This window comes from Enterobacter cloacae complex sp. P29RS (assembly GCF_014893445.1).
GTDB lineage: Bacteria > Pseudomonadota > Gammaproteobacteria > Enterobacterales > Enterobacteriaceae > Enterobacter > Enterobacter intestinihominis.
On the sequence record NZ_JADBPZ010000022.1, the window covers coordinates 1 to 56,988 of the forward strand.

Genomic DNA, 56,988 nt, shown 5'->3' on the forward strand with positions numbered 1-56,988 from the left:
ACTACGACCGAAAAACCCAGAGTGTGCTCCGGATAGACTGAAAAGTGTTACCTATGTTCCCGGTCTGATCTGTTACCTATGTATCCGGTCATACACTTCGCTTACCGGGGCTACCATTAATCGCTACTTACGGCATCGCGGGCGGCGTAATGCCGAAATGATTCCACGCCCGCACCGTCGCCATACGACCACGCGGGGTACGCTGTAAAAAGCCCTGCTGGATCAGATACGGCTCCAGCACATCCTCGATAGTCTCACGCTCTTCGCCAATTGCCGCCGCCAGGTTATCCAGCCCCACCGGCCCGCCAAAGAACTTATCCAGCACCGCCAGCAGCAGCTTACGGTCCATATAGTCAAAGCCTTCGGCATCAACGTTCAGCATATCCAGCGCCTGCGCAGCAATGTCAGCCGAAATGGTGCCATCGTGCTTCACCTCGGCAAAATCACGCACGCGACGCAGCAGGCGGTTGGCGATACGCGGCGTACCGCGGGAACGTTTCGCCACTTCAAACGCTCCCTCTTCGCTCATATCCAGCCCCATGTAGCGCGCGCTGCGACCCACAATATGCTGAAGATCGGGCACCTGATAAAACTCCAGACGCTGCACGATACCAAAACGGTCACGTAGCGGTGAGGTCAGCGAGCCGGCTCGCGTCGTGGCACCAATCAGAGTAAACGGTGGCAGATCGATTTTGATCGAGCGCGCGGCCGGGCCTTCGCCGATCATGATATCCAGCTGGTAATCCTCCATCGCCGGATAGAGCACTTCCTCCACCAACGGTGACAGGCGGTGGATTTCATCGATAAACAGCACGTCATGCGGTTCGAGGTTGGTCAGCATCGCCGCCAGGTCCCCTGCTTTCTCCAGCACCGGGCCGGAGGTGGTACGCAGGTTAACGCCCATTTCGTTGGCGACGATATTCGCCAGAGTGGTTTTACCTAACCCCGGCGGACCAAAAATCAACAGGTGATCGAGCGCATCGCCGCGCAGCTTTGCCGCCTGGATGAAAATCTCCATCTGAGAACGAACCTGCGGCTGGCCAATGTACTCATCCAGCAGTTTTGGACGGATCGCGCGATCCACCACGTCATCTGGCTGAATGGTGCCTGCCGATACCAGGCGGTCTGCTTCAATCATCCTTTACCTCACAATGCAGCGCGCAGCGCTTCACGAATCAGAGTTTCACTGCTGGCATCCGGTTTGGCAACTTTACTCACCATACGGCTGGCCTCCTGAGGTTTATAGCCCAGCGCCACCAGCGCGGCAACCGCTTCCTGCTCGGCATCATCATCCGTCGCTGGCCCGCCCGGTGAAGTCAGCACCAGATCGGCTGCCGGAGTGAACAGATCGCCATGCAGACCTTTAAAGCGGTCCTTCATCTCGACAATCAGGCGCTCGGCGGTTTTCTTGCCGATGCCCGGAAGTTTAATTAACGCAGCCGGATCTTCGCGCTCAACGGCATTCACAAACTGTGGCGCTGACATACCGGACAGAATCGCCAGCGCCAGCTTGGGCCCGACGCCGTTGGTTTTAATTAATTCGCGGAACAGGGTGCGTTCCTGTTTGTTATTGAATCCGTACAGCAGCTGAGCGTCTTCACGCACCACAAACTGGGTAAAGACAACCGCCTCTTTGCCCGCCTCCGGCAACTCGTAGAAGCAGGTCATCGGCATATGGACTTCATAGCCCACGCCACCCACTTCCAGCAGCACTAACGGGGGTTGTTTTTCAATGATGATGCCTCTGAGTCTGCCTATCACGTGACGCTCCTGCGTTCTGGATGAAATTAACTGCCGACATAATAAAAAAAGGCTGGATAAACATCCAGCCTGATTTGTCATTATCGTAATCTGCCTCGCGCCAGATTGAGCCGCGACTCGCTCATTTGCATCGCGTTCTGGCTGACGTGGCAGTGGGTAATCGCAATGGCCAGCGCATCGGCGGCGTCGGCCTGCGGGTTCGCCGGGAGCTTCAGCAGGGTACGCACCATGTGCTGCACCTGGCTTTTCTCCGCGCTACCTATGCCCACCACCGTCTGCTTAACCTGACGGGCCGCGTATTCAAACACTGGCAGGTCCTGGTTCACGGCGGCAACTATCGCCACGCCGCGCGCCTGCCCGAGCTTTAACGCCGAGTCAGCGTTCTTCGCCATAAAGACCTGCTCGATGGCGAAAAAGTCCGGCTGAAACTGGGTGATGATCTCCGACACGCCCGCATAAATGAGCTTCAGGCGCGACGGCAGATCGTCCACTTTGGTACGAATACAGCCGCTGCCGAGGTAGGTTAGCTGGCGTCCCACCTGACGGATAACGCCATACCCGGTGACGCGTGAGCCGGGGTCAATCCCGAGGATAATCGACATCACGCGTCTCCCATAAACGGTTTACAGGCTCTCATCAGAGAGTCGCTGCAACCTCATCAGAGATTTCACCGTTGTGATACACTTCCTGCACGTCGTCGCAGTCTTCGAGCATGTCGATCAGACGCAGCAGTTTCGGTGCGGTTTCTGCATCCATGTCCGCTTTTGTGGAAGGGATCATGGACACTTCAGCGTTATCCGCTTTCAGACCTGCCGCTTCCAGCGCATCGCGCACGGCCCCCATCTCTTCCCATGCGGTGTAGACATCGATAGCGCCGTCGTCGTAGGTCACTACGTCTTCCGCACCGGCTTCCAGCGCCGCTTCCATGATCGCATCTTCGTCGCCTTTCTCGAAGGAGATGACGCCTTTTTTGCTGAACAGGTAAGCAACGGAACCGTCAGTGCCCAGGTTACCACCGGTTTTGGTGAACGCGTGGCGCACTTCCGCAACGGTACGGTTACGGTTGTCGGACAGGCACTCAACCATCACCGCCGTACCGCCAGGACCGTAACCTTCATAAATGATGGTTTCCATGTTCGCGTCTTCATCACCGCCCACGCCACGTGCGATTGCACGGTTCAGGGTGTCTCGCGTCATGTTGTTGGACAGGGCTTTATCAACCGCCGCGCGCAAACGTGGATTAGAGGCCGGATCGCCGCCACCCAGACGCGCCGCTGTTACCAGCTCACGAATGATTTTGGTAAAGATTTTACCGCGTTTGGCATCCTGTGCCGCTTTACGGTGTTTGGTGTTGGCCCACTTACTATGACCTGCCATAAAAAGTTCTCCAAAAATCGCGCCTTCTCAGGCAGCGTTAATTACAAATTCTTCTATCGCCTGCCGGTTGCTCCATGACTTGGTCAGTGCGGCGGCATCCGCCGCATCCACCCAGCGGTAGGTCAGGTGTTCCGTGAACACGATCTCCCGCTCATGGGGAAGCGCAAGGCAGAACCACGATTCCGTATTGCGCTCAATTCCCGGTGCATAGCGATGACGTAAATGGCTAAAAATTTCAAACTCCACCGTGCGCTGACAGTCCTTCAGGGTCAGTTGCTCGCGAGCAACGTCAATGGCGACCTCTTCCTTTACTTCACGCGCGGCGGCCTGCGGCGCGGACTCTCCCTCTTCCAGACTGCCGGTAACCGACTGCCAGAAATCAGGATCGTCGCGCCGCTGCAACATCAGCACCCGCTTCGAGTCTTCTGCATAAATGACCACCAGAACCGAAACGGGACGCTTATATGCCATATCAGTTTTTCTCTTCCTTCTTCACCACCTCAATGCCCAGCTCAGCCAGCGCGGCCGGGTTGGCAAAGCTTGGCGCTTCAGTCATCAGACACGCCGCTGCGGTGGTTTTCGGGAAGGCGATAACATCACGGATGTTGTCGGTGCCGGTCAGCAGCATGGTCAGACGGTCAAGACCAAAGGCCAGACCCGCGTGCGGAGGCGTACCGTATTTCAGGGCGTCCAGCAGGAAGCCAAACTTCTCGCGCTGCTCCTGCTCGTTAATGCCCAGAATGCCGAACACGGTCTGCTGCATTTCACCGCTGTGAATACGCACGGAGCCGCCGCCCACTTCGTAGCCGTTGATAACCATATCGTAGGCATTCGCTACCGCATCTTCCGGTGCAGCCTTCAGTTCCGCCGCCGTCATGTCTTTTGGCGAGGTGAACGGGTGGTGCATCGCGGTCAGGCCGCCTTCACCGTCGTCTTCAAACATCGGGAAGTCGATCACCCACAGCGGCGCCCATTTGCTTTCATCGGTCAGGTTCAGGTCTTTGCCGAGCTTCAGACGCAGCGCGCCCATCGCATCCGCAACGACTTTCTTGTTGTCTGCGCCGAAGAAGATCATGTCGCCGTCCTGCGCGCCGGTGCGCTCCAGAATAGCTTCCACGATGTCCGCATTCAGGAATTTCGCAACAGGGCTGGTAATGCCTTCCAGACCTTTAGCACGCTCGGTTACTTTAATATAGGCCAGACCTTTCGCACCGTAGATCTTGATGAAGTTGCCGTAGTCGTCAATCTGCTTACGGCTCAGCGCAGCACCGCCCGGTACGCGCAGGGCAGCCACGCGGCCTTTCGGATCGTTAGCCGGACCAGCAAAGACCGCGAACTCAACGGCTTTCACCAGGTCTGCCACGTCCACCAGCTCCATCGGGTTACGCAGGTCTGGTTTGTCGGAGCCGTAGCGACGCTCGGCTTCCGCGAAGGTCATGATTGGGAAATCACCCAGCTCAACGCCTTTCACGTCGTTCCACAGGCTACGCACCAGGGCTTCCATCACCTCACGCACCTGCTCGGCGGTCATGAAGGAGGTTTCGACATCGATCTGGGTAAATTCTGGCTGACGGTCTGCACGCAGATCTTCATCGCGGAAGCATTTCACGATCTGATAGTAGCGGTCGAAGCCTGACATCATCAGCAGCTGCTTGAACAGCTGTGGTGACTGTGGCAGCGCGTAGAATTTGCCCTTATGGACGCGGGATGGCACCAGGTAGTCGCGCGCGCCTTCCGGCGTGGCTTTGGTCAGCATCGGGGTTTCGATATCGAGGAAACCGTGGTCATCCATAAAGCGACGCACCAGGCTGGTGATTTTCGCACGGGTTTTCAGGCGCTGAGCCATCTCCGGGCGACGCAGATCCAGGTAGCGGTATTTAAGACGCGCTTCTTCGGTGTTGACGTGGTTGGAGTCCAGCGGCAACGCTTCTGCGCGATTGATAATCACCAGATCGGACGCCAGCACTTCGATAGCACCGGTCGCCATATCGGCGTTGATGTTTTTCTCGTCACGCGCACGCACGGTGCCCGTCACCTGAATGCAGAACTCATTACGCAGCTCAGAGGCCAGCTTCAACGCATCAGCGCGATCCGGATCGAAGAACACCTGAACGATACCTTCGCGGTCACGCATATCAATAAAGATAAGGCTACCAAGATCGCGACGACGATTGACCCAACCACACAGGGTGACCTGCTGCCCGACGTGGGACTGACGCAGCTGCCCGCAATATTCTGTACGCATGAGATATCCCTTAATTAGCCGCAGGCTGATTGTCGCCTGTCTTACAGGCTACGATGTCGCAGCTTTCTGTATGTCACAACTGGATGAAAAAAGGCGGCTATTATACTGGAAATTCTGCCGCACGATAAGAGCGAAGCACGGCCTGACGCGTGTTTGCTGTGCTCTTATTGTCTATTCTCACAAAAATTAACAAAATTATCCGACCGATAACAGGCCATCCCGTCGTAAGGTGTAAAAAAGCAATTAATTTTACTGGAGTGACAATGTTAACGCTTGATGCCACCAAAACCGCCCTTGTGGTCATTGATTTACAGGAAGGGATCCTGCCTTTTGCCGGTGGTCCACACACCGCTGACGATGTTGTAAGCCGTGCTGCGCGTCTGGCGGAAAAATGCCGGGCCAGCGGTGCGCCTGTCGTCATGGTGCGCGTCGGCTGGTCCACTGATTTCGCCGAAGCGCTAAAGCAGCCAGTTGATGCTCAGGCCCCGGCGCATGCGCTGCCGGACAACTGGTGGACGTACCCGGTCTCACTCTGTAAACGCGACAGCGATGTAGAAGTCACCAAACGCCAGTGGGGCGCATTCTATGGCACTGACCTGGAGCTCCAGCTGCGCCGTCGCGGGATAGACACTATTATTCTGTGCGGGATCTCCACCAACATCGGTGTGGAATCCACCGCCCGTAACGCCTGGGAGCTGGGCTTTAATCTGGTGATAGCGGAAGATGCGTGCAGCGCAGCCTCTGCGGATCAGCATCAGGGCAGCATGACCCATATCTTCCCGCGTATTGGTCGCGTGCGCAGCACGGATGAGATCCTCAGCGCGCTATGATGTACGTGGGTTTGCCCCAGTGGTCGCACCCGAAATGGGTGCGCCTGGGTATTACTGGCCTTGAAGAGTATGCCCGACACTTTAACTGCGTGGAGGGCAATACCACGCTGTACGCTCTGCCACGCACGGAGATCGTCGAGCGCTGGCGCGAGCAAACCACCGACGATTTCCGCTTTTGCTTCAAATTTCCGGCAACCATCTCCCACAACGCCGCGCTGCGAAACTGCGATGATTTAACCCACGAGTTTTTCACCCGGATGTCGCCCCTGGCAAACCGTGTTGGCCAGTACTGGCTCCAGCTTCCCGCCACGTTCGGCCCGCGCGATCTACAAGCCCTCTGGCAGTTTCTCGACGCCCTGCCCCACGATTTCACGTACGGTGTGGAGGTGAGGCATCCAGATTTCTTTGCCAAAGGCGACGCGGAGAAAGCGCTGAATCGCGGCCTGCATAAACGATCGGTCAACCGCGTGATCCTCGACAGCCGCCCCGTGCACAACGCAATCCCGCACAGCGAAGCCGTTGTTGATGCCCAGCGCAAAAAACCGAAAGTACCGGTTCACGCCATTGTTACCGCGCAGAACCCGATGGTCCGGTTTATCGGCAGCGATAACATGCAACAGAATGAAGAGATGTTCGCCGTCTGGCTGCAAACGCTCGCGAAATGGGAGCAAACCACCACCCCGTACCTGTTTTTACATACGCCGGATATTGCCCAGGCACCTGAACTGGTCGATGCTCTCTGGCAGGCCTTGCAGCAGGCGGTTCCGTCGGTTGGCCCCGCGCCGTCCATCCCACAACAATCTTCTCTTTTCTGAAATCACCCCCTATCATAGAGACGTGCCATCTGCCAAAAACAGGGAGTTAGTATGGTCAGCGCGCTGTATGCGGTGTTAGGTGCATTACTGCTGATTAAATTTTCATTTGATGTTGTGCGCCTGAGAATGCAGTACCGCGTCTCCTACGGTGACGGGGGCTTTTCTGAGCTGCAAAGCGCAATCCGGATCCACGGCAACGCGGTCGAGTACATTCCCGTCGCGTTAATTTTACTGCTGTTAATGGAGATGGATGGCGCTGAAACCTGGATGGTGCACGTCTGTGGGCTGCTGCTGATTGCAGGGCGTTTGATGCATTATTATGGTTTTCACCACCGCCTGATCCGCTGGCGTCGTTCCGGCATGAGCGCGACCTGGTGCTCGCTTTTGCTGATGGTGCTGGCTAACCTTTGGTATATGCCGTGGGAGTTGGTTTTCTCCTTCCATTAGCGCACAATATGCCCCTTTATTTTTCCCGGATTTTTACGTTATGTCAGATCGCGACACGCTTTTTTCCGCGCCTATCGCCAGCCTGGGCGACTGGACCTTTGATGAACGGGTAGCCGAAGTCTTCCCGGATATGATCCAGCGCTCTGTTCCCGGTTATTCCAATATCACCTCCATGATCGGCATGCTGGCGGAGCGTTTCGTTCAACCCGGCACGCAGGTCTATGACCTGGGCTGTTCGCTGGGAGCGGCAACGCTGTCCATTCGTCGTAACGTTCATCACGAAGGCTGCAAGATTGTGGCTGTCGATAACTCACCGGCCATGGTTGAACGCTGCCGTCGCCACATTGACGCGTATAAAGCCCCTACGCCTGTGGAGGTGGTGGAAGGCGATATCCGCGATATCGACATCCAGAACGCCTCGATGGTGGTCCTGAACTTTACCCTTCAGTTCCTGGTGCCGGACGATCGTCAGCGGTTGCTGGATAAAATTTATCAGGGTCTGAACCCGGGCGGCGCGCTGGTGTTGTCTGAGAAATTCAGCTTTGAAGACGCCAGCGTGGGCGAATTGCTGTTCAATATGCACCATGATTTCAAGCGTGCAAACGGCTACAGCGAGCTGGAGATCAGCCAGAAGCGCAGCATGCTTGAAAACGTCATGCTGACGGATTCCGTTGAAACACACAAAGCGCGCCTGCGCAAAGCTGGATTTGAACACAGCGAACTGTGGTTCCAGTGCTTTAATTTTGGTTCTCTGGTGGCGCTGAAAGCCGGAGACACAGCATGATCGAGTTCGGTAATTTCTATCAACTGATTGCCAAAAACCACCTTTCCCACTGGCTGGAAACCCTGCCTGCGCAAATTGCCACCTGGCAGCGCGATCAGCAGCATGGTCTGTTGAAGCAGTGGTCCAACGCCGTGGAGTTTCTGCCTGAACTGACGCCTCATCGTCTGGATTTACTGCACAGCGTGACGGCGGAGAGCGAAGAGCCGCTCCCGGCAGGGCAGATCAACCGCATCGAAACGCTGATGCGTAACCTGATGCCGTGGCGCAAAGGGCCGTTCTCGCTGTACGGCGTGAACATCAATACCGAATGGCGCTCAGACTGGAAGTGGGATCGCGTTCTGCCGCATTTATCCGACCTGACCGGGCGCACCATTCTGGACGTGGGCTGCGGTAGCGGCTATCACATGTGGCGCATGATCGGCGCAGGCGCGCATCTGGCCGTCGGTATCGATCCGATGCAGCTGTTCCTGTGCCAGTTTGAAGCGGTGCGAAAGCTGCTGGGTAACGACCAGCGCGCGCACCTGCTGCCGCTGGGTATCGAGCAACTCCCTGCTCTGAAAGCCTTTGATACCGTGTTCTCGATGGGCGTGCTGTACCACCGTCGTTCCCCGCTGGAGCATCTCTGGCAACTGAAAGATCAGCTGGTCAGCGGCGGTGAGCTGGTGCTGGAAACGCTGGTCATCGAAGGGGATGAACATGCCGTTCTGGTGCCAGGCGATCGCTATGCGCAGATGCGCAACGTTTACTTCATCCCTTCCGCGCTGGCGCTGAAGAACTGGCTGGAGAAATGTGGGTTTGTCGATGTACGCATCGCCGATGTGTGCGTGACGTCGGTTGAGGAACAGCGTCGCACCGACTGGATGATCACCGAATCGCTGGAGCAGTTCCTCGATCCGGACGACCACAGCAAAACCGTCGAAGGCTATCCGGCCCCGATGCGTGCGGTATTGATTGCGACCAAGCCGTAGTTTGTGCCGGCTGGCGGCTGCGCCTTACCCGGCCTACGCGTCGCACGTTTTCTCCAAAATAGTTCAAGTTGCAGCAAGGCGGCAACGCAGCGAATCCCCGGGAGCTTACATCAGTAAGTGACCGGGGTGAGCGAGGCGGCCAACGCGGCTGCGGCTTGAAATATGAAGGAGAAAAAAAGGCCCCTGTGTAATTTGCAGGGGCCTGGTACAAGCAAGCATCATATTGGGCGACATGATGCGCGGTAAAAATCGGTACGTTGCTACACGTGATGACGTTCAATCAGCGATTTCATTTCCGCAACCGACTCTCCATCCACACCGTAGCGCGAGTACTCATCCGCTTCAGCATCCGTCGACATTGACAACCCTGTATTGCGATAACGCATGGGTGAAGGTATCCATTTACCCGCCGAGCTGTGTAGCTCTTCCACCCCTGCGTTTAAAAACAGTTCCAGATTGCTGGCGCGTACTCCTGCGCCCGCCATGATTATTGGAACACCGGAATGTGCTTTTAGTTCCGTAATTAATTTCAGTCCTTTTTCAGCCGAGGGCTGCTGGCCCGACGTCAGAACGCGCGCCACGCCCAGTTCTGCCAGCGTATCAAAGGCTTGTATCGGATCCTGACACATATCGAACGCACGATGAAAAGTGACCGCCATTCCCTGGGCTGCGCGCATGACCTGGCGCATACGCGAAAGATCGATGTTTCCGTCTTCGTCCAGCACACCGATCACCAGGCCCGGAAAACCGGAATCACGGACGAGGGCGATATCCTCAAGCATGGCACTGAACTCACCCGCCGTATAACAAAAATCACCGCCGCGCGGGCGAATAATCGGGTGCACCGGAATGGTGATGGCCTGACGGGCTGATTTCAGCACGCCAAAGGACGGGGTTAATCCCCCTTCTTTCGGTGCCGCGCAAAGCTCGATGCGATCGGCCCCCTGCCGTTGCGCAGTGACGGCACACTCCACGCTGTAACAACAAATTTCCAGCAGCGCCATGTCATCCTCCTTAAATTTCAATCAACGTACCATCGTGGCACGTTGCCCGATTCGTGTCTGGATCGACGCTCACAGTGCTTACGCTTCGCTGGCGACGATCTGCTCAATAGTCCAGGGATGGAATTTCACCGTCACGCTGCCGTCCGTTACGGCAAGCGTAGGGTTCGGTAAGCGTTCGCGCTCACCTTTTGGCGAGCTGGTTTTGACGAAAATACCCGGCTGGCTTAACCCCTCGTCGGAAAGCAGCGCCAGCGCACGGGCGTTCAGCGTCTCGGGCTCCCCAGGCAGAACAATTTCGATATGCTCCCAGCCTTCGTGCGGATAACGCTTCTCTCCTGGCCAGGGCAGTTCCACAACGGTGAATTGCCAGTGCGCCACCGTAACCGGCGCGTGAAGTTTGAACAGGCAAATCGGGCGACCGTTAATGATATTCTCTGACAGCAGTTCACCGCACTGTTCAAAGCCACGCCGCCAGCGTTCGGCGGTGGCATTCTGGTGGCAGCGCAAAGAGATATGATCGGCCTCAAGCGGCGCGATATCCAGCCCGAGACGGGTGGCAAGTTCTGTGAACGCCTGGGTGAAGCGCGGTAAATCTGCGGAAATATCATGCAGTTCGTCAATGGTGTGCCAGTTCGCCATGGGTCAGTCTCGTTTCGTGTCGCAAAGCCGCTAATTTACTCTGTTGACCTCTGTCGACCAACCGCAGAATCACGGTTTTTTTGACTGCATGATTATGCATACCGTCTTCGCCTGGATTCTGAGCAATCTTCGCCCCCCGCAGGGCTGACGCCCGAGGCCATTTGCAGTATACTCCCGCCCTAAATTCTTAAACTGGCGTGGGTGTTTTTTACCCGCATCAAAAACGTAAGGTATCCAGGTGAATATTCAGGCTCTTCTCTCAGAAAAAGTCAGTCAGGCACTGATTGCCGCAGGTGCGCCTGCGGATTGCGAACCACAGGTTCGTCAGTCAGCGAAAGTACAGTTTGGCGACTATCAGGCTAATGGCGTGATGGCAGTGGCTAAAAAACTGGGCATGCCGCCGCGACAGCTCGCTGAGCAGGTACTGACGCATCTGGATCTCAACGGCATCGCCAGCAAAACCGAAATCGCCGGTCCGGGCTTTATCAACATTTTCCTTGAGCCTGCGTTCCTGGCAAGCCACGTTGACGCGGCGCTGAAATCTGACCGTCTGGGCGTGGCTCAGCCAGAAGCGCAGACCGTGGTGGTTGACTACTCCGCGCCAAACGTGGCGAAGGAGATGCACGTCGGTCACCTGCGCTCCACCATTATCGGTGATGCGGCCGTGCGTACCCTGGAGTTCCTCGGTCACAAGGTGATCCGCGCTAACCACGTAGGCGACTGGGGCACGCAGTTCGGTATGCTGATTGCGTATCTGGAAAAACAGCAGCAGGAAAACGCAGGCGAAATGGCGCTGGCAGACCTGGAAGGTTTCTACCGTGAAGCCAAAAAACACTACGACGAAGACGAAGCCTTTGCCGAGCGCGCGCGCAGCTACGTGGTGAAACTTCAAGGCGGCGATCCGTACTTCCTCGAGATGTGGCGCAAGCTGGTGGACATCACCATGTCCCAGAACCAGCTTACCTATAACCGTCTGAACGTGACCCTGACCCGCGACGACGTAATGGGTGAAAGCCTGTATAACCCGATGCTGCCGGGCATTGTGGCGGACCTGAAAGCCAAAAACCTGGCGGTGGAAAGCGAAGGCGCAACGGTAGTATTCCTTGATGAGTATAAAAACAAGGAAGGCGAACCGATGGGCGTGATCGTCCAGAAAAAGGATGGCGGCTACCTCTACACCACCACCGATATCGCCTGTGCAAAATACCGTTACGAAACCCTGCATGCGGACCGCGTGCTGTATTACATCGACTCCCGTCAGCACCAGCACCTGATGCAGGCGTGGACTATCGTGCGTAAAGCGGGTTATGTGCCGGATTCCGTGCCGCTGGAACACCACATGTTCGGCATGATGCTGGGTAAAGACGGTAAGCCGTTCAAAACCCGTGCGGGCGGCACCGTGAAGCTCTCCGATCTGCTGGATGAAGCGCTGGAACGCGCCCGTCGCCTGGTGGCCGAGAAGAACCCGGATATGCCTGCTGACGAGCTGGAGAAACTGGCTAACGCGGTTGGGATCGGTGCGGTAAAATACGCGGATCTCTCCAAGAACCGTACCACCGACTATATCTTCGACTGGGACAACATGCTGGCGTTTGAAGGCAACACGGCGCCGTACATGCAGTACGCTTACACCCGCGTACTCTCCGTCTTCCGTAAAGCCAGTATTGACGAAAGCGTGCTGGCGAACGCCACGGTGACCCTTACCGAAGACCGTGAAGCACAGCTGGCTGCCCGCCTGCTTCAGTTCGAAGAGACGCTCTCTGTGGTCGCGCGCGACGGTACGCCGCACGTTATGTGTGCATACCTTTACGATCTGGCCGGTCTGTTCTCTGGCTTCTACGAACACTGCCCTATCCTGACCGCCGAGAGCGAAGCGGTGCGTAACAGCCGCCTGAAGCTGGCGCAGCTGACGGCGAAGACCCTGAAACTGGGTCTGGATACCCTGGGTATCGAAACCATAGAACGTATGTAAAAAAGAAACCCGGCGGTTGCCGGGTTTTTTTATAAATGAACGCCATCAGTCGTGAACGAGTACCTGGAAGGTATCTAATTCATACTCTCTGCCGTTATAGCCGATGCAGCAACCTCTGCTGAGGTGACTTCCAGCTTTACCCACAAAGAGACCGTTATCGAATTTTGCACGGGCAACGTAGAGCTTAGTGCCATTGGCTTCATGTCCCGCCTCAACCATATTCGGTGGGAAATGTTTATCCTTAACGTCTACCCATTTTAAAGCGCCCACGTAAACTTCAAATTCATTACAAAAGTGCTCTCTTCCTCCCCATGGGACCCATGCCGTATTGCCGAACACCCATTTCCCCGGATGAATCCCACCATTCACTTTTGCGCGAATAATAAACAATGGAGATGGTCCTTTGATACCAGGAACACCTATTTCATAACCTGCTACAGGCGCGTCCAATGGGATAAACTCATCCCTTTTCGCTGATTTCCACATAATGATGTCCTTTTCAGTCTAAATAATCATCCGTAGTTAAAATCATTAAAACTCAGAAATTGAATGAATGGCAAAGTCATTATTCAGGCTTTGAAAAATAATCACCTTAACCAGTGATTTTTCCGGGCCTTCCGCATGGATAAAACGGCGAAGCGCAATAAAGGTATGGAACTGGCCAGCCACAAGCTGGCTTCCGACATACAGTAGTGGGAAATAACCCGCACCATCAATATCCTTGAAAACCGTGTCGAACATATTGATATGTTCATCAGACATTTTATCGGCATGCATATTTACAGCAGGGTTAACGATAATACCGCCCATTGTATTTTCCATTGCATCACTCCTTGTATGAACATTAGAAGAATCTTAACGCAGATAAAAAATAGGATAAATACGGATTGTGTTTTGTGAAGAAAATCACGATTTAATACTAAGCGTAATGTATTTCCAGCCTAGTATTCACTCCATCAATATATAACACGCCTGATATTGATGGCGTAAGGTATTTTCCCGGTGCCATTATAAAAAAAAGCCTCTTCTAAAAGAGGCTTTGCAGTAATGAGATTATTATTCAGGTATTAAAAATATTTTCGTAAATATTCCGTCAGACACAGAATCGCCATTGCCTGTCCATACGGCATCGAGGTCAGCGGTATCTGGCGGTAAAACGCCAGATCGCTGCCCATCCCCGTCCCGAAGGACGTTTGCAGCAGTTCCCCTTCCTGCGAGATGTTTTGCACGATACCGCGGATCGCTTTCTCCGCCACCTCTGCATACTCTGCGCCGACATACCGCTTGCGCACGGCTTTCAGAATGCCGTAGGCAAACCCTGCCGTGGCCGACGCCTCCAGATAAGAATCAGGATCGTCCAGCAGCGTATGCCACAATCCACTCTCATCCTGACATTTTGCCAGTGCGGCGATCTGCGCATTTAGCACCTGCACCAGATAGCGACGAACGGCGTTGTTTTCTGGCAGATCCACCAGTTCGAGGAAATCCGGGATCACGATGGTCAACCAGCTGTTGCCGCGCGCCCAGCGGGCCCGGGCAAAGTTGTGATTGCCGTCGTAATTCCAGCCGTGGAACCACAGCCCCGTCTCACGATCCATCAGGTTCTGTACGTGGAGCAGGAACTGATAGATCGCCTCCTCGACGTACTCCGGCTTGTTAAGCAGCTTGCCGATTTTCGCCAGCGGCAGCACCGTCATCATCAGCGTGTCATCCCACATCTGCTGATGGTTCTCTTCCGCCAGTGTGATGTGCTGCATGCCGCCATGTTCGGTGCGCGGCATCTCATTCATCGCCCATTCCGCCCAGCTTTCCAGCCACGGCAGCCAGGCCGGGTTTTTGGTCTCTTCGTAGCGATACGCCAGTGTCAGGAACGGCGACATGGTATTCACGTTTTTGGTGGTTGCGCCTTCTGCGAAACGGTCATTAAACCAGCTGTCGATAATCTCGCGCATGCCTGCGTCACCGGTCTGGCAGTAATACTGCCAGATACCGTACAAACCAACGCCGTGCGTCCATTCCCATCCGGCCCAGCCTTTGGTATCGATCACGCGCCCGTCGTCCAGCCGCAGCAAAAACTCACCCGTTTTGTCGTGGATATTGACCAGATTATGCGTCACCTTTTGAATCAGCGATTTCAGTTCATCCCTGGCGATAAAGCGCTCAGGCTGACGCAGTAACGGGCTATGTTTGACAGGCCAAACTTTCATCATCTTAACCTCTGTTGTATGTCGAATTCAGTACCGCACGATCCTTCAGTGAAGGGGCCGCCGGCTTGTTGCGATTCAGGTAACCGATATTGTTGTTGCCCCACAGGGATTCATACGGCATACCGGCCAGCATCTCCACGGTGGCGCGGGCCTGCGGGGTCGCCGCCTCCGGCATCGCATGGCCGGACTCGCGCATTTTCGCGGTCTCTTCACGCAGGGTGCTGTGGGTCTGCAAATTGAGTTTGAAGCGCAGGGAGACCAGGAAGCCGCAGAACAGTACCAGAATGGTGCCGACGCTCAGGATCATCAGGATAGTGTGGCTCACTTCCGCAGGCTGCACTTTTTGACCGCTGACAAAGCCAGACATCTGCATCACGATCCCCACCAGCATTACCGCACCGGCCTGGGACGCTTTACGGGTCAGCGTCATGATGCCCGCGAAGATCCCTTCGCGACGCTGACCGGTGATCACTTCGTCCACGTCAGCAATGTAGGTGTAGGTATTCCACGGTACGTAGTTGATACCCCCGCGGCCAAGACCGGCAACCGCAGAGATCAGCAGCAGCAGAGCGTAAACGTCGCTCAGGCCCGCGTAATAAAGCACCGCGTAAGAGAGCGAGGCCAGGCCAAACAGCACGACCACCATGCGGTAAGACGGCGCAGGTCCGAAGCGAATGCACAGCGGGATCATGCCAATCACGGCGAGGAACTGGAAGATGGCCATCGTGCCCAGCAGGTTGGACGCCATGGATGCTTCCTGCATCAGCACAAACACCACGTAATAGGTGAATACGGCGTTGAACACATCCTGGGCAATATAGCCGCCGAGATACATGCCCAGATGCTGGCGGAAAATCTTGATACGCAGCGTCGAACTTAATTCGACAAAAAGACGGTTCAGGCTCTGTCCCAGGGTCAGCTTTTTCTTCTCTTCTTCAGCGCGCAGGGCTGCTTCAGACCACTCTTCCCGCGGACGCTCCCAGGTGAAGAACCAGACGAAAGTAAGCATCAGCGCGCAAAGTACGGAGAAGACCAGGCTTGCATAGAAGAAGGAGATCGCGTTGTCTTTGCCGAAATGCGTGAGCAGGATCCCCGGCAGGAAGGAGGCCAAAATGGCGGACATTTGGGCCATGGAGATACGCGCCCCGGAGAATTTGGTTTTTTGTTTGAAATCGTCAGTCATTTCCGGCACCAGCGTTTCATACGGCACCAGAATCATGGTGTAAACAATATCAAAGATCAGATACGTCAGCAGGTAATACCAGAAACTCATGTCCCCTACCCACATCAGCGAGTAGCTGAAAACGCAGGGAATACCGAGCAGGATGAAGAACTTACGCCGGCCAAAACGCTTACCCAGCCAGGTGGTACCAAAATTATCGGTTAAAAAGCCCATTAACGGACTGACAACCGCATCCAGCACCCTTGCGGCGGCGAAGATAAAGGTTGCTTCAATCGGTGTGAGTCCACAGAAGGTCGTATAAAAATACAAAAGCCAGGCGGCCGTCAGGGCGGTAGTCCCCGCTCCGAGGAAGTCCCCTGAACCGTAAGCAAGATAATTTGCGAGTCCAATTTTACGTGTTTTCATTGCCGTCAACCCTAATCAGTTTTGGGAGACTCCCTGTAAGCAAACCTCGTCCGGGAGCTTTTACACGGCTACAGTAAAAGTATCGACCTGGTGAAACCTTTCTGTTTCTGCCATCACAGGGTGGTGAATGGCAAAAATGCAAAGAGTGTCAATACGCGTGTCACTGATTTATAAAACAGCGTTTCTTTTGTATCAAAAGGGAAGGTCAATTTTGCGAGCCAGCCTTCAGAAATGCCTGAAGACTGGCGAAAAGGCGGGCAGTTAGCGGTAGTTGACGAGCACCTCGTTGCGCTGAACCTTCAGCGCCGGGATCAGACGTCCACCGCCTGGCACTTCCCAGATAAAGCGTAAAGGTTCCTGAGCAGACACCCCGTTGAAGGCCTGGGTGATGCCACTTTGGCCCTCGATTTCCGCGCAGCGGGTCAGCGAGCACAGCCGCACCCGCAACCCGGCCGGTGTGGGCCCCGTCAGGGTGTAATTCCAGGCCACCAGCGTCATCTGCCCGGAGACGGGCTCAGAGGCTGACAGCGGACGGGAGGAGATCGACTCCCCCCGATGGTTGAGCGTTAAGCCGATACTGCTGGCCTGCCATGCCCCCTCGCCTGCGGCCTGCACCGCCAGCGGGAAAAATAAGATCCACAGCCACTTACGCATTATTTCCCTCCTATGGTCGCCGTCATGCGAATATTGCGGTTATCGGACAGCTCCATATTCGACAGCACCACCAGCTGGTTCAGGCTCCGGCGCAGGAAGCGCGACAGCAGCGGACGCAGCGCATGATTCACCAGCAGCACCGGCGGCGCGCCCAACATCTCCTGACGCGCCAGCGCCTCCTGGGTTTGCGCCAGCAATCTGTCCGCCAGACCCGGCTCCAGCCCGCCACCGCCCTGTAGGGCCTGAAGCAGCAGACGTTCCAGCGGCGTGTCCAGGCCAATCACCTGCACTTCGCCGGTTCCCGGGAACCATTGCTGGGTTATGGCGCGCCCGAGCGCCACGCGCACCACCGCCGTCAGCTCATATGGATCGCTCTGGAGCGGCGCATGCTCGGCCAGTGTTTCCAGAATGGTGCGCATATCGCGGATCGGCACCTTCTCATCGAGCAGATTTTGCAGCACTTTGTGCAGGGTGGTTAAGGTCAGCACGCCCGGCACCAAATCTTCGGTCAGCTTCGGCATCTCCTGCGTTACGCGGTCAAGCAGCTGCTGCGCCTCCTGACGTCCAAACAGTTCCGCGGAGAACTGGCCAATCAAATGGTTGAGGTGCGTCGCGACCACGGTACTGGCCTCAACAACCGTGTAACCCTGGATCTGCGCCTGCTCTTTCAGGGCGCTCTCAATCCAGATGGCCGCCAGACCAAAGGCCGGGTCGGTCGTCTGCTCACCCGGCAACGTGCCAGCGGCCGTGCCAGGGTTAATCGCCAGCCAGCGGCCGGGGTACGCATCACCGCTGCCGATTTCCACCCCTTTCATCAGGATGCGGTAGCGTGCGGGCGGGAGATCCATATTGTCCCGGATATGCACCACCGGCGGCAGGAAGCCCATGTCCTGGGCGAATTTTTTACGAATGCTGCGGATACGGCCAAGCAGTTCGCCATCCTGCTGGAAGTCCACCATCGGGATAAGGCGGTACCCCACTTCCATCCCCAGCGAATCTTCGAGCTGAACGTCGTTCCAGGTGGCTTCCACCGCCTGGGTGTTCTCAGGCATTTTGACCGGCGCTGGCTCTGCCTTAGGCTGCGTTTCGCGGCCACGCATCCACCAGGCAAGGCCCAGCAGCGCGGCAGTGAACAGCAGGAATACCAGGTTTGGCATGCCCGGCACCATACCGAGCAGGCCCAGTACCGCCGCGGAGAGCAGCATAACGCGCGGGTTGCTGAACAACTGCCCCACCATCTGCTCGCCTACATCCTGATCGGTGCTGACGCGGGTCACAATTACGCCCGCCGCGGTGGAGATCACCAGTGCCGGGATCTGCGCCACCAGACCATCACCAATGGTCAGCAGCGTATAGCTTTCCGCTGCGTGGCCCATGTCCATGCCGTGTTGCAGCACGCCGACCAGCAGGCCGCCGACGACGTTAATCACCATGATCAGAATGCCCGCGATGGCGTCACCGCGCACAAACTTACTCGCACCGTCCATGGAGCCGTAGAAATCTGCCTCCTGGGTCACTTCGGCACGGCGTTTTTTTGCTTCATCTTCCGCAATCAGCCCGGCATTCAGGTCGGCGTCGATTGCCATCTGCTTGCCCGGCATCCCGTCGAGCACGAAGCGCGCGCCCACTTCTGCGATACGCCCCGCCCCTTTAGTGATAACCATGAAGTTGATAATCACCAGAATGACGAACACCACGATACCGATGGCGAAGTTGCCGCCCACCAGGAAGTGACCGAAGGCTTCGACCACCTTGCCCGCCGCCGCCGCGCCGGTGTGCCCTTCCATCAGGATGATACGCGTGGAGGCAACGTTCAGCGCGAGGCGCAGCAGCGTGGTGAACAGCAGGATCGTTGGAAACGCGGCGAACTCCAGCGTGCGCTGGGTGAACATCGCCACCAGCAGCACCATGATGGACAACGCAATGTTGAAGGTGAAAAGCAGGTCGAGGATAAATGCCGGTAACGGCAGCACCATCATCGACAGAATTAGCAGGATCAGAATCGGTCCGGCAAGGATCTGCCATTGCGTCGATTTCAGGTTGCCGGGCAGGCGCAACATTGCCACCAGATTAGCCATCAGTGTCCTTCTCGTTCAAAAAATCCAGTGCTTCAGGCACCGGAAGGTTCTCAGGTTTTACAGGTCGTTGACCGCCCGCTAAACGCCAGCGTTTCAGTTGCCACACCCAGGCCAGCACCTCTGCGACAGCGGCGTAGAGCTGGCCCGGGATCTGTTGTCCAATTTCCGCGTGGCGATACAGCGCACGGGCTAATGGCGGTGCTTCAAGGATCGGTACACGGTTTTCCGTCGCGATTTCACGAATGCGCAGCGCAATCAGCCCGGCCCCTTTCGCCACCACTTTCGGTGCGCTCATTTTGTTTTCGTCGTACTGAAGCGCCACGGAGTAGTGGGTCGGGTTAGTGACAATCACATCGGCTTTCGGCACATCTTCCATCATGCGACGACGCGCGGCAGCACGTTGCATCTGGCGGATACGGCCCTTGACGTGCGGGTCGCCTTCCATCTGTTTATATTCATCGCGAATATCCTGACGCGACATTCGCAGCTTCTTGATATGAGAAAAGATCTGGAAGATAACGTCGAACGCCACCATCGGAATAATGCTGAGAACCACCAGCAGCGAGCCTAATCCGACCAGGTTCAGGGCATTCTTCATCGCCGTCATGGGGGATTCACTGATCAGACGCATCATCTCCGGCCAGTGGTGCCACAGAAAAAACCCGGCAGCACTGCCCATAAGAAGCGATTTCAGGATCGCTTTAAGAAGCTCAGCCCCGGTTTGAGCTGAAAACATTTTCGCAATACCGGGTAGCGGGTTGAGCTTGGAGAATTTCGGTTGCAGCGATTTACCGCTGAACATCAGGCCACCGAGCATGACCGGCGAAACAAGAGCCACGATGACCACCCCGGCAATCAACGGCAGCAGAGCGATCATGGCGCTTTTAACCAGGTTGATGATCTGAATGAGGATCAGATTGGGGTCATTGACCATGCTGTGATCAAAACGTAAGCCAGCAGAGAGCATTCCCGCCAGTCTGCGGGCAAGCATCTCCCCGCCCCACCAGATTATGCAGACGCCCACCACCAGGATCAGCAGGGAGGTCAGCTCTCGGGATCGGGGGATCTGCCCATCCTCACGGGCTTTTTCAAGTCGGTGGGGTGTGGGGGCTTCTGTTTTGTCGTCGTTCTCTTCTGCCACTGTGCCTGCTCGCAGCCCATTAATTCACGGGTATCATGCCAGCGCAGAGAAAATCCAATGGCGGGAAAAGCCCGTTAATTCGGGCTCTTTTCGCTGTTTTTGTTCTGAACAACCTCAGGCCGCGTTCACAGCCTGAGGCAGAAGGGCAATCAGAAACCAAGACTGTCCAGCAGATCGTCCACCTGATCCTGGCTTGCCACCACGCCCGCTTTACTAGTGTCAAGCTGTGGACCATTGAGCAGGCTTTCGTTCTCGCGTTTCGGACGGGCAGCCGGTTCCGGAATATTTTCCAGCAGCACCATCAACAGCTGACGTTCAATCTCCTGAATCACATCCATCATGCGCTTGATCACCTGGCCGGTGAGGTCCTGGAAATCCTGCGCCATCATGATGTCCAGCAGTTGCGCATTGGTGAAGCTGGTGTGCCCTGGCACATCGCCCAGGAACTGACGGGTGTCCGTTACCAGTTCGCGGGCATCCGCCAGCTCAATGGGGTTCTCAAACCACTCATCCCAGCGTTGGGTCAGCGCTTTCGCCCCCTTCTCCATCGCATCCTGGTGCGGCTGTGACGCCTCAACGCTGTTCAGCGCTCGCTCGGCCGCCTGCGCGGTCATCTGCACCACGTAGTCCAGACGGTCGCGCGCGTCGGGGATGGCTTCCGCCGCTTCGGCGATAGCCTGGTCCAGCCCCAGCTCACGGAGGCTGTCGCGCAGCATGCGGGTCAGGCTACCAATACGGGCAATAATGTCGCTCGGCGAATGTTCTTCAACGGGTTTCATAGCAGGTTGCAACATTTCCATCACCTCACATGCCGAGTTTCTCGAAGATCTTCCCGAGCTTCTCTTCCAGAGTCGCCGCGGTGAATGGCTTCACCACGTAGCCGCTTGCGCCCGCCTGTGCAGCGGCAATAATGTTCTCTTTCTTCGCTTCTGCGGTCACCATCAGCACCGGCAGAGAGGCCATGCCTGCATCCGCGCGGATGGTTTTCAGCAGTTCGAGACCGTCCATGTTCGGCATGTTCCAGTCGGAAATCACAAAACCAAACCCGCCAGCCTGGAGTTTGTTCAGCGCATCCACCCCGTCTTCTGCTTCTTCAACGTTGTTGAAGCCTAGCTCTTTTAGCAGGTTGCGCACAATGCGACGCATGGTGGAAAAGTCATCCACAACCAAAAACTTAAGCTCTTTATCCGCCATAAAATAATACTCCTGAGTCAAATACGTATTGCCTGTCCGGCACTGATTTTCGCCAGCATCTGCTGGCTTACCTGGCTAAGATCGACCACTTCGCTTACGCCACCCATATTGATGGCCTCGCGCGGCATGCCGAACACCACACAACTTGCTTCATTCTGCGCAATCGTCCAGGCGCCAGCCTGGTGCATCGCGAGCATTCCGGCGGCGCCGTCGTTGCCCATCCCCGTCAGGATCACCCCCACGGCGTTGCGCCCCGCATGTTTCGCCACCGAATGAAACAGCACATCCACCGACGGACGGTGCCGGTTAACCGGCGGCCCGTCATGAATTTTGATCTGATAGTTCGCCCCGCTGCGCGCCAGCTCCATATGTTTGTCACCCGGGGCGATATACGCGTGACCCGGCAGCACGCGCTCGCCGTCTTCCGCCTCTTTCACGCTGATCTGGCACAGCTTATTCAGGCGCTCCGCGAATGAGCGGGTAAAGCCCGGCGGCATATGTTGCGTAATCAGGATACCCGGGCTTGAGAGCGGCAATGGCTGGAGTACATGGCGAATTGCCTCTGTTCCTCCGGTTGACGCCCCAATGACCAGCAGTTTTTCCGAGCTGAGTAACGGTCCGGCCTTCAGGGTTGCCGGCGCGGCCATCGGCTTGTGGGCCGCCAGTTTTGCGCGCGACGCGGTACGGATTTTCTCGGCGATCATCTCGCTGTACGCCAGCATCCCCTCGCGAATGCCGAGCTGCGGCTTGGTGACAAAATCCACCGCCCCCAGCTCCAGCGCGCGCAGGGTTATCTCCGAGCCTTTCCCGGTCAGGGAAGAGACCATCACCACCGGCATCGGGCGCAGGCGCATTAATTTTTCCAGGAAATCGATGCCATCCATGCGTGGCATTTCGACATCCAGCGTCAGCACGTCGGGGTTATATTTTTTGATTAAATCCCGCGCGACCAGCGGATCGGGCGCTGTTGCCACCATCTCCATATCGCTGTGGCTATTGATGATTTCGGTCATAATCTGACGCATCAGCGCAGAATCATCGACAGACAATACCCTGATTTTACTCATGCTTTTTCCTTACTCAGCGCATAAACCGTTTGCCCACGCAGGCTAAACTCACGCACGAGGTTGCTGAAGTTTTCCGAGTGCCCGGCAAACAGTAAACCGTCAGGCTTGAGCAACGGAACAAAGCGACGCAGAATGTCCTGTTGCGTCGTTTTATCAAAATAGATCATCACGTTACGGCAAAAAATGGCGTCGAATGGCCCCGGCACGTTGTACTGCTTATCCAGTAAATTAACGGGAGCAAATTCCACGCAGTTCGCCAGCTCCTGGCGTACGCGCACCAGTCCTTCATGCGGGCCGGTACCGCGCATGAAGTAACGCTGTAGCTGCTGAGGAGACAGCGTTTTTAGTTCATCCTGGCGATAAACGCCGTTACGGGCTTTTTCCAGCACTTCGGTGTCGATGTCGCTGGCGTACACTTTCCAGCGGCCCGGCGCCATTCCCAGGGTGTCTGCAAGGGTTATGGCCAGCGAGTACGGCTCTTCCCCGGTAGAGGCTGCCGCGCTCCAGACGCGATACTCTCCGCTACGGCGACGGGCGTGTTCCGCCAGCACCGGGAAGTGATGCGCCTCGCGGAAAAACGCGGTCAGGTTGGTGGTTAATGAGTTGATAAATGCCTGCCATTCGGCGCTGTTCTGGTTCGCTTCGAGCATGCTCAGATAGCGGCCAAAATCATCCAGCCCCAGCGTGCGCAAGCGCCGCACCAGCCGGTTGTAGACCATGTCTCGCTTATGGTCCGCAAGCACGATCCCCGCACGCTGGTAGATTAACTGACATATCCGACGAAAATGCGCGTCGGACAGCGCGAGGCGCTGTGTCATCTGCAACAATAATGACGTTTGCCCTGAGGGCATGGGTGATGTCATAGCGCCTTCTCAATCACATTCAGGATACAACGGGTACGGCCTGTGACCGTCCGACTTCTGTTACTGCTTCAACGTGCTCTTTCACATTAAATACGGCGACCAACCCGGTAAGGTGATCCGCCTGGTTTGCCAGCTGATCGGTAGCCGCCGCCGCCTCTTCCACCAGTGAGGCGTTCTGCTGCGTAACCTGATCCATCTGTGTAACGGCCTGCGCCACCTGCTCAATACCACGGCGTTGTTCATCAGACGCCGAGGCAATCTCGCCCATAATGTCGTTAACCCGCGTCACGGAGGTGACAATCTCGTGCATGGTCTGCGCGGCGGTATCCACCAGCGCGGAGCCCTGCTGAACGCGGGAGACCGACTCTTCTATCAGCCCTTTGATCTCTTTCGCCGCGTTGGCGCTGCGACTGGCGAGGTTTCGGACTTCACCGGCAACCACCGCGAACCCGCGCCCCTGCTCTCCGGCACGCGCCGCTTCAACGGCCGCGTTCAGCGCCAGAATATTGGTCTGGAACGCGATACCGTCGATGACGCTGATAATGTCGCCAATTTTCTGCGAGCTGGCGGCAATCTGCTGCATCGTGCTGGCGACGTGAGAAGCCTGGTCGCCCCCACGTTTCGCCGTCATCGCCGCCTGTTTTGACAAGTCGGACGCCTGACGCGCGTTATCGGCGTTCTGGCTTACCGTCGCGGTCAGTTGCTCCATGCTGGCCGCCGTCTGCGCCAGCGATGCCGCCTGCTGTTCGGTGCGGGATGAGAGGTCGTTATTGCCTGCCGCAATCTCGGAGATCCCGGTATGCATGGCGTAACTGCCCTGACGAACGTTGCTTACCGTTTCCCGCAGCGAACTCTGCATCGCCTTCAGGCTGGCGAAAATCGCTGATATTTCATTCCTGCCATACACGGCCACCGGACGCGCCAGGTCGCCCTTCGCCATACTGTCGAAGTGGCTGCTGACGATCGCCAGCGGCTGGACGATCATTTTGCGCGACCACCACAGCGAGCCGCCGGTCAGCAGGGCGGCCAGGATCACCATGGTCAGGAAAATCACCCCTGACATGCGGTAGCTGGTACGGCTGTCCGCACCGGCACGCGCCACAAACTGGTTAATATCCTGCTGCCATGCGTTAAAGCTGTCGTCAAATGCCGCCTGAGACGCCTGCACCGGCGCGGTCAGGAAGTCAGAAAGCTGGTTGTTCTCCAGCCACGTCGCCTGATGGTCGAGATCGCCGTACCACACATCAAAGTTCTTTTTCATGGCGACTTTCAGCGTTTTCTCTTTCTCACTCACCGCCTCCTGTGCCGTAAACGTCTTAAACTGCGCGTCGGCCTGCTTCAGGCTGCTGCGGGCCACGACCATCAGCGCCTTAATATCATCCGGCGGATAGCTCAGCGCGGTTAACGTCCCTGCTTTGTTCAGCGCAGTGCTTGCCTGTAACAGCACGGCACGCGTTTGTGCCAGTGCGGAGCGCTGCTGATTACTCGTCTCAACTTCCTGCAAATTCTGATAGCCATCGCGAAACGCCCAGAAAGACAACCCGTTACTGCCAACCTGCAAAACCCCACACAGGATCAGAATCAAAAACAGTGTGGTCGAGATACGAATACGATTTAACATCCACGCTCCCATCAAGCGGCAAGCAGCCGCGGTTTAATTGTCAGTCAAAATGTTTCCCAGTTTTCATCTTGTCCGGTCACCGCTGCGCGCGTAGGTGTTGCCACGGGCGCCGGGGTTGCTTCGCTGTACGCTGACCGCGAGCTGACCGTATTTGTTGTTTTTGAAGTAAGACGGAACGCCGAGACGGCCATTTTCAGGCGGCTCGCCTGATCCTCAAGCGCAGCGGCCGCGGCAGCGGACTCCTGCACCAGGGCGGCGTTTTGCTGCGTCACACGATCCATTTCCGATACCGCCAGAGCGACCTGGTCAATACCACGACTCTGCTCATCCGATGCAGAGGCGATTTCACCCATGATGTCCGTCACGCGCGTCACGGCATTCACGATGTCATTCATGGTTTCACCCGCACTTTCCACCAGCACCGAGCCGGTATCCACGCGTGAAACAGAGTCTTCAATCAGGGCTTTGATCTCTTTCGCCGCATTGGCGCTGCGGCTGGCGAGGTTACGTACTTCGCCAGCGACCACGGCAAACCCACGTCCCTGCTCGCCCGCACGCGCCGCTTCAACGGCCGCGTTCAGCGCGAGAATGTTGGTCTGGAAGGCAATGCCGTCGATAACGCTGATGATATCGGCGATTTTCTTCGAGCTGTCGGCAATGTCATGCATGGTTTTCACCACGCCGTCGACCACCCGACCGCCGCGCTGGGCGGTGTCGGACGCGCTTTCTGCAAGCTGCGACGCCTGACGGGCGTTGTCGGCATTCTGCTTCACGGTCGCGGTGAGCTGCTCCATGCTGGCCGCCGTCTCTTCCAGAGCGGACGCCTGCTGTTCGGTACGGGACGAGAGATCGTTGTTGCCCATCGCGATTTCACTCGTGCCGGTATAGATGGCATCCGCCCCCTCGCGCACGTTGGCGACGGTATCAATCAGCGAACGCTGCATATGGTCGACGCTGGTCGCCAGCTCGGTGATCTCGTTGCGACCAGAAACGGTCAGCGTTTTCGTGAGATCGCCCCGGCCAATATCGCGGATATGGGCAATGACGCGGCCAAGCGGATTAAGAAGGATATGACGAATGCCGTACCACACGGCCACCAGCACGATGACCAGCGCGAGGGCGAGCACCGCCATCTGCCATTTCGCGAAACGGTAGTCGTTCTGGCTTTGCGTAAAGGCGGAGTGATAAAGCTCGCCGCTGGCTTTGGCGTACTCGCCGAGCGCCGCGCCGAGGGCGTTCTGCATGCCCTGGGTCGGCTGCGCGAAATAGGCATCCATATTGCCCTTCTCCAGGAACTGCACCAGCTCCGTGAGGCCGGCGAAGTAGGCCTGATATTTTTCATCTATGTTCGCGCTCGCCTGCACCATTGCGGGCTGAGGGGCGATTTTTTTGAAGGCCTCGTAATGTTTCGCCGCATCTGCCAGGGTGGCGCGCGCATTCTTCAGCAGTTCCGTTTTTGCGCTGCTCTGCTGGTTGTTCGGATCCATCATCATGCGGGCAGACGAGCGGCTCAGATTGATACGCGTCTGCAACATCAGATCCCAGGTTGTGGTCAGTTCGCTTTGCTGCATCCGCAAATCGTTCGAGGCCGCGAAGCTGTCCTGGTTCTGTTTTAACGAGGAGAAAAAGAGGCCGCCAGAAATAAGCTGAAGAAGTGCGAAAATGACCAGCACCATCATAAGCATTGTGACAACGCGGATACGGTTCAACATACAACACCTTCTCATCGATTGATTAACGGTGTTATCGGCAGGGGCCACGGGAACTTTACATTTGCGAAAGGGAAAAGCGCGGGGAGTCAGAACGCGACGTCAACGATCAGCGTGTCGGTGTAGGTTCCGGCAGGCGGCGTGGCCTGGCTGGTCAGGACCTTAGCGCTGTAGTTATAGGTGCGTAAAAGCCCGTCGGTACTGACCTGGGATGAGCTGGCGCTGGCCCAGCGCTCGCTGCCACTGCCGCCCCAGCGGTTGCTGGTCGCCTCTTTATAGATGTCGTAACTCATAAAATTGCTGCCGCTAACCATACGACGAACGTTGTTCAGGGCGTTTGCTCCATTATTAATGCCTATGGTGTAGGTGCTGCCCTTGGTGCAGGTGACGGCGATCGACTGCGAAACGGTGGGAAAATTTTGCACCAGCGGCGCGCTGTTAAAATTCACGTCCGGCGTGGTCATCGTGCTGCAATCGTTGGTGACGGTCATGTTGAGGAGAATGGAGGTAGTTGCCGTGCCGGTTTGCGGGGTCAGGCATAGCCCGCCCGCGCCAACGGCGCACACGTTGTAGTTGATGCTGAACGTTAACAACACCTGGTACGGCCCGGCCGTGACGTTCTGCCCCGGCACAGTACGGAAATAAAGCGGAATGTTGTAGCGCCTTGACCCCAGCAGCCCGAGCAGGGTGTTGCCATTCCAGGTATAGGTTTTGCTGATTTGTACTTCACTGTTTCCGCCGCAACCAGTGGCACCGCACAGGCGCGTGGGGATAACATCCGCGATGGCCGCATTATCGGTACGTTTCATGGTGGCGCGGCTGTTGGCGGCTATCGACGCCGAGGTGTAGGTCAGCGTCACCGAGTCGTTGGTTAGCAGGTTGAGAACAGTATCGCAGGACACCACCAGCGTGCCGGTGGTTTGCACCTCCCCCGTACTGCTCAGGGCGAATGAGGTGACGCTGCCAAACGAGGCGTTCACCGTACTGACGGTGCAGGCTGCCCAGCCGCTGCCCGAGAACAGCAACAGTATGCCTATCAACAGGCGTTTCACGGCGCCTCCCGGCAGGTCAGCGGACCGTAGGTTTGCAGCTTATGCTCGGGATTTGCGCCCACGTTCAACGTTGCGATACAGCGTTTACCGTCCGGGGTGATGACCTCCAGAGGATTCACATCGTTGAGGTTTTCCAGCCAGGCGAGGCCGTCGTAGCCAACAACCGCGCTACTGCGGGACGCGCGTTTGACCTGGCTTCCCACCGGGATCGCATTGCCCTGCGTGTCATGCAGGATCACGCTGGCAACCCGCTCCTGCTCCATCGGGAAATCCACCAGATAACCGTTATGCCGACGAATCGCCACCCGACGCTCGGTCTCTTTCAGCCGGGTATCCGCAGGTAAGTTCAGGGTATCAATGCGGTAGCTCGCCGGGTAATAGGCGGAAACGCCGCTGACCAGCAGATAACCTTTGTTATTGGTTTTACCAACCGGCTGGTTCTCGTAGCTGACGGGTACGTCCGGATGTCCGTCGGTGCTGATCACCACAAACGCATCGTTGATTTTGTTCGCCGCAAACAGCTCACCGTCCATCAGGACGACAGAGCCCATCGCCTCCCCCCACCAGGTCATCATTCCCTTCTCACCGTAGCCGCCGCCCTGAAGCTCAACATTGTTATTCCGCCAGCCGAGCGTGGCCTGTTGATAGTTACTCGACCGCGACTGGTTGGCCCAGGCCATGTTCCAGCTAAAGCCGCCGTCAGACGGCATCGAGTGGTTGTAGTTAATGCGTTGAGTGCTGCCTGCGTCAGGCGTGTTTTCAAAGGTAACGGCGGCGCTGTCACGTTCGCCCAGAGGGACCTGCAACGACAGTGCAACCGTCCAGTCATCCCGCTGCTGGTCACGGCTGGCCGCCAGGTAAATACTGCTTGAGCGCCACAGATTTCGGCTCCAGGAGAGGTTGAGCAGCTCGGTTTTCCGGCTGTCAAAACTCTCCACGCCGATCCACGCCGCACCGATATTGCCGTAATCACCGAGGTTAAAGGTTAAGGAGTACTGGTCGGTATTGCGGCTCAGGCTGGCAACGGGGTTATCATATTCATCATAAACGGTGGGCTGATCGTACAGGGCGAGGTTGCCGAAGCCGCGGTCGCGTCGGGTATGCTGGGTCGCTACGCTAAACTCGCTGGTGCTGTACTGATAGCCCCAGTTCATCTGGCCCCCTTCGTCGCCGCGCATCCGGCTTTGGGTATAAGACGTATTCACCACGCCAAAACGCCCGAGCTTCAGCACCGTGCCCGCGCCGCCGAGCGCCAGCGACTCCGCCCCTTCCGCATGCCCCTCCAGCGTCAGCCAGTCGGTCACCCCGTAGCGATACGATCCGCTGCCCGCCGCCGGGCCATAGTCAAAATTCTCTATACCGTAGTTGCGCCGCAGGCTGCCCAGCGTTACGGCGCCGTCGCTTAACCCCTGCTTCAGCAGATCGCTGCTGACATAAAACGGCAGCGTGGTGCTCACCTGACGTCCCAGCGCGTCGGTGGTGACCAGTACCGCATCCCCTGCGCCGTTGATGTACGGCAGATTAGTGAGGGTAAACGGCCCCGGCTGAAGGCGGGTGGAGCCGGAACGGTAGCCATTAATAAAGAGATCGACCGAGGTCGGGACGGCCGCCTCACCGGAAAACGCCGGCAGCGGCCAGGTCACCAGATCCGGACGCAGGGAGAAGTCGCGCCCGTAGCTGATCCCGCCCATCCGCACGCTGGTGCTCCAGCTCAGCGCATCGCTGATGACGTCCCCAACGGTCCACGTGGTGGCATCCTCCTCGTTGGTGATCAGCAGGGTTGAGTCATAGCGCACGTATCCTTCCTGCTGCCCGCTGCTTCCGGCGAAATTCTGTCGGGCGTACCCTGTCGAAGAAAACGAATAGTCTTCGTTGAAATAGCGGAACTCATGCCACACCGACGCCTGGCCGCCCGTGTGTTCGGTATGGTTGGTATAAACGTCGTAGTTGAGCAGCGCGCCCCGGCCATAATGCGGCTTGCTTTGCGCGCTCTGACCGCTAAACGACGTGATCCGCGCCGCAACCCAGTCCCGGGGGACCGTCAGCATGAGCCGCTGGGCGCTGCTGTCATACTCTACGCGTACCGATGAGAGCGTTGAAAGGTTCACCTCTCCGGCAGGCACATGCTCCTGCGGCAGTCCGGCGCGAAGCAAATCCGCTCCTGAAATAAACCAGGCGCCCTCGCGCTGCGTCACCGGCACCACCAGACCCGTGTCATAGTGGTTCAGCACCAGGGCGAGCTGGAATACAGCTTCGCCGTTCATCGTCCGCGCGTCCGGCGGCGGCGGTAAACTGTCGTCGCCGGTTTCGGCAAATGCGCTGGTACTGACGCAAAGCAGGATCATCATCGCCGGTTTCAGTTGACGGGCGTCGATTGCCATTGCGTATCCCTGGCATTAATTTGCGCGCTCATCCGATTCGGCTGATAAATCCCTGCCGGAAGCGGCCAGCTTCGGGTGCTGCCTGGCAGCACATAACCCAGCAGCCCCTCGGCAACCGTGCGTTTTTGCCCGCCCTGCTCAACCGCAACCTGGCTGAGCCTGACGTGAACGTTCCCCTGATTGCGGACCTCAAGCGCGGGTTTCCCCTCCTCCTGAATGACCCGCCAGTTGAGCTGCTGAGTGTTCGCCAGCGCGTGATGCTCTCCTTCGTTGAGGGTGGGGATCCCCTGTCCATAAACAAATAAGGGAATGGAATAGCGCATTTGCAGTTTGAGGCCCATAGACGGTTCCGCTTTGGCATCCGGCTGGGGAATCTCATCTACAATGATGCGGTAGGCTTGCTCGACGCCGGACGGGATCGTCCCCTGCTTAATCAGGCGAATAAGCTGTTTACTGCCCTTAGCGATAGTCACGATCGGCGGGCTGGCGACCACATCCTGCTGGGCGGTGTAACGCTCATATCCGCCCTCCTGTTTCCAGCGCACAATGCGTATCTGCATTGTCGTGGCGCTGTTGCCCTGATTCTGGATCCACAATTCAGTTGCTCTGGCGTCTGCCGAAAGCCACGGATCGATAGGCCAAAGAAGAATGGTTGCGGCTGCTTGCGCCTTAACCGCTGTAAGGGCCGTTATCCCCAACAGACTCAACAGGCCTGACCGCCTGAAAAATGGCTTCATCAATGCTCTCCCTTTCCTACCATGACAAGGTCACGGTGAGTTGATCTGAATACGTTCCTGACGGGCTAAACCCGGTCAAAAGCGCGACGCCAAAAAGAGGCAGCGCGATGTTATTGCTGTTGGTATAGGTAATCGGTATTGCCTGGTTAACCCCAATTTCACTGTTTGCGGCCAAAGAGCTGCTGCTGTAGAGCCGGTAACCGACCACTTCAGTCCCGCCTGAACGCGTCATCCGCCGCACAGAGCTATAATTCTGACCGCCGTTAATGCTCATACTTAGCGCCACACCCGGTGTGCAGGCGATGGACAACGCGCCGTCGGCAACAAAGCTGGTGCTGACCGGTGCGCTCTCCACGCCGCTGCGGGTCCCGAAATTCAGCGTACCGAAACGCCCGCCGGTGCCGGTGCTCACCGAGCATCCAGGCACAACCGTCGCGCTCACCCTGAATGACTGAGACGTCACCGCCCCGGCGTCTGGGATCAACATCAGCCCGACCAACAGGGTCAAAAAAGGGTGCACGACGCCCTCTGCGCTGTCGCGCAGACATAACAATGCCTTCATGGCTGAATCAGTAGGTGACGCTGACGTTAATCGTGTCGGTATAGGTTCCCGGTACGACCGTCACGCTATTGCCGCCGCCCGTAATGCGTGCATAGAGGGTGTAGCTATCCACCCCACCCGCAGTAGAGGCGACCGGCAACGCGGCATTGTTCGCAACCACGTTGTTGTAACCGCTATCGCTGAACAGGCTGTAGGCAACGCCCTGCGCCGCATTGGCGGTGTTGACCAGATAGCGGCCCGGCGTACCTGGGGTGCCGACAACGGTTCCGGGTGCGGTAGCGTTAGTGTTGCCGGTGATCGCCACCGTGTAACTGGCAGTGGTACATTGAATGGTAAAGGTGTTTCCTCCGCTGGCACCGGTTAACTGGGTTGTCAGGGTGGAGAATGTTGCAGGATGAGTGCCGAAATCGAGCGTCCCGAAGTTAATGCCGTTTTGCGTTGGCGAGCCGTTGATCAAGCAGCCGTTGGTCAGCGTCAACGTCGCGCCGATAGTGCCGCTACTGGTGACCGCGAGAGCCTGACCGACCGTTGCCGCCGTCAGCAGCGTTCCCGCGCAGATAAAAAGAAGTTTTCTTTTCATTTACCACCCTCCAGAAGAAATATAGGTTCGCTTGCCATATTTTATTCATACTGTTCAGTATGTTAGCCCCGCTTAAACATTCCCCGGCGCGGTTACTGAGAATTTAGTTTATGGTTAGCACTTCAACCACTTTCATCAAAAAGAGGGCAACCCCGCTCGAATTAACAGGTTATTAACAAACATTACAAAGGGTTAGCAAAAAAAAATGGGCATTATTCTTGCTTAACTTGAGGATATATCGCCTGTAGTGTGATCTGAGTCACAATATATCGTCATGATAAAAACAACGAATTTCATAAAAATTAAAAACAAGTTGTAACTCACGCAGCTTTACTTCAATTTATGCCCCGAATATTTTCCTGCGCTTAAATAAAAATTTTGTATGCATTGACGCAGGAAACTCTTTTAGCGCATAGAGGATCTTTTTGTGGCAAGTGCAAACAAACTCACGCTCTTCATCGTGATTTTCATGCTGGCGGGCATTCTTTCCGGTGCGGCGATCCATGAGTATGCTTCGCCCGACGCGATACAGGCCTGGTCGGAGAACATCACCCTGCTGACCGATATTTTCCTGCGGCTGATCAAGATGGTGATAGCCCCGCTGGTGTTCAGCACCCTGACGGTGGGCATTATGAGGCTGGGTGAAACGTCTACGATTGGGCGCGTCGGGGGTAAAGCGATGGTGTGGTTTATCAGCTCATCCGTACTTTCCATTCTGGTGGGGCTGTTTATTGTTACCCTTGAACAACCCGGCAGCGGTCTGAACCTGAGCATTCCGACAGAGACGGTTGATACCGGCCTGGCCGTGAGCGGGATGTCGCTGAAAGCCTTCCTGTCACACACCATTCCAACCAGCATTGCCGGCGCGATGGCGAACAATGAGATCCTGCAAATTGTGGTCTTCTCGATGTTCTTCGGCATTGGCGGCGCGTCACTGGGCCAAAAATTCAACGCCCCGCTGGTCGCGGCGCTGGATGTGGTATCCCACATTATGCTGAAGGTGACGGGCTACGTGATGTACGTTGCGCCGCTGGCCATTTTCGCGGCGATTTCGTCCGTCATTGCCACCCAGGGGCTGGGCATTTTGCTGAACTATGCCTCGTTTATTGGCGGTTATTATGTGGCGATCCTCCTGACCTGTCTTGTATTGCTGGCCGTGGGTTACATGGTACTGAAGAAAGAGATTTTCCGTCTGGTGGCGATGCTGAAAGATCCGGTGCTGGTGGCGTTTACCACCAGCAGCTCTGAAGCGGCATACCCAAAAACGCTGGAGCAGTTAGCGCGCTTTGGTTGTTCACGGAATATCGCCTCTTTCGTCCTGCCGATCGGCTACTCGTTTAACCTGGTCGGCTCCATGGTGTACTGCTCGTTCGCCTCAATGTTTATTGCCCAGGCGTACAACATTCACCTGAGTTTTACCGAGGTGACGGTGCTGATGTTAACGCTGATGCTGGCCTCGAAGGGCATTGCGGGCGTACCGCGCTCGTCGCTGGTGGTGCTGGCGGCAACCATTCCGAGCTTTAACATTCCGGTAGCCGGGATCCTGCTGCTGATGGGGATTGACCATTTCCTGGATATGGGGAGATCGGCCATTAACGTGCTGGGGAACGGGATTGCGACGGCGATGCTGTCGCAGAATGAAGGGGCGCGGGAAGCGGAGGCAGAGCTGGTGGAGCAGGAGGCGTAAAGATACAAAAGAGCCGGGTGGCGCTGACGCGTACCCGGCCTACGTGTTCGAGCCATTTGTAGGCCGGGTAAGGCGAAGCCGCCACCCGGCATTATTTTATGCCACGTGATTCGCCGCAATATCCAGCAGCGCCATCTCTTCGCTGTTCAGCAGCTTCTCAATATTCACCAGAATCAGCATACGCTCGCCGAGCGCACCCAGCCCCGTCAGGTATTCCGTCGACAGCGTGACCGCAAACTCCGGCGCAGGACGGATTTGATCGGCGGTCAGCGACAGCACATCTGACACGCCGTCCACCACAATCCCCACCACACGCTGCCCCAGATTCAGAACAATCACCACCGTGTTATCGTTGTACTCCACATCGCCCTGGCTGAACTTCACGCGCAGATCCACGATAGGCACAATCACACCGCGCAGGTTGGTCACACCCTTGATAAACGCTGGCGTGTTCGCGATGCGCGTTACCTGATCGTACCCGCGAATTTCCTGCACTTTCAGGATGTCGATACCGTACTCTTCATCACCTAAAGTGAAAACCAGGAATTCCTGCCCAGATGGCTCGCCCGCCAGTTTCGTTACGTTACTCATACCGGTCATGTTATTACCTTTTACTTAATCAGGCGGCTGTGTTCGCCACACGTTGTTCACGATTTAATCCCTGAAGTGCCGATACATCGACGATCAGCGCGACGCTACCATCACCCAGGATGGTGGCAGCAGAGATCCCCGGCACTTTGCGGTAGTTACTTTCCAGGTTCTTAACCACCACCTGATGCTGACCAATCAGCTGATCGACCAGCAGCGCGTAGCGGCGTCCGGCGCTTTGCAGGATCACAACGATACCCTGCGTGGCCTCGGTTTTTGCCCCGTCCACTTCGAACACTTTCCACAGTTCCACCAGCGGCAGGTACTCGCCGCGCACTTCGAGCACGCGCTCGCCGCCCGCCAGCGGATGCAGATCTTCTTCGCGCGGCTGGAGGGATTCCATCACCGCGTTCAGCGGCAGAATAAAGACTTCATCCGCCACTTTAACGGACATGCCGTCAAGAATGGCCAGCGTCAGCGGCAACAGGATACGGATCGTGGTGCCCGCGCCCTGCTTAGACTGGATCTCAACGTGACCGCCCATCTCCTGAATGTTACGTTTCACCACGTCCATGCCCACGCCGCGGCCGGAAACGTCGGTGACCTGCTCTGCGGTTGAGAAGCCTGGGGCAAAAATCAGCATGCCCACTTCTTCATCAGTCATGTTTTCGTTGACCGCCATGCCCTGCGAAATCGCCTTCGCCAGAATACGCTCGCGGTTCAGGCCCGCGCCGTCATCGGTCACTTCGATGCAGATGTTGCCGCCCTGATGTTCTGCTGACAGGATCAGGTTGCCCACTGGCGATTTTCCGGCTGCCACGCGGTTTTCCGGCAGCTCAATGCCGTGGTCGAGGCTGTTACGCACCAGGTGCGTTAACGGGTCGATAATGCGTTCAATCAGGCTCTTATCCAGCTCGGTGGAGCTGCCCATCAGCGTGAGTTCGATCTGTTTGTTGAGCTTGCTGGCCAGGTCGCGCACCAGGCGCGGGAAGCGGCTGAAGACATATTCCATCGGCATCATGCGGATGGACATCACCGATTCCTGCAAATCGCGGGCGTTACGTTGTAACTGGCCCATGCTGGTGATGAGATCGCCGTGGGTCACCGGGTCCAGCTCGTTGGAGCGCTGGGCCAGCATCGACTGGGTGATCACCAGTTCACCCACCAGGTTGATCAGCTGATCCACTTTCTCCACCGCCACGCGAATGCTCGTTGACTCGCTGGAGCGCGCCGCCGGTTTTTCACCGCGGGCCGGGGCGGCCGTCTCTTTGGGCACGGCTTTCAGTGCAGGGGAAGCGGCAACTACCGCAGGGGCAATTTCTGCCGGCGCGGGCACTTCAACGGCCGCCGCCTCGGTTTCAAACGCAATTTGATCCGCTTCAATCACGAAGCACAGCACCGCCACAATGTCATCCTGGCCGATCCCGCCGTCGAGCGTCGCGGCCAGGCTGTCTTTACCCTTCACCACGTTGCTGAGCGTCGCCAGGTTACCCAGCTCCTCTTCCAGCAGGTTGACCTCGTTCTCTTTCAGCCGTGACAGCACTACGCGCAATTTTCCTGCGGGCGCATCAGGCGCACTGTCTGGTTTGGCCGCGGCGTCAACAACGCTCAGTTTTGCCGCAGGGACAACGGGCGCAGACGCCTCACCTTTGGCTTCCAGCGCTAACTGACGCAGCGCGTTGCAGATGTATTCAAAGCTGGCGGCATCAGGCTCTGCCGAACTTTTATAGGCGTCGAGCTGTTCCTGCATAATATCTTTCGTTTCCAAAAACAGGTTGATAATGTCGGTATTGAGCTGCATCTCACCGCGTCGTGCTTCATCCAGCAGGTTTTCCATTAAATGGGTCGTTTCCTGCAAAATGGTAAATCCAAACGTTCCGGCTCCGCCTTTAATGGAATGCGCCGCACGGAAGATGGCGTTGAGCTGTTCTGAGTCCGGTGCCTCGGGCACCAGATCCAGCAAATGTTGCTCCATATCGGCCAACAATTCGTCGGCTTCATCAAAAAATGTCTGGTAAAAATCGGTAATATCCATGCTCACGCTATCACCTCGGATTGGCTGGTGGCGATGTTGGAACGGCAGCCGAAGGGACGGCCCCAGGCTGTTTTAAATCGTCCAGTGACTCATTCTGACTTTCGGCGTTTTCATGCAGGATGGCCTGCTCCGCCTGCTGGTTCAGCACTAAAAGACTGATACGACGGTTGATGGCGTCATCCGGTCCGCGGTCGGTCAGGCGCATGGTTGCAGCCATGCCGACCACGCGCAGGACCTTGCCATCATCAAGCCCACCCGCCACCAGCTCGCGACGCGAGGCGTTGGCGCGATCGGCAGAAAGCTCCCAGTTGCTGTATCCCTTCTCTCCCGTGGCGTACGGGAAATCATCCGTGTGACCGGAGAGGCTAACGCGGTTCGGAATGCCGTTCAGCACCGGTGCGATCGCACGCAGAATATCGCGCATGTAGGGCTCCACGTCGGCACTGCCGGTTTTGAACATCGGTCGGTTCTGGCTGTCGATGATCTGAATACGCAGCCCTTCCTGCACCAGGTCAATTTTCAGATGCGGACGCAGCGCGCGCAATTTAGGGTCCGCCTCAATCAGCTGATCCAGGTCACCGCGCAGTTTTTTCAGGCGCGCCTGCTCCATCCGTTTTTTCAGCTCGTCGATGTTAGGCTGTTTTTTCACTTCGCCCTGCTGCTGGGTGTAATCGTCACCGCCGCCGGGGATCGGGCTGTCGCTGTTCGATATGCGCGGCCCGCCGGTGACCGCCGTCGCCAGCGGCGTTCTGAAATATTCCGCAATCTGAATAAGCTCTTTCGGGCTGGAGATGGAGATCAGCCACATCACCAGAAAGAAGGCCATCATGGCGGTCATAAAGTCGGCGTACGCGATCTTCCATGAGCCATGAGAACCGTGCCCGTGCCCCTTATGCTTGCGTTTTTTTACGATGACGATCGGATGGGACTGGTTTTTCATGCGTCCTCAGTTGTCGTCTGTTGGTTTGGGTTTTTCACCGCACGCACGTGTTCTTCAAGCTCGATAAACGACGGACGTTCGCTGGAGTAGAGCGTCTTACGGCCAAATTCGACGGCGATCGGTGGCGCATAACCGTTGAGGTTTGAGAGCAGCGTAATTTTCACGCACTGCATCATTTTGGTGGTTTCAGCGCTCTTCTGGCGCAGCACGCTCGCCAGCGGGGAGATAAAGCCGTATGCCAGTAAAATACCGAGGAACGTCCCCACCATTGCGTGGGCAATCAGGGCGCCCAGTTCAGCCGCCGGGCGATCCGCCGAGGCCAGGGCATGAACGACGCCCATGACCGCCGCCACGATACCGAACGCCGGAAGCGAGTCGCCCACCAGCGCCAGGCTGTTGGCCGGAACTTCGGATTCGCTCTCGTGGGTTTCGATCTCTTCGTCCATCAGGGCTTCAATTTCGAAGGTGTTCATGTTGCCGCTGATGATCAGTCGCAGGTAATCGACGATAAAATCGAGCATCATCGCGTCAGCCAGAATACGCGGGTAGCTGGCGAAAATTTCGCTCTCTTTCGGGTTTTCAATGTCCCGCTCCAGCGAGAACATTCCTTGCTGACGTGACTTCGCCATCAGGCGATAGAGCAGCGCCAGAAGATCCATATACATGCTTTTGGTGTATTTCGAGCGACGAAACAGCAGCGGAATCGCCTTCAGCGTGCCCTTAATCGATTTACCGTTGTTACCAACGATAAAAGCCCCTACCCCTGCACCGCCGATGATGACAAGTTCAGCCGGTTGATAGAGTGCTCCAAGGTGCCCGCCGGTCATCATGTAACCGCCGAAAACTGTACCGAGAACTACCAGGTAACCTAATAAGATAAGCACGACATCATCCTTCCGCTAGTGACTATGGCAGGACGTTCATTTCGAGCGCGTGACCTGAACGCAGGGTAAAAAAAAGCAGCGGTAATCGCTTACCGCTGCTGGAATCTTGCCCACAGGTTCGGGTTAAACAGCGTGTTCGATCTGTTCATCCAGCAGTTGTGGAATAATATCGGCAGCATCCCGGGAAAGTTTACGTCTTTTTACGGCTCGGGATGGAGGCTGGCATAAACTACAGGCGAAGCTGCCCGCAGGCTGGTGCGCGTGGGTAATAAAATTGCCGTCACAGCAGTTGCAGCGCGACAATTCAAGCATTCCGCTTTCAACAAAACGCACCAGCGTCCAGGCGCGGGTCAGCGCCAGCAGGGGTCCCTGTTCCTGCTGCGGGCATTGCTCAAGGTAAAGTTTGTAGGCTTTAATCACGGCATCCACGCCGCTGCATAAGCCCGTTTTAAGCAGGTACTGCCAGGCGTTACAGAACATGGAAGCATGGATGTTCTGCTCCCATGTCATGAACCAGTCAGTCGAAAACGGCAGCATGCCTTTTGGCGGTGGGCTACCACGCAATTCTTTGTACAGCTTGATCAAACGACCACGGCTCAGTTGCGTCTCGCTTTCCAGCATTTGTAAACGCGCACCCAGCGTGATGAGTTCCATTGCCAGCTGGATATCACGGGCTTCCTGAACAATGCTTTTTTCGCTCATTGTTAAGCCCTTTTCTTCCGGGCTACGTCGTCAGGCTGGCTGATTTCGTTGAGCAGGCGGGTGGAGAGAAGAATACCGGTGTGGATCTGTTGCAGATCGTCCACGCGGGATTCCTGAGTCAGACGCGTAATGGTCTGCGGGTTATCGAAACGGAACTGGCAGACAAGCTGATTGGTTTCAGCCAGCTTGACCATCTGCGGAAGTGTTAATCCCCCCAGCATGGTTGCCATCTCTTCGTTAACACCCAGACGAAACATCGCTGACGGTTTGTCCTGACTAATCAAACGCTGCGCGAGCAATAAATACGACAAATTGATGTCGTAAATATGTTTTAGCAACTCGGATGTATGCATTTTTCCCATCCCGAATAACCAACTATTATTTTTATGCGGAAAGACCGCACCCCGTGATGTCGCCGGGAAATCACCCGGTATAAAAAGAAAAGGCCAAATGCATAGTTGAATTTAGGTTTGTACGTCGTAAAGCGCGTGACCGGTTAACATGGCCAAAATGTCGGTTACACATTTTATCTTTTCTTACAAATAACTAAGATTTTTCCTAATTCGACGCAAACTCTACTCGTCAGTTTTGACACATACAATGCAGCCCCCCCTGGAATTTAAAAAAAATGTGATCTGCGTCACATAATTTACGCGAATGTAACCTATAAATCCATCAGCGCGACTTGTAATTTGGGTGTTTTTTATCCAACCCAAGCTTGTTTATATTCTTCAGGAACGAATACTCATGCATCCGGACGGGGGAATTGGGTCTGGGAAATGTAAAGACAGGGCAAATCCGCATTGATCTGCTATGGGGAAAACTTCACGCTGAAACTACCATTAATTAATAAAGTAAAAACAGTGGGTTAACGCTGGTAACACAAAAATCAGTTTCGTTGCGTAACGATCTACGCCGGGTTGATGATGAGTTAAGGCGTGTTAACCACCCGGAAGGGAAAATGTGTAATTTACGTTAAGCTGTTAATTTTTTTCATTTAGGCCATCTTTTCAGTTATTCTTCTTATAAGAATAATTAATGAATAATTATGATAAGCTTCACACTAATGACGCATTCACCTCTTGCAGTAATGACAGTTTCGCGGTAAAGCTGGGGAAACTTGTCATTCTGACATCAAAGGAGTGCGTGATGAGTTACTCCCATCTGCTTGTTTCAGTTGCTGTTTCTCCCGAAAGCCACCAGCTTGTCGCCCGAGCCGTATCCATCGCCCGCCCCGCCAATGCCCGCATCAGCCTGATCACGCTGGCCGCGGAACCCGAAATGTATAATCAGCTGGCTGCGCCGATGCTGGAAGATATACGTGAGGTATTGCAGGAGGAAACGCACCAATTCCTGCAAGAGTTGGTGGAGAGGGCAGACTATCCGATTCATCAGACCGTTATCGCGACCGGTGAATTAAGCGCGCATATACTCGACATCTGTCAGAAAGAGAATATTGACCTGGTTATTTGCGGAAATCATAACCAGAGTTTTTTTTCTCGTGCGGCATGCTCGGCAAAATCTATCGTTTCGTCAAGCCAGGTTGATGTCCTGCTGGTGCCTCTTGGGGGCAATTAATGCCCCCGGAGAAAATCAGGCGAGTTTAGGGAAGGTCGCGATCTTTTTTTGCAGATCACCTTCCTGACTTTGCGGCTGGATCGCGCGCAAATCGTCAATAAAACGCGCCTGCCAGCGGTTAATATCATTCTTCATGATGGTCTCCATCATTTCCGAATGGCGTGAAATACGTTCCGCAAGCGGCATAGTTAACGCACGGTTCAGGGCATTTGCCACGTCATCGCGATCGTAAGGGTTTACAATCAGCGCTGAGGTTAACTCGTTTGCCGCACCGGCAAATTGAGACAGCACCAGCACACCCGGGTCAGCAGGATCTTGTGCTGCAACATACTCTTTTGCCACCAGATTCATCCCGTCGCGCAGGGGCGTGACCAGCCCGACGTCCGCATAGCGGAACACTTTCATCAGAATTTTGCGCTCAAAGTGCTGATTCAAATAGAAAAGTGGTGTCCAGCCAAGCTGCCCGTAGCGCCCGTTGATGCGCCCTGCTTCGGTCTCAAGCTGGTGACGGATATCCTGATAGGCCTGAACCTCACCGCGCGAGGTCGGCGCTATCTGGGTATAACGAATCTTGCCGTGATGCTGCGGGAATTTTTCCAGCAGGGTTTCGTACGCGAGGAATCGCTCCGGCAAACCTTTGGAATAATCAAGTCGTTCAACCGAAAAGATATTCTTAACGTGCTTGAGTTCATCCTTAAGCTGGGCAAGCTTCGGAGGCAATGGACCGGAGGCCTGCTCGGCAATTTCGTCTGGCTCAATACCAATCGGGTAGACCTCGGTATGGAAATTACGTCCCCACGCGGTGTGAGATTTGCCGCCGTGAGTAACCAGTCGGGTTTTACCGGACACGCTGTCGAGGAAGGCCAGCCTGTCGTTTTCCGTCTGGAAACCGAGCAGGTCGTAATCAGACAGCGCCTCAAGGATCTCTTCATGCTGCGGCAGTGCCGTGAAAATCTCCGGCGTCGGGAAAGGAATGTGTAGGAAAAAACCGATTCGGTTATTCACACCACGTTTTCGCAGCTCTCTGGCGAAAGGCAGCAGATGGTAGTCGTGGATCCATAAAATATCGTCTTCTTCGATCAGCGGCAGCAGTTTATCTGCCAGCAGCGCATTAACGCGCATATAGCCTTCATAGGATTCACGCTGGAATTTCACCAGGTCCAGACGATAGTGAAACGCTGGCCACAGCACGGCGTTTGAGAACTCGGAATAATATTCATCATAGTCCTTCTCACTGAGTGCGAAGGAAGCCCACGTGATATTGCCCCGTGACACCTTTTTAAGCGGTTTCTCATCATTACTGATTTCCCCGCTCCAGCCAAACCAGAGTCCACCCGCGGCTTTGAGGGCACCTAATACCCCGACCGCCAGGCCACCGGCACTGGCTTTTTTATCATCCGGCGGTGCGATGCGATTAGAGACGACGACTAAGCGACCCATAATGATTTCTCCCGTTGTTTTGCGCTATTTGTTGTTGTTGCTGGTTAGCGACATCAGATATCCACTGCCAGACGCTGGCGACGTTTTCCAGCCGCCATCCGGCAACGGTTTCACCCGGCCCTACCTTGACAGACATGCCACTGGCCTGGTTTACCACGCTGAACCCGGCCTCGTCGGTCAGGTCATCCCCAAAAAATACTGGCGTACGCCCTTTAAACGGCGCTTCCGCCATAAACGCTGCAATGGCAGCGCCTTTATTAATTCCTGCTGGTTTAATCTCGACCACACATTTACCGGGCTGTAACGCCAGCTCCGGATGGGCTTCCGCCACGCTTCTTGCTACCGAAAAGATCGCCGCCTCATGGTGAGGCGCCTGACGGTAGTGCAGCGCAAAGGCCATGCCTTTGGCTTCCAGTTCCGTACCGGGAAGCAGTTCCAGAGCAGAAGAGAGTTGCGCATGCAGCGCCTGAACCAGCGTATCGGGGAGTGAAACTATATGCAGTTGATCATGGATATCGCGGCGCTCCGCTCCGTGCACACCGGCCAGCGGAAAGTGATAAGGACTGGCGAGCACATCCAGCTCGGCCATTGAGCGCCCTGAAATCAATGCCAGTGCCCCCTCGTTCTGTCGGGAGAGCTGCTGCAAATTCTCTAACACCAGATCCGGTACAACGACGTCGTCAGGATGCGGTTCAATTCCGGCGAGCGTCCCGTCGAGGTCAAAAAAGAAAGCAAATTTTCCGGGCAGTACAGGCGGTGCGGTTAACAAGTCAGCCACCCTAATCCTCCTTACAGTGAACAAAACAGCCATGTAAGTATAGACAGTGTGACGGCGCTCGCCATTTAGCAACGGGCCCGTCAGCATAACTGGCGGGCCGGTCAGGGAGTCAACTATGGTTAATAGTTGAGCAGATAAGTGGCTAAAAATAAATCAGATGGTACGCTTCGCTTTTTGCTTGTAACGGTCGAAGATCACTGCTGCCAGCAGGATCAGGCCGCGTACGACGTACTGAGAGAACGGAGAAATATTAAGCAGGTTCATGGCGTTCTCCACGGTCCCCAGAATCAGGATCCCCGCCACCACATATGAGATTTTTCCGATGCCGCCCTTGAGGGATACGCCCCCCAATACGCAGGCTGAAATGACAATCAGCTCATAACCGATAGAGGTCATTGGCTGGCCACTGGTCATACGCGACGCCAGAATAATCCCCGCCGCTGCCGACACAAGCCCGGACAGCACGAAGATAATGATCTTGGTCCGTACGACCGGGACACCCGCCAGACGCGCCGCTTCCTCGTTCCCGCCAATCGCCAGGGTATTACGACCAAAGGTGGTGCGGTTAAGCAGGAAACCAAACAGGATCAGACAGGCTACTGTCAGCCAGATAGGCGCAGGCAAGCCCAGCCAGTTGGCATAGCCCAGCGTAAAGAAGCGCTCGTCTTCAATCCCCACCGCCTTACCGTCGGAGATGATATAGGCCAGACCGCGCACGATTTGCATGGTCGCAAGCGTCGTGATCAGGGCGTTAATCTTCAGGCGCGCAATCACAAAGCCGTTCACCAGACCGCTCAGCACGCCGAGCATCAGCCCCGCCAGCACGCCGATCCACAGGCTTTCGGTCATATTGATCACCACGGCAGTGGTGACCCCGGCACAGGCAATCACCGAGGCGACCGACAGGTCAAAATCGCCGGAGGCCAGGCAGAATAGCATTCCGCAGGCCACCATGCCGGACATGGAGATAGCCAGCCCCAGCCCCTTCATGTTGATGAAGGTCGCAAAGTTTGGCACAAAAATCGCGCACGCAACGAACAGGGCGGCAAAAACCACCAACATGCCGTACTGGTCCCAGATGCGGCTAAAACTGAAAGCCGACTTCGGCGCTCCGGATGTAGTAACAGAGGACATTATTGACTCCTTACTCAGGCGACAGCCTGGCTAACTTTAGGCATGGCGAGACTCAACGCCTGTTGTTCATTCGCCTGTTCATGCAGCAATTCACCGGCAATTTCGCCTTCACGCATCACTACAATGCGGTCGGCGACGCCCAGCACCTCGGGCAGATCGCTGGAGGCGAACAGCACCGCCACGCCGCGTTTTGCCAGCTCATAGATGACGTTATAGATTTCGTGTTTCGCCCCCACGTCGATACCGCGCGTTGGTTCATCCAGCAAAATGACCTTCATGTCTTCCGACAGCCAGCGCCCCAGAATGGCTTTTTGCTGGTTGCCGCCGGACAAATTCATGATCAGCTGTTCAGCCCCGGGAGTTTTGATGTTCAGCGAACGGATATGGTGATCAGCGTTGCTCGCCTCCCAGCCGTCGTTAATCAGACATCCCGCGCGGATGAACTTGCGCCGGGCAGAGATGTTGATGTTGTCGCGCACCGAGTGCACTGGAATAATGCCTTCGGCCTTTCGATCCTCTGGACAGAGCATGATGCCCGCGTTAATCGCCTGCGCAGGCTTCTGTATATCGACCTTTTTCCCGTCGACGAAGACCTGGCCCTGGGTAATGCGCGTACCGCCAAACAGCCCTTTCATCAGCTCGCTGCGCCCTGCCCCCACAAGGCCAAACAGCCCGACGATTTCGCCGCTGCGCACCGAGAGTGAAATAGGTGTGCGCACGCCTGGGGCTTTAACGCTATCCAGACGCAGACGCTCAGGGCCGTACTCGCGCGGCTTCCAGTGGTAAATATCCCCCAGATCGCGCCCGACCATCGCCTGCACCAGCTGGTCATGATTGACCTGCTGCATATCGGTGAAGGTGCGCACGTAGCGGCCATCCTTAAACACGGTGATGGCATCGCTTAAGGCAAAAATCTCTTCCATACGGTGGGAGACGTACAGAATGATGCGGCCCTCTTTGCGCAGCTCGCGGATCACGCGAAAGAGGTTTTCAATTTCACGCGCCGAGAGCGAGCTGGTTGGCTCGTCAAAAGCGATGATCTTGGCGTTACGCGCCAGCGCTTTGGCAATTTCCACCATCTGCCACTGGCCGATGGAGAGATACTTAAGGGGCGTTTGCGGATCGACATCCAGCCCAAGGTGCCTGAGCTGCAAGCCCGCTTCATAGTTGAGCAGCGAGCGGTTGACCACGCCGCTTTTATGCGGAAGCTGGCCCAGGTAGATGTTCTCCGCCACGGTCATTTCAGGAATGAGATGCAGCTCCTGATAGATGATGGCGACGCCCGCGTTTAACGCTGCCGTGGTATCGGCAAAGGCCACCTCTTCGCCGCGAATGGTCAGCGTGCCGGTGGTGGGCGTGTAGTTGCCGCTGAGAATTTTTAGCAGCGTGGATTTTCCCGCGCCGTTCTCCCCCATCAGGGCATGAACCTGACCGGCATAGCAGTCGAAGCTGATATCGGTCAGCGCGTTTACGCCGGGGAATGTTTTACCGATGCCGCGGAAAGAGAGATACGGATCAGACTGTTGCATAACGACTCCGTGATTCCTGTAGTGTGTACGTCAGGCCCCTCACGGCGTGTGAGGGGCGCAATCACAGCGTATTACTTACCGCCCAGTCCTTTTTTCGCCAGCTCCTCTTTGAAATTATCGCGGGTGATCAGCACCACATCGGTCACTTCGGTGAATTTCGGCGGCTCAACCCCCTTGGTCACCCAGTTGTAAAGCATTTCGCTGGATTTATAGCCGTGGACATCCGGGCTTGGCAGCAGAGAGCCGTAGAAGCCGGTCGCCTGCGCTTTAGACAGTTCGCTCACGGCGTCCACGCCGTTGATGCCGATCCCGATAATGTCCGGTGCTTTAAAGCCCTGGCCTTCCGTTGCACGCACGCCGCCCAGCACGGTGTTATCGTTCATCCCCACCACCAGCCAGTGTTTCACCTCCGGATGCTGGACGAGCATAGAGTTCGCCGCATCAAAGGCGCCCGGGATATCGTTGGATTTGGTCGGGACTTTGTAGATTTGTTTTTCCGGGAAGCCAGCCGCTTTTAGCGCTTCCATGGAGCCCGTGGTACGACGACGGGCGGTATCCAGCTCGTCAGCGGTAATCGCCATCACGGCGGTCTCTTTTACATCCCAGCCGCGTTTTTGCATCTCTTTATAGAGCTCCTGGCCCTGACGCTCGCCGATTTTGGTGGCCGCCATCATCACCAGCGGAACGGTATCCATCGGTTTGCCTTTGGCATTCACGAACTGATCGTCCACCGCAATCACTTTCATGTCATAACCGCGCGCTTTCGCGGCAATCGCTGAACCCAGCTTTGGATCCGGCGTACAGATAACGAAACCTTTCGCGCCGCTCGCCGCCAGGCTATCAATGGCGTTAAGCGTTTTCTCGCCGTCAGGTACGGCGATTTTAATTACCTCAAATCCCAAATCTTTTCCGGCTTTATCAGCAAATTTCCATTCGGTCTGGAACCACGGTTCTTCCGGCTGCTTAACCAGAAAGCCGAGCTTTAAATTTTCAGCGATAGCGGATTGTGACATAACGGCAGCCAGGCCGATGGCCGCCAGCGCTTTAGTAAATTTGTGCATGGTAAACTCCAGCTTTAGCATTCTTATCTGTAGGGAATAATGGCGAACAACTTATTTAATCGGACTTAAAACAAGGCATTAGCGCTTACCTCGTTATAAGCGTTATTGCTGGAGATAGTTTTAGCGGGAAATTAATCATCCATAAGAGAGCGACATCACACCGCAGAATTACAGTAATTGCGTACATAAATTCAGCGGAAAATGACATAAAAAAGGACGTAATTGTCCTACAAATGGAAAGGAGTTAAGCAGGATTATCCATAAGGTCAGCTAAGAAATCCCTGTAACCCGGACGCCGTAGCGTCCGGTAGAAATTTACCAGCGGTAATAGATGTGTTCAGCATGATCGCGCACGGGGGCATCGTCGCCCAACAGACGCGCAGAGAGCGTCAGCGCAAAGTCAAAAGCGTGCCCCAGTCCCTTGCCGCTGATGAGGTTGTTATCCTCCACCACCGGCGCATCTACATATACTCCATCATCAACGGTCTGCCACAGATCGCCGGAACAGACGTAGCGCCGCCCCTTCAGTAGCCCGTTTGCGCCCAGCACCCGCGCGGCCGCAGAGCAGATCGGGCAGATGAGTTTGCCGTGCTCGTCATGCGCGGAAACAAAGCGTATCACCTCCTGGTTAGCCGCCAGATTGATACTCCCCTGCGGCCCACCGGGTAACACGACCGCGTCATACAGCGTATTAATACGTTCCGTTAAGGTACTGTCAGCCACCATGGGGATATTGTGGTAACTCACTACCGCACGGGACTCCGCGCAGGCCAGCGTTTCCACCTCAATCTGCAAGCGACGCAAGATATCCACTGTGATAATCGCTTCTGCTTCTTCAAAACCAGGTGCCAGCAGCACCGCAACTTTTGTCATCATAAACCCCTACAAGTGAAAAGATATAAAACATCGTTTCATTTTCCAGATTTGTTAGATAACAATCTTACGACGCGATCACAGAACCGTATATTGCGGGAAAATTGATTTAGCTCAAATTTGCTACAGCAGGATATATTTGCAGTTATTATTTCTGATTTAACACTTTCACAGAATTTCCCGCCACAGAAGGTTTCCTGAAACGATAAAAATGGGAAGCACTGATTTTAATATCATTAAAATCATAAAGATAAAAAATATTTTATCTCGCCACCTGTTTTCTGTTCTGCGCTATATTTAAATTTGTAATGTATGGTAAACACAGCCCAACTAAGAGTTTTCTTAATTCAAAGAGAAGCGTATGCTTATTTAAATCGAACACAGGACGTGAATTTTCGAGTTTGTTTACCTTGCAGAAATCTTTTTCTGTTATTCAATCGTCAGTACCTGCCGGGTCAGGTTTAGTAGCGGACATCAAGTCCCACAGTCAATAAGGATATGAGTATGACTACCCAAACGATGATGCAAAAACTGAATGCCCAGATGAACCTGGAGTTTTATGCTTCAAATCTGCATCTGCATTTGAGCGCCTGGTGTTCCAGAAAAAGCCTCAACGGCACTGCCACCTTCTTTCGTACTCAGGCGCAAAGTAACGTCACGCACATGATGCGTGTCTTTAACTTTTTGAAAGCCATCGGCGCCAATCCCACAGTCAAAGAGCTTGAAACGATTGAAGATAATTACTCCTCTCTGGAGGAACTGTTCCAGAAAACGCTTGAAGAGTATGAGCAACGCTGTACAAAGCTGAACAAGCTGGCCGATGAAGCCAAAGCGCAACAGGACATCATTACCCTCAAGTTTTTACGTGATATGGACAGAGAGCAGCAGCACGATGGCATGCTGCTGAAAACGCTCGCAGACGAAATCCGCAACGCGAAACGCGCGGGGATCTGTCTGGAGCAGACGGACCGCCATCTTCTCGACATAGCTACCGTGCAACACCACTAAGTTCCTTCACCCGCTCCCGTCAGGGAGTGGGTGCCAACTCCCTGCTTTTGCTGACATTTAACAAATCAGATCTTGCTCCCAATGAATAACCACACATCGTGTAATGATTTGTTTAATTACATTCATTAACGAGGGAGCATCATGATCACCATTGAGTTTATTGTCATTATCCTCTGCCTGCTGGTAGGTACCCGCTTCGGCGGGATGGGCCTGGGGCTGATAAGCGGCATCGGCCTGTTTATTTTAAGTTTTGTCTTTGGTCTGCAACCCGGTAAACCGCCGGTTGACGTGATGCTCACGATCCTCGCCGTCATCGGCTGCGCGGCCACACTACAAACCGCCGGTGGCCTGAACGTGATGATGCAATTCGCAGAGCGCCTGCTGCGTAAACATCCCCAGCACATCACCCTTCTCGCGCCGTTTACCACCTGGATGTTAACCTTTCTCTGCGGGACCGGCCACGTCGTCTACACTATGTTTCCCATTATCGCGGATATCGCCCTGAAAAAAGGCATTCGCCCGGAACGGCCGATGGCGGTTGCCTCGGTGGCCTCTCAGATGGCGATCACCGCCTCCCCCGTTTCCGTGGCCGTCGTTTCGCTGGTCTCAATTCTGGGTGCGCAGCACGGTATCGGCCACGCGTGGGGGATCCTCGAAATACTCGCCGTTTCCGTACCGGCCTCACTGTCTGGCGTCGCCATTGCGGCACTGTGGAGCCTGCGCCGGGGGAAAAACCTCGCAGACGATCCTGAATTTCAGGAAAAGCTGAAAGATCCGAAACAGCGGGAGTTTATCTATGGGGGAACGGAGACGTTGATGGATCAGCGTTTCCCTAAACAGGCCTACTGGTCAACGTGGATCTTCTTCGCCGGGATTGCCGTTGTGGTCCTGCTGGGTGCGTTGCCCGAGTTGCGTCCGGCGTTTGAGATCAAAGGCAAAATGACGGCCCTGTCGATGAACCTTGTCATTCAAATGATGATGCTTATTGCCGGGGCCATCATGCTGATGACCTGTAAGGTTAATGCGTCGGCCATTTCAAACGGAGCGGTATTTAAGGCGGGGATGGTCGCCATCTTCTCGGTGTTTGGCGTGGCATGGATGAGCGATACCTTTTTCCAGGCGCATCTCGACGAACTGAAAATGGCACTGGAGGGGGTAGTGAAGAGTCATCCCTGGACGTATGCCATCGTGTTGTTTCTGGTGTCGAAACTGGTCAACAGCCAGGCCGCGGCCTTGACCGCGGTCGCCCCGATGGGGTTGATGTTAGGCATCGATCCGAAAATGCTGGTGGCCTTCTTCCCGGCCTCCTACGGCTACTTTGTGCTGCCCACCTATCCGAGCGATCTGGCCTGTATTGGATTCGATCGCTCCGGCACCACCCGCATCGGTAAATTCATCATCAACCACAGCTTTATTCTGCCGGGTCTGATTGGCGTCAGCTGTGCCTGCGTGGTGAGCTATCTGCTGGTGCAGACGTTCTTTTGAGCCTTCTGTGGGCGACAGACTCTGTCGCCCTTCGACGTAAAATCAGAAAACGGTTTCTAATTTTAAAACATCGGTTTATTTTAATGTGACTCACCCTGCGGCGTGAAGCGCAGTTCAATCAGCGCGATCGCTTTCTGGATCGCGCGGAGCGTAACCGGGTCCGCCGCAGCAGGATGATTGGTGAAATCGATGTTTTTTAGCTGGGTCGACATCTTTTCGCGTACCTCAACCGGCGCGATAACGTCAATCACATCAAGGATTTGTTTGATAACCAGCTGGCAGGCGACGACGTCAGATACCAGTTCCTGATCGGCGCTCAGGTTTTGTGACATGGGGTTCTCCTTATTCAAAGGCCGCCATAGTAGCAAAACAGACGCCCTTCCATCTCCCTCTCGTCGTCCGCAGACATAAAAAAACCTGCCGAAGCAGGTTTTTTTATCAGAACATCGCACCCGGTGGGACGTCTTTAAACGTTGTGCAGTAGTTAGCCCACATGCTTTTCAGGATTTTGCGCAGTTTCATTATGTTGCTCCAGTAACGTGTTATGCAGGTGTTATTATCAATACGCTTATAATATGACCGCCATCACAAAAATCAATCATTTTGTGACCTGCATCACGGTTAATAAACCCTCGGTGCTGCCGGTTTGTTAAAAAAAGGCACGATAAATCCGCACGTTACAGACTTATAAATTCCAGTAAATTTTTATAAAATTTTTTGAGCGGGCAGGAAGAGAATGAGTGAAAACGTATCCGGCAAAGAGAGCCGTGGATTAACGCCTGCGGCACTGCTGGTGGCCGGTGCTTTCTTTATGGAGTTTCTGGACGGGACGGTGATCGCCACCGCATTGCCGGATATGGCAAAAAGCTTTGGCATACAGGCCGTGGATCTGAATATCGGCATCAGCGCCTACCTGATCACCCTTGCCGTGCTGATCCCCGCCAGCGGCTGGATCGCCGACCGCTTCGGCGCGCGAAAAGTATTTGCCCTCGCGCTGGCGATCTTCACGCTGGCCTCGGTATTTTGCGGCCTGTCCACCACGCTCGAGGAGTTTGTCGCAATGCGCGTCTTCCAGGGCATGGGTGGCGCGCTGATGGTGCCCGTGGGTCGCCTGGCCGTGTTACGTACAACGCCAAAGCATCAGCTCATCACGGCAATCGCCACCCTGACGTGGCCTGCGCTGGTCGCGCCGATCATCGGCCCGCCGCTGGGCGGGTTCATTACAAGCTATGCCGACTGGCGCTGGATCTTCTTTATTAATGTGCCGCTGGGGATAATCGCCATTTTGCTGGCACTGCGAATCATTCCGGACCTGCATGAAGATACGCGCCGACCGTTTGACTTGCCGGGTTTTGTGGTCACCACCCTTGCCATGGTGAGCCTGGTTTATGCGATGGAGTTGATGGGCGCAGAGCCTCTGCGGACAGAATTAACCGCCACGCTGTTTATCGTCGGTGTCGTCGCGTTGAGCCTGGCGCTTCGCCACTTTAAGCGGGCAACCTGGCCGATGATCAGGCTCGATGCGATGCAAGTGCCGACGTTTCGCGTCACCCTGTACGGCGGATCGCTGTTTCGCGCCTCCATCAGCGCGGTTCCGTTCCTGTTACCGCTGATGTTCCAGGTCGGCTTTGGCATGGACGCGTTCCATTCTGGCCTGCTGGTGCTGGCCGTTTTCGTAGGCAATCTCACCATTAAACCGGCGACGACGCCCCTGATCCGCAGCCTGGGGTTTAAGCGGCTGTTGCTGATTAACGGTTCACTGAATGTCCTGGCGCTGCTGGCCTGCGCCTTTCTTACGCCGCAGACTCCTGTGTGGCTCGTCATGCTGATCCTCTATCTGGGTGGCGTTTTTCGTTCGATCCAGTTTACAGCCATCAGTACGCTGGCCTTTGCGGATGTACCCTCTGCGCAGATGAGCTATGCCAATACGCTGTTTTCAACCGCAACGCAGCTTGCCGTGGGACTTGGGATCACGCTCGGGGCAATTGGTATTCGTATCGGGGAAAAAGTCAGTGAGACGATGGGGATTGCCGGCATGCCGGGAATGAGCTTCCGGCTGGCATTTGTGGCGATCGCGCTGATCTGCCTGGTGGGAATGGTTGACACGCTGCGTCTGACCAAAAATGCAGGCAGCGCGGTATCATCGAAAAAGTAAGGCTCTGTGCCGGGCGGCAACGCACCGCCCGGCAAAGGAAATCAGCCAACAATACCGCGCACGAAGGCTTCGATCTCTTTGTCCTGGCAGTTCTCGAAGAAGCACTGCTGGAAGCGCTGGCCTGAGACGGCGGTTTTAACCAGCTCAGGATCGATTGCACGCAGGGTATCCAGATAGTTTTCTTTTACCACCGCCGCTTTCACCTGGTTCAGAATACCGGCGTTACGCACCTGCGGCTCCTTACGCTCTGGTGGATAGCCTTCGCCATTGCGTCCGGTAAACGCTTTCTCAAAGATAAAGCGTACGTTCAGTTCTGCTCCCCAGCCGAAGCCTTTCGCAAACGGCAGAGAAAGCGCGTTACCGTTGTTGATTTGCGCAAACAGGAAAGCATCCGCAGGATCGATGCAGTAACCGCAAATCACACCCGGATGGATGTTCAGGGACATTAACGCGCCCTGCCCGGTACCGCAGCCGGTGACAACAAAATCAACGGCTTTAGCGTTAAGCAGAATGCTCGCCATGATGCCCAGGTGAATATAAGTGAGATGATGATCGTTCTCATCACTCATACCGACGTTATAGACCGGGAAACCTTTCTCATCAGCAACGGCTTTCAGCTCATTAAGGATGATGGGATTCTTAGCGGCCTGGCTGTTTTCCATCATCAGTGCAATTTTCATCTTGTCTCTCCTGAATGCATGGCGGGCGATCCCGCTGTGGATACCTTTTCAACTTAACCTTACTATCAAACAAACGCACTTTCAAATTAAGTGAAAACTTGTTTTAAAAAACAAAGATGCGCTCACAATTTCGCGCGGTGGCCCGGCTCGTTGTACAGTGAAAGGGCAGATCCTCCGGCTATTCCGGCCATTGCGTCCCGTCGCGTTGGTTACAATGGCGTATTTCCCGTCACGCAGAGTGAAACATGAAACGTGTAATCATAGCCGGAACGATACTGTTGCTCGCCGGGTGCAGCATCAACCGTCAGGCAGAAGTCAGTAGTACGGATGCCCCAAACGGAATTGTGCGCCTCGACTATGGCCAGACCATGCTGCAAAACGCCTGGTCTGATGACTATGTTAATAACGGTACGGCAACAAAGGCCTGCCAACACATGGGCTACGCCTCCGCGTCAGCCTACGGGCAGCCGATTAAAACCTGCACCCTGATCAGCGGTTCACTCTGTCTGAACGAAAGTGTGACCATTCAGTATAAATGTCAGGGATATGCCGTTACCTCTTCCAGCCAGAATCCGTGGTATTAACCGCGACTGCCAGTCACGCTGGCAGTTTATTTAATAAGAACAAAAACAATTCTCATTAATAAATACAAATGGCGGCAATGCGTTTTATTCCCATTCGTATTTTTAATAAATAAATATTTATTTTACTTTTTGCAAATAATTAAATAACAAATTATAGTGTCGCTCATCGTGAACCAGAATTAATAAAACGGAGCTGCACCATGTTAAAAACTGAAATGATCGACAAGCTCAATGCGCAAATGAATCTTGAGCTATTTTCTTCCCTGCTTTATCAGCAGATGAGCGCCTGGTGCAGCTATCACAGCTTTGAAGGGGCTGCCGCCTTCCTGCGTCGTCATGCCCAGGAAGAGATGACGCACATGCAGCGTCTGTTTGATTACCTGACGGACACCGGCAGCCTGCCGCGCATTGATAACGTGGTATCGCCTTTCGCCGAGTACGGCTCTCTTGATGAACTGTTCCGTGCCACCTATGAGCACGAACAGCTGATCACCCAGAAAATAAATGAACTGGCTCATGCCGCCATGACCAGTCAGGATTATCCAACCTTTAATTTCCTTCAGTGGTATGTGGCTGAACAGCACGAAGAAGAGAAGCTGTTTAAATCCGTGCTGGATAAATTATCTCTGGCAGGTAAATCCGGGGAAGGTCTGTACTTCATTGATAAAGAGCTGTCGACGCTCGACACGCAGAATTAATAGAAAAGCGGTGCTGAGTTTTCAGCACCGCTTTATTCAATGACGGCAAATTTTACTTTCGTACGTGGAAAATCCGTCTGCTGCCGGAATGAATTTTCCGCGCGCCGCCAGAAACGCCACCAGCTCCGCGGCTGTCATTTCCGAAGCTGAACAGGTATGGAAACGCGCCGCTTCGCCAAAGCGGGCATGTATCGCCTCAACCAGACTCTCCTTCGTATAACGCTCACCTGACTCAATCATCATATTCAGCACGTCGTGTCCGTGAATTGACATCATTACCTCTCGCAAATAAAAAGCAGACTAAATGCTCCCTCCACGGCACGCTTTGCGCTGGCGCAGGTTCCCCCTTTCTTTTTGTAAATTAATCATTACACCCTATGTAACGGTGATTTGACGAGATGGTGCTTTTCCCTTACTCTGCGCCGCAGAATGAGTCGCGGTATGGAAGCGTTGTAGAGGAAAGCGTGAAGAACAGAACTCTGGGAAGTATTTTTATCGTCGCCGGAACGACAATTGGCGCAGGAATGTTGGCCATGCCGTTGGCTGCCGCCGGCGTCGGGTTTGGGGTTACCGTAGTGCTGCTGGGCGGTCTTTGGGCCCTGATGTGTTACACCGCGCTATTATTGCTGGAGGTTTATCAACATGTCCCTGCCGATACCGGCTTAGGCTCCCTGGCTGCACGCTATCTTGGACGCTACGGGCAGTGGATCACCGGTTTCAGCATGATGTTCCTGATGTACGCGCTGACCGCCGCCTACATCAGCGGCGCCGGGGAGCTAATTGCGTCAAGTATCAATGACGGCTTCGGTGCGTCGCTTTCACCGGAAACAGGCGCCATTGTCTTTACGCTGATCGGTGGCGGTGTGGTTTGTGCGGGCACGTCGCTGGTCGATCTGTTTAACCGTTTTTTGTTCAGCGCCAAAATTCTCTTCCTTGTTGTGATGCTGGTGCTGCTGGCACCGCATGTGCACAAGGTTAACCTGCTCTCCCTCCCGCTGGAGAAAGGTCTGGCGCTTTCGGCCATCCCGGTTATTTTCACCTCCTTCGGTTTTCACGGCAGCGTGCCGAGCATCGTGAGTTATATGAACGGTGATATTCGCAAGCTGCGCCGCGTCTTTGTGATCGGCAGCGCCATTCCGTTGGTTGCTTACCTGTTCTGGCAGCTGGTGACGCTGGGCAGTATTGATTCCACCACCTTTATCGGCCTGATGGCAGAGCATTCTGGTCTGAATGGATTCCTGGTTGCCCTGCGTAACGTGGTGGCCTCTTCACACGTGGAGCTGGCGGTACATCTGTTTGCAGACCTGGCGCTGGCAACCTCCTTCCTCGGCGTGGCGCTTGGCCTGTTTGACTATATGGCGGATCTGTTCCAGCGTCGCAATACCGTTGCCGGACGCTTACAGACGGGGGCGATGACCTTCCTGCCGCCGCTAGCCTTCGCGCTCTTTTATCCGCGCGGGTTTGTGATGGCGCTGGGGTATGCTGGCGTGGCGTTATCGGTACTGGCCCTGCTGCTGCCTTCCCTGCTGGCGTGGAAGAGCCGCCAGCAACATCCGCAGCAAGGATACCGCGTGGCGGGTGGTAAGCCGCTGCTGTGCGTGGTGTTTGGTTGTGGGGTTGTAATTATTCTGGTGCAGGTGCTGATTGCAGCGGGAGTGCTGCCGGAAGTGGGATAACTTATTTATACAGGTCCTGAGGTACTGTTCCGTTCACCTTAAGATCAACAGAATATGATTTTTTCACAGCATGTGAACGGGATAAGGGGGCCGCCGCGGCCCCCTTATCAATCCCCGCGGCCCCGCGGAAAATCGGTGCTTCGCACTGCGCTCACCTCCCGACCATCTGCCTGCGGTCGGCTCAACTCGACATCCTGTCTCGATTCGCCTCTGGCCGCCATCCATGGCGTCCAGCCCTTGTCATCTGGTCTCCGGTTCGCCGATTTTAGCGGGGACTCAACACCCGTGCCCCATTCAGGCCACAGTAATTAATGATTTAATGCAGGCAGCAACTCTTAAACTTCTTCCCGCTCCCGCACGGACACGGATCGTTACGTCCCACCTTCGACCCGTTCACGATCGGCTTTTTCGCTTCCGGCTGCTGCGGATTAGCCACCCAGTAGTTGTACAAACGCAGCGCCGCAGGCTGAATGCTCTCGATGCTGGCCATATACTCCTCTTCGGTCAGCGCTTCCAGCTTCTCGCTGTTCTCTTCCGTTCCGTGCAGGGCAATCACCGCCAGATCCGCTTCCAGCGCTTCCGGCAGGGATGACCAGTCCGTCAGCGCCACGCCGCGCATGTAGCCATAGCACCACTCTTCCACTACGGTATAGCTCTGACCGTCAACGTCGTTATAGCCAAACAGCGGTTCAAACTGATCCGGGTATTCGCTCAGGCGCTCGGCAATATCGTTCATGTGCTTAAAGCAGAGATCGATAAAACGGTTCATTTCACGATCGTTTTTCCAGCGTGGAATATACTTCTCACCACCCCATACCGCTACCAGCCAGGTGTCGGGCTCCACCACAACGGGACCGGAAAGTACTGCGGTAAGCATGCCGTCCAGTTCGGACACGTCAATCACGGATGCATCGTCGTGTCCGTAAGAGATTAATGTCTCTTCCAGCCACGCCATCTCGCTTTCATTTAATGGGCCTTCAGCCATTGCTGATACTCCTGATAAAAAAAACGATCCTGACATATATCGCCGCGCATGCCTATCTGAAGTTTAGGTCTTTATTGCTGCAAAAACGTGCAAATCGTGACCGTTGCACAACTTATGGGCTTTGTTGTTAAGGAGATGTGATCTCCGCTGTAAATTCATCTCATCCCGCAAAGGCGCATAAAACGGCGCTCTATACTCAACGTGTTGTGACC

General features: G+C 55.4%; 57 protein-coding genes. 14 read left to right on the top strand and 43 right to left on the bottom strand.

Features of this window, described 5'->3' with window-relative positions:
• Positions 1-127: 127 nt before the first annotated feature.
• From ruvB to aspS, 6 genes are all read right to left on the bottom strand, one after another.
• Positions 128-1,138 (bottom strand): Holliday junction branch migration DNA helicase RuvB, encoded by a 1,011-nt coding sequence (ruvB, locus tag IM282_RS16340; RefSeq protein WP_192970645.1) that lies wholly within the window; start codon positions 1,136-1,138, stop codon positions 128-130.
• Positions 1,139-1,146: 8 nt separating this feature from the next.
• Positions 1,147-1,761 carry a Holliday junction branch migration protein RuvA gene (ruvA, locus tag IM282_RS16345; RefSeq protein WP_022648487.1) on the bottom strand — a complete coding sequence of 205 codons (615 nt, stop codon included), beginning with the start codon at positions 1,759-1,761 and terminating at the stop codon, positions 1,147-1,149.
• A gap of 80 nt (positions 1,762-1,841) precedes the next feature.
• Entirely contained in the window at positions 1,842-2,363 is a 522-nt protein-coding gene (gene ruvC / locus IM282_RS16350; protein ID WP_014884319.1) for a crossover junction endodeoxyribonuclease RuvC, read from the bottom strand.
• A 34-nt stretch (positions 2,364-2,397) separates the two neighbouring features.
• Entirely contained in the window at positions 2,398-3,138 is a 741-nt protein-coding gene (locus IM282_RS16355) for a YebC/PmpR family DNA-binding transcriptional regulator (RefSeq protein ID WP_003859747.1), read from the bottom strand.
• 27 nt (positions 3,139-3,165) lie between these two features.
• Positions 3,166-3,609 carry a dihydroneopterin triphosphate diphosphatase gene (nudB, locus tag IM282_RS16360; protein WP_023300445.1) on the bottom strand — a complete coding sequence of 148 codons (444 nt, stop codon included), beginning with the start codon at positions 3,607-3,609 and terminating at the stop codon, positions 3,166-3,168.
• A gap of 1 nt (position 3,610) precedes the next feature.
• Entirely contained in the window at positions 3,611-5,383 is a 1,773-nt protein-coding gene (aspS, locus tag IM282_RS16365) for an aspartate--tRNA ligase (protein ID WP_023300446.1), read from the bottom strand.
• A 263-nt stretch (positions 5,384-5,646) separates the two neighbouring features.
• Between aspS and IM282_RS16370 the strand changes: the two genes are divergently transcribed.
• Genes IM282_RS16370 through cmoB form a run of 5 tightly spaced genes read left to right on the top strand, consistent with a single transcriptional unit; the run spans position 5,647 to position 9,227 of the window.
• Entirely contained in the window at positions 5,647-6,213 is a 567-nt protein-coding gene (locus IM282_RS16370; RefSeq protein WP_192970646.1) for a hydrolase, read from the top strand.
• Entirely contained in the window at positions 6,210-7,028 is an 819-nt protein-coding gene (locus IM282_RS16375) for a DUF72 domain-containing protein (protein WP_022648491.1), read from the top strand. The genes IM282_RS16370 and IM282_RS16375 overlap by 4 nt, the downstream gene beginning before the upstream one ends.
• A 51-nt stretch (positions 7,029-7,079) precedes the next feature.
• Complete coding sequence (locus IM282_RS16380; RefSeq protein ID WP_003859737.1) at positions 7,080-7,475, top strand: MAPEG family protein; 396 nt, start codon at positions 7,080-7,082, stop codon at positions 7,473-7,475.
• 40 nt (positions 7,476-7,515) lie between these two features.
• Positions 7,516-8,259 carry a carboxy-S-adenosyl-L-methionine synthase CmoA gene (cmoA, locus tag IM282_RS16385; protein WP_192970647.1) on the top strand — a complete coding sequence of 248 codons (744 nt, stop codon included), beginning with the start codon at positions 7,516-7,518 and terminating at the stop codon, positions 8,257-8,259.
• Entirely contained in the window at positions 8,256-9,227 is a 972-nt protein-coding gene (gene cmoB / locus IM282_RS16390; RefSeq protein ID WP_032648765.1) for a tRNA 5-methoxyuridine(34)/uridine 5-oxyacetic acid(34) synthase CmoB, read from the top strand. The genes cmoA and cmoB overlap by 4 nt, the downstream gene beginning before the upstream one ends.
• A 260-nt stretch (positions 9,228-9,487) precedes the next feature.
• On the opposite strand, the gene cutC is transcribed toward cmoB, so the two are convergent.
• Complete coding sequence (gene cutC, locus IM282_RS16395) at positions 9,488-10,231, bottom strand: copper homeostasis protein CutC (protein WP_023300450.1); 744 nt, start codon at positions 10,229-10,231, stop codon at positions 9,488-9,490.
• Positions 10,232-10,309: 78 nt separating this feature from the next.
• Entirely contained in the window at positions 10,310-10,870 is a 561-nt protein-coding gene (locus IM282_RS16400) for a VOC family protein (RefSeq protein ID WP_023306486.1), read from the bottom strand.
• A 238-nt stretch (positions 10,871-11,108) separates the two neighbouring features.
• On the opposite strand from IM282_RS16400, the gene argS reads away from it, so the two are divergent.
• Complete coding sequence (gene argS, locus IM282_RS16405; protein WP_022648494.1) at positions 11,109-12,842, top strand: arginine--tRNA ligase; 1,734 nt, start codon at positions 11,109-11,111, stop codon at positions 12,840-12,842.
• A 45-nt stretch (positions 12,843-12,887) separates the two neighbouring features.
• Here the strand turns inward: argS and IM282_RS16410 are convergent, their stop codons facing one another.
• The 18 genes from IM282_RS16410 to IM282_RS16495 form a co-directional block, all read right to left on the bottom strand.
• Entirely contained in the window at positions 12,888-13,328 is a 441-nt protein-coding gene (locus IM282_RS16410; RefSeq protein ID WP_022648495.1) for a DUF3421 domain-containing protein, read from the bottom strand.
• Between the two features lie 45 nt (positions 13,329-13,373).
• Complete coding sequence (locus IM282_RS16415; RefSeq protein ID WP_022648496.1) at positions 13,374-13,664, bottom strand: hypothetical protein; 291 nt, start codon at positions 13,662-13,664, stop codon at positions 13,374-13,376.
• Between the two features lie 245 nt (positions 13,665-13,909).
• Positions 13,910-15,049, bottom strand: coding sequence for a glycoside hydrolase family 105 protein (locus IM282_RS16420; protein ID WP_063146373.1), 1,140 nt, complete (start codon positions 15,047-15,049; stop codon positions 13,910-13,912).
• Between the two features lie 4 nt (positions 15,050-15,053).
• A complete protein-coding gene (locus IM282_RS16425) occupies positions 15,054-16,637 on the bottom strand; it encodes an MFS transporter (RefSeq protein WP_022648498.1) in 1,584 nt (527 codons plus the stop codon).
• A gap of 261 nt (positions 16,638-16,898) precedes the next feature.
• Positions 16,899-17,291 (bottom strand): flagellar protein FlhE, encoded by a 393-nt coding sequence (locus IM282_RS16430; protein WP_048966690.1) that lies wholly within the window; start codon positions 17,289-17,291, stop codon positions 16,899-16,901.
• Entirely contained in the window at positions 17,291-19,369 is a 2,079-nt protein-coding gene (gene flhA, locus IM282_RS16435) for a flagellar biosynthesis protein FlhA (RefSeq protein WP_192970648.1), read from the bottom strand. Before flhA ends, IM282_RS16430 begins: the two co-directional genes overlap by 1 nt.
• Complete coding sequence (gene flhB / locus IM282_RS16440; protein ID WP_192970649.1) at positions 19,362-20,510, bottom strand: flagellar biosynthesis protein FlhB; 1,149 nt, start codon at positions 20,508-20,510, stop codon at positions 19,362-19,364. The genes flhA and flhB overlap by 8 nt, the downstream gene beginning before the upstream one ends.
• A 149-nt stretch (positions 20,511-20,659) precedes the next feature.
• Positions 20,660-21,304 (bottom strand): protein phosphatase CheZ, encoded by a 645-nt coding sequence (gene cheZ, locus IM282_RS16445; protein ID WP_022648501.1) that lies wholly within the window; start codon positions 21,302-21,304, stop codon positions 20,660-20,662.
• Positions 21,305-21,314: 10 nt separating this feature from the next.
• On the bottom strand, positions 21,315-21,704 hold the full coding sequence (cheY, locus tag IM282_RS16450; RefSeq protein ID WP_000763862.1) for a chemotaxis response regulator CheY: 390 nt from the start codon (positions 21,702-21,704) through the stop codon (positions 21,315-21,317).
• 17 nt (positions 21,705-21,721) lie between these two features.
• Positions 21,722-22,771 carry a chemotaxis response regulator protein-glutamate methylesterase gene (locus IM282_RS16455; protein ID WP_014884341.1) on the bottom strand — a complete coding sequence of 350 codons (1,050 nt, stop codon included), beginning with the start codon at positions 22,769-22,771 and terminating at the stop codon, positions 21,722-21,724.
• The gene (gene cheR, locus IM282_RS16460) at positions 22,768-23,634 is read right to left on the bottom strand and encodes a protein-glutamate O-methyltransferase CheR (protein ID WP_017384409.1); all 867 of its coding nucleotides are present in this window, start codon (positions 23,632-23,634) and stop codon (positions 22,768-22,770) included. Before cheR ends, IM282_RS16455 begins: the two co-directional genes overlap by 4 nt.
• Before the next feature lie 19 nt (positions 23,635-23,653).
• Positions 23,654-25,255 carry a methyl-accepting chemotaxis protein IV gene (tap, locus tag IM282_RS16465; RefSeq protein WP_023300455.1) on the bottom strand — a complete coding sequence of 534 codons (1,602 nt, stop codon included), beginning with the start codon at positions 25,253-25,255 and terminating at the stop codon, positions 23,654-23,656.
• A gap of 44 nt (positions 25,256-25,299) precedes the next feature.
• The gene (tar, locus tag IM282_RS16470; protein ID WP_192970650.1) at positions 25,300-26,967 is read right to left on the bottom strand and encodes a methyl-accepting chemotaxis protein II; all 1,668 of its coding nucleotides are present in this window, start codon (positions 26,965-26,967) and stop codon (positions 25,300-25,302) included.
• Between the two features lie 86 nt (positions 26,968-27,053).
• Positions 27,054-28,016: a spore coat U domain-containing protein gene (locus IM282_RS16475; protein ID WP_192970651.1), complete on the bottom strand. Its 963-nt coding sequence runs from the start codon at positions 28,014-28,016 to the stop codon at positions 27,054-27,056.
• Positions 28,013-30,397, bottom strand: a complete 2,385-nt coding sequence (locus IM282_RS16480) for a fimbria/pilus outer membrane usher protein (protein WP_045623504.1) — start codon at positions 30,395-30,397, stop codon at positions 28,013-28,015. Before IM282_RS16480 ends, IM282_RS16475 begins: the two co-directional genes overlap by 4 nt.
• Positions 30,373-31,134, bottom strand: coding sequence for a molecular chaperone (locus IM282_RS16485; protein ID WP_023300459.1), 762 nt, complete (start codon positions 31,132-31,134; stop codon positions 30,373-30,375). Before IM282_RS16485 ends, IM282_RS16480 begins: the two co-directional genes overlap by 25 nt.
• 16 nt (positions 31,135-31,150) lie before the next feature.
• Positions 31,151-31,696: a spore coat U domain-containing protein gene (locus tag IM282_RS16490; RefSeq protein ID WP_022648507.1), complete on the bottom strand. Its 546-nt coding sequence runs from the start codon at positions 31,694-31,696 to the stop codon at positions 31,151-31,153.
• Positions 31,697-31,703: 7 nt separating this feature from the next.
• Positions 31,704-32,276 (bottom strand): spore coat protein U domain-containing protein, encoded by a 573-nt coding sequence (locus IM282_RS16495; protein ID WP_022648508.1) that lies wholly within the window; start codon positions 32,274-32,276, stop codon positions 31,704-31,706.
• A 427-nt stretch (positions 32,277-32,703) separates the two neighbouring features.
• On the opposite strand from IM282_RS16495, the gene IM282_RS16500 reads away from it, so the two are divergent.
• Positions 32,704-33,963: a dicarboxylate/amino acid:cation symporter gene (locus IM282_RS16500; protein ID WP_022648509.1), complete on the top strand. Its 1,260-nt coding sequence runs from the start codon at positions 32,704-32,706 to the stop codon at positions 33,961-33,963.
• Positions 33,964-34,059: 96 nt separating this feature from the next.
• Here the strand turns inward: IM282_RS16500 and cheW are convergent, their stop codons facing one another.
• From cheW to flhD, 6 genes are all read right to left on the bottom strand, one after another.
• The gene (gene cheW / locus IM282_RS16505; protein WP_003859699.1) at positions 34,060-34,563 is read right to left on the bottom strand and encodes a chemotaxis protein CheW; all 504 of its coding nucleotides are present in this window, start codon (positions 34,561-34,563) and stop codon (positions 34,060-34,062) included.
• Positions 34,564-34,582: 19 nt separating this feature from the next.
• Entirely contained in the window at positions 34,583-36,592 is a 2,010-nt protein-coding gene (gene cheA / locus IM282_RS16510) for a chemotaxis protein CheA (RefSeq protein WP_063199231.1), read from the bottom strand.
• 4 nt (positions 36,593-36,596) lie between these two features.
• Positions 36,597-37,526, bottom strand: coding sequence for a flagellar motor protein MotB (gene motB, locus IM282_RS16515; protein WP_022648511.1), 930 nt, complete (start codon positions 37,524-37,526; stop codon positions 36,597-36,599).
• Positions 37,523-38,410, bottom strand: a complete 888-nt coding sequence (gene motA / locus IM282_RS16520) for a flagellar motor stator protein MotA (protein ID WP_003859696.1) — start codon at positions 38,408-38,410, stop codon at positions 37,523-37,525. Before motA ends, motB begins: the two co-directional genes overlap by 4 nt.
• A gap of 123 nt (positions 38,411-38,533) precedes the next feature.
• Positions 38,534-39,112 (bottom strand): flagellar transcriptional regulator FlhC, encoded by a 579-nt coding sequence (gene flhC, locus IM282_RS16525; protein ID WP_022648512.1) that lies wholly within the window; start codon positions 39,110-39,112, stop codon positions 38,534-38,536.
• Positions 39,113-39,114: 2 nt separating this feature from the next.
• Positions 39,115-39,465, bottom strand: a complete 351-nt coding sequence (gene flhD, locus IM282_RS16530; RefSeq protein WP_003859693.1) for a flagellar transcriptional regulator FlhD — start codon at positions 39,463-39,465, stop codon at positions 39,115-39,117.
• 796 nt (positions 39,466-40,261) lie between these two features.
• On the opposite strand from flhD, the gene uspC reads away from it, so the two are divergent.
• Positions 40,262-40,690, top strand: a complete 429-nt coding sequence (gene uspC / locus IM282_RS16535) for a universal stress protein UspC (RefSeq protein WP_022648513.1) — start codon at positions 40,262-40,264, stop codon at positions 40,688-40,690.
• Positions 40,691-40,705: 15 nt separating this feature from the next.
• On the opposite strand, the gene otsA is transcribed toward uspC, so the two are convergent.
• The 6 genes from otsA to IM282_RS16565 form a co-directional block, all read right to left on the bottom strand.
• Complete coding sequence (otsA, locus tag IM282_RS16540) at positions 40,706-42,130, bottom strand: alpha,alpha-trehalose-phosphate synthase (protein WP_022648514.1); 1,425 nt, start codon at positions 42,128-42,130, stop codon at positions 40,706-40,708.
• Positions 42,105-42,908, bottom strand: a complete 804-nt coding sequence (otsB, locus tag IM282_RS16545) for a trehalose-phosphatase (RefSeq protein ID WP_022648515.1) — start codon at positions 42,906-42,908, stop codon at positions 42,105-42,107. Before otsB ends, otsA begins: the two co-directional genes overlap by 26 nt.
• Positions 42,909-43,061: 153 nt before the next feature.
• Positions 43,062-44,042 (bottom strand): L-arabinose ABC transporter permease AraH, encoded by a 981-nt coding sequence (gene araH, locus IM282_RS16550; RefSeq protein ID WP_045623500.1) that lies wholly within the window; start codon positions 44,040-44,042, stop codon positions 43,062-43,064.
• A gap of 14 nt (positions 44,043-44,056) precedes the next feature.
• Entirely contained in the window at positions 44,057-45,571 is a 1,515-nt protein-coding gene (gene araG / locus IM282_RS16555) for an L-arabinose ABC transporter ATP-binding protein AraG (protein ID WP_192970652.1), read from the bottom strand.
• Between the two features lie 71 nt (positions 45,572-45,642).
• A complete protein-coding gene (araF, locus tag IM282_RS16560) occupies positions 45,643-46,632 on the bottom strand; it encodes an arabinose ABC transporter substrate-binding protein AraF (RefSeq protein WP_063151904.1) in 990 nt (329 codons plus the stop codon).
• Positions 46,633-46,947: 315 nt separating this feature from the next.
• The gene (locus IM282_RS16565; protein WP_045308667.1) at positions 46,948-47,505 is read right to left on the bottom strand and encodes a DJ-1/PfpI family protein; all 558 of its coding nucleotides are present in this window, start codon (positions 47,503-47,505) and stop codon (positions 46,948-46,950) included.
• A 504-nt stretch (positions 47,506-48,009) separates the two neighbouring features.
• Here IM282_RS16565 and IM282_RS16570 point away from each other — a divergent pair.
• Positions 48,010-48,513 carry a non-heme ferritin-like protein gene (locus IM282_RS16570; RefSeq protein WP_192970653.1) on the top strand — a complete coding sequence of 168 codons (504 nt, stop codon included), beginning with the start codon at positions 48,010-48,012 and terminating at the stop codon, positions 48,511-48,513.
• A 141-nt stretch (positions 48,514-48,654) separates the two neighbouring features.
• On the top strand, positions 48,655-49,998 hold the full coding sequence (locus IM282_RS16575) for an anaerobic C4-dicarboxylate transporter (protein ID WP_022648521.1): 1,344 nt from the start codon (positions 48,655-48,657) through the stop codon (positions 49,996-49,998).
• An 80-nt stretch (positions 49,999-50,078) separates the two neighbouring features.
• On the opposite strand, the gene IM282_RS16580 is transcribed toward IM282_RS16575, so the two are convergent.
• Together IM282_RS16580 and azuC are read right to left on the bottom strand one after the other, a co-directional pair.
• The gene (locus IM282_RS16580) at positions 50,079-50,330 is read right to left on the bottom strand and encodes a DUF2766 family protein (RefSeq protein ID WP_003859683.1); all 252 of its coding nucleotides are present in this window, start codon (positions 50,328-50,330) and stop codon (positions 50,079-50,081) included.
• A 106-nt stretch (positions 50,331-50,436) separates the two neighbouring features.
• Positions 50,437-50,520 carry a stress response protein AzuC gene (gene azuC / locus IM282_RS16585; RefSeq protein ID WP_003859682.1) on the bottom strand — a complete coding sequence of 28 codons (84 nt, stop codon included), beginning with the start codon at positions 50,518-50,520 and terminating at the stop codon, positions 50,437-50,439.
• Between the two features lie 214 nt (positions 50,521-50,734).
• Between azuC and IM282_RS16590 the strand changes: the two genes are divergently transcribed.
• Positions 50,735-52,153 (top strand): MFS transporter, encoded by a 1,419-nt coding sequence (locus tag IM282_RS16590; protein ID WP_192970654.1) that lies wholly within the window; start codon positions 50,735-50,737, stop codon positions 52,151-52,153.
• A 41-nt stretch (positions 52,154-52,194) separates the two neighbouring features.
• Here the strand turns inward: IM282_RS16590 and IM282_RS16595 are convergent, their stop codons facing one another.
• Positions 52,195-52,833 carry an RpiB/LacA/LacB family sugar-phosphate isomerase gene (locus IM282_RS16595; RefSeq protein WP_003859680.1) on the bottom strand — a complete coding sequence of 213 codons (639 nt, stop codon included), beginning with the start codon at positions 52,831-52,833 and terminating at the stop codon, positions 52,195-52,197.
• Between the two features lie 245 nt (positions 52,834-53,078).
• Here IM282_RS16595 and yecR point away from each other — a divergent pair, with 245 nt between their 5' ends.
• Both yecR and ftnA read left to right on the top strand, forming a co-directional pair.
• A complete protein-coding gene (gene yecR, locus IM282_RS16600) occupies positions 53,079-53,417 on the top strand; it encodes a YecR family lipoprotein (RefSeq protein ID WP_063842110.1) in 339 nt (112 codons plus the stop codon).
• 200 nt (positions 53,418-53,617) lie between these two features.
• Complete coding sequence (ftnA, locus tag IM282_RS16605) at positions 53,618-54,115, top strand: non-heme ferritin (RefSeq protein ID WP_022648525.1); 498 nt, start codon at positions 53,618-53,620, stop codon at positions 54,113-54,115.
• 36 nt (positions 54,116-54,151) lie between these two features.
• On the opposite strand, the gene IM282_RS16610 is transcribed toward ftnA, so the two are convergent.
• Positions 54,152-54,391, bottom strand: coding sequence for a YecH family metal-binding protein (locus IM282_RS16610; protein ID WP_063148562.1), 240 nt, complete (start codon positions 54,389-54,391; stop codon positions 54,152-54,154).
• A 188-nt stretch (positions 54,392-54,579) separates the two neighbouring features.
• Here IM282_RS16610 and tyrP point away from each other — a divergent pair, with 188 nt between their 5' ends.
• Positions 54,580-55,791, top strand: a complete 1,212-nt coding sequence (tyrP, locus tag IM282_RS16615; protein WP_192970655.1) for a tyrosine transporter TyrP — start codon at positions 54,580-54,582, stop codon at positions 55,789-55,791.
• Between the two features lie 316 nt (positions 55,792-56,107).
• Here tyrP and IM282_RS16620 read toward each other — a convergent pair whose 3' ends face one another.
• Entirely contained in the window at positions 56,108-56,776 is a 669-nt protein-coding gene (locus tag IM282_RS16620) for a YecA family protein (RefSeq protein ID WP_023306505.1), read from the bottom strand.
• Positions 56,777-56,988: the final 212 nt, after the last annotated feature.

Coding starts and splice junctions, on each gene's coding strand:
- tap (WP_023300455.1), bottom strand. CDS start 25,255: ATGTTAAATCGTATTCGTATCTCGACCACACTGTTTTTGATTCTGATC.
- IM282_RS16380 (WP_003859737.1), top strand. CDS start 7,080: ATGGTCAGCGCGCTGTATGCGGTGTTAGGTGCATTACTGCTGATTAAA.
- cutC (WP_023300450.1), bottom strand. CDS start 10,231: ATGGCGCTGCTGGAAATTTGTTGTTACAGCGTGGAGTGTGCCGTCACT.
- uspC (WP_022648513.1), top strand. CDS start 40,262: ATGAGTTACTCCCATCTGCTTGTTTCAGTTGCTGTTTCTCCCGAAAGC.
- IM282_RS16370 (WP_192970646.1), top strand. CDS start 5,647: ATGTTAACGCTTGATGCCACCAAAACCGCCCTTGTGGTCATTGATTTA.
- IM282_RS16355 (WP_003859747.1), bottom strand. CDS start 3,138: ATGGCAGGTCATAGTAAGTGGGCCAACACCAAACACCGTAAAGCGGCA.
- cmoA (WP_192970647.1), top strand. CDS start 7,516: ATGTCAGATCGCGACACGCTTTTTTCCGCGCCTATCGCCAGCCTGGGC.
- ruvC (WP_014884319.1), bottom strand. CDS start 2,363: ATGTCGATTATCCTCGGGATTGACCCCGGCTCACGCGTCACCGGGTAT.
- IM282_RS16575 (WP_022648521.1), top strand. CDS start 48,655: ATGATCACCATTGAGTTTATTGTCATTATCCTCTGCCTGCTGGTAGGT.
- IM282_RS16455 (WP_014884341.1), bottom strand. CDS start 22,771: ATGAGTAAAATCAGGGTATTGTCTGTCGATGATTCTGCGCTGATGCGT.
- araF (WP_063151904.1), bottom strand. CDS start 46,632: ATGCACAAATTTACTAAAGCGCTGGCGGCCATCGGCCTGGCTGCCGTT.
- flhC (WP_022648512.1), bottom strand. CDS start 39,112: ATGAGCGAAAAAAGCATTGTTCAGGAAGCCCGTGATATCCAGCTGGCA.
- tar (WP_192970650.1), bottom strand. CDS start 26,967: ATGTTGAACCGTATCCGCGTTGTCACAATGCTTATGATGGTGCTGGTC.
- IM282_RS16400 (WP_023306486.1), bottom strand. CDS start 10,870: ATGGCGAACTGGCACACCATTGACGAACTGCATGATATTTCCGCAGAT.
- ftnA (WP_022648525.1), top strand. CDS start 53,618: ATGTTAAAAACTGAAATGATCGACAAGCTCAATGCGCAAATGAATCTT.
- IM282_RS16580 (WP_003859683.1), bottom strand. CDS start 50,330: ATGTCACAAAACCTGAGCGCCGATCAGGAACTGGTATCTGACGTCGTC.
- cheR (WP_017384409.1), bottom strand. CDS start 23,634: ATGACATCACCCATGCCCTCAGGGCAAACGTCATTATTGTTGCAGATG.
- cheY (WP_000763862.1), bottom strand. CDS start 21,704: ATGGCGGATAAAGAGCTTAAGTTTTTGGTTGTGGATGACTTTTCCACC.
- azuC (WP_003859682.1), bottom strand. CDS start 50,520: ATGAAACTGCGCAAAATCCTGAAAAGCATGTGGGCTAACTACTGCACA.
- IM282_RS16570 (WP_192970653.1), top strand. CDS start 48,010: ATGACTACCCAAACGATGATGCAAAAACTGAATGCCCAGATGAACCTG.
- flhA (WP_192970648.1), bottom strand. CDS start 19,369: ATGGCTAATCTGGTGGCAATGTTGCGCCTGCCCGGCAACCTGAAATCG.
- IM282_RS16490 (WP_022648507.1), bottom strand. CDS start 31,696: ATGAAGGCATTGTTATGTCTGCGCGACAGCGCAGAGGGCGTCGTGCAC.
- nudB (WP_023300445.1), bottom strand. CDS start 3,609: ATGGCATATAAGCGTCCCGTTTCGGTTCTGGTGGTCATTTATGCAGAA.
- motB (WP_022648511.1), bottom strand. CDS start 37,526: ATGAAAAACCAGTCCCATCCGATCGTCATCGTAAAAAAACGCAAGCAT.
- IM282_RS16410 (WP_022648495.1), bottom strand. CDS start 13,328: ATGTGGAAATCAGCGAAAAGGGATGAGTTTATCCCATTGGACGCGCCT.
- aspS (WP_023300446.1), bottom strand. CDS start 5,383: ATGCGTACAGAATATTGCGGGCAGCTGCGTCAGTCCCACGTCGGGCAG.
- IM282_RS16425 (WP_022648498.1), bottom strand. CDS start 16,637: ATGAAAACACGTAAAATTGGACTCGCAAATTATCTTGCTTACGGTTCA.
- IM282_RS16590 (WP_192970654.1), top strand. CDS start 50,735: ATGAGTGAAAACGTATCCGGCAAAGAGAGCCGTGGATTAACGCCTGCG.
- IM282_RS16620 (WP_023306505.1), bottom strand. CDS start 56,776: ATGGCTGAAGGCCCATTAAATGAAAGCGAGATGGCGTGGCTGGAAGAG.
- cheW (WP_003859699.1), bottom strand. CDS start 34,563: ATGACCGGTATGAGTAACGTAACGAAACTGGCGGGCGAGCCATCTGGG.
- otsA (WP_022648514.1), bottom strand. CDS start 42,130: ATGGGTCGCTTAGTCGTCGTCTCTAATCGCATCGCACCGCCGGATGAT.
- IM282_RS16595 (WP_003859680.1), bottom strand. CDS start 52,833: ATGAAAATTGCACTGATGATGGAAAACAGCCAGGCCGCTAAGAATCCC.
- ruvB (WP_192970645.1), bottom strand. CDS start 1,138: ATGATTGAAGCAGACCGCCTGGTATCGGCAGGCACCATTCAGCCAGAT.
- flhD (WP_003859693.1), bottom strand. CDS start 39,465: ATGCATACATCCGAGTTGCTAAAACATATTTACGACATCAATTTGTCG.
- IM282_RS16420 (WP_063146373.1), bottom strand. CDS start 15,049: ATGAAAGTTTGGCCTGTCAAACATAGCCCGTTACTGCGTCAGCCTGAG.
- araG (WP_192970652.1), bottom strand. CDS start 45,571: ATGCAACAGTCTGATCCGTATCTCTCTTTCCGCGGCATCGGTAAAACA.
- IM282_RS16375 (WP_022648491.1), top strand. CDS start 6,210: ATGATGTACGTGGGTTTGCCCCAGTGGTCGCACCCGAAATGGGTGCGC.
- IM282_RS16430 (WP_048966690.1), bottom strand. CDS start 17,291: ATGCGTAAGTGGCTGTGGATCTTATTTTTCCCGCTGGCGGTGCAGGCC.
- IM282_RS16495 (WP_022648508.1), bottom strand. CDS start 32,276: ATGAAAAGAAAACTTCTTTTTATCTGCGCGGGAACGCTGCTGACGGCG.
- IM282_RS16480 (WP_045623504.1), bottom strand. CDS start 30,397: ATGGCAATCGACGCCCGTCAACTGAAACCGGCGATGATGATCCTGCTT.
- IM282_RS16415 (WP_022648496.1), bottom strand. CDS start 13,664: ATGGAAAATACAATGGGCGGTATTATCGTTAACCCTGCTGTAAATATG.
- IM282_RS16610 (WP_063148562.1), bottom strand. CDS start 54,391: ATGATGTCAATTCACGGACACGACGTGCTGAATATGATGATTGAGTCA.
- cmoB (WP_032648765.1), top strand. CDS start 8,256: ATGATCGAGTTCGGTAATTTCTATCAACTGATTGCCAAAAACCACCTT.
- IM282_RS16565 (WP_045308667.1), bottom strand. CDS start 47,505: ATGACAAAAGTTGCGGTGCTGCTGGCACCTGGTTTTGAAGAAGCAGAA.
- IM282_RS16485 (WP_023300459.1), bottom strand. CDS start 31,134: ATGAAGCCATTTTTCAGGCGGTCAGGCCTGTTGAGTCTGTTGGGGATA.
- araH (WP_045623500.1), bottom strand. CDS start 44,042: ATGTCCTCTGTTACTACATCCGGAGCGCCGAAGTCGGCTTTCAGTTTT.
- yecR (WP_063842110.1), top strand. CDS start 53,079: ATGAAACGTGTAATCATAGCCGGAACGATACTGTTGCTCGCCGGGTGC.
- cheZ (WP_022648501.1), bottom strand. CDS start 21,304: ATGTTGCAACCTGCTATGAAACCCGTTGAAGAACATTCGCCGAGCGAC.